Origin of the sequence: Christensenella intestinihominis, from assembly GCF_001678845.1 — a bacterium.
Classification (GTDB): domain Bacteria; phylum Bacillota; class Clostridia; order Christensenellales; family Christensenellaceae; genus Christensenella; species Christensenella intestinihominis.
Window position 1 is genome coordinate 55,843 of record NZ_MAIQ01000008.1, and the last position, 56,355, is coordinate 112,197.

Consider the following 56,355-nt stretch of genomic DNA (forward strand, 5'->3'; position numbering starts at 1 on the left):
CCGATGTGCCGGGGCTGACCCTGACGCTGGATTACACCCATTTTACCAGGATTGGCATCGCGGATGAGGAGATTGCGCCGCTGATAAAATATGCCTCGCATTTCCATGCGCGCGGCGCGGCGGAAGGAAGACTGCAAACGGTGGTTTCCGAAAACGCAATCAATTACGACGCAGTGGTTGCGGAAATGGTCAAAACCGGATATCATGGATTTGTCGGGGTCGAATATACCTGGCAGGAATGGGAAGGCTGTAACAAAACGGATAATGTTTCGGAGAGCATCCTGCTCATGAGGCAATTGAAGGATGCCGAGCGCAAAGCGCAGGGAATGGAAGAATGAAAATTGTAATTGCCCCGGATTCTTTTAAAGGAACCATAACGTCAGGAGAGATATGCGATATTGTCGCGAAGGCGGTTATGCGCTATTTTCCGGAGGCGGACGTCGTAAAAATACCCGTTTCCGACGGCGGTGAAGGCATGGTGGATGCGCTGCTCGAAGGCGCGGGCGGCGAACGGGTAACGCTCGAAGTAACCGGGCCGGACTTTACCGTCGAACGGGCGGTCTATGGAATCCTGCCGGATGGCACGGCCGTGATCGAGATGGCCGAGGCCAGCGGGATTATGCTGGCGAAAATCCCCAGGCGGCCGATGGACGCGACCTCCCGCGGGACGGGACAAATGATCCGCGACGCGGCAAAGCGCGGATGCCGAAAGATAATCCTGGGAATCGGCGGCAGCGCGACAATGGACGCGGGGCTTGGGATGGCCGCGGCGATGGGCGTCCGGTTCCTGGACGGCAGCGGAGGGGAAGTGGAACCGACCGCGCGGGGGCTTGGCAAAATCGCACGCATCGACGCATCGGAAATCCCACAGGAGCTGCACGAGGCCGAGATACTGATTGCGAGCGATGTGAAGAACCCGGCGTGCGGGGAAATGGGCTCGGCCCATGTGTTTGGGAAACAAAAGGGAGCGTCGCAGCAGGACATCATGGAAATCGACGGATGGATCGGCCGGTTTTGCGGGCTGGTCCGCGAGGCGACGGGCAAAGACCTGCTCCATACGCCCGGAACGGGCGCGGCGGGCGGAATGGCGATTCCATTGCTCGCGTTTTTCGGGGCGAATATCGTGCCGGGAATCGACCTTGTCCTGGATGCGGCCGGTTTTGATGAAAAAATCTGCGGAGCGAACATGATTATTACCGGCGAGGGAATGCTGGACGGACAAAGCATGGAAGGAAAGGTGCCCGTCGGGGTCGCCCGGCGTGCAAAAAAAGAAGGGATTCCGGTCGTTGCGCTGGTGGGGGATATCGGGCCTGGTTATGCGCGTGCATACGGGGAAGGAATTACGGCGATTTTTTCCACCAATAAAGCGGCGGTGCCCTTTGAGATTGCGAAGCGGACGAGCAAGGAAGACCTTGCGCTGCTTGCGGAATCGTTGTTTTCTTTCAAGGCAATCCGGTAGGGACGGCCGGTAAACAGGAGGAATTCGTATTGAAATTAGCGAGAATAAAAACAGAAAAGGGAGTTTTTTATGCGGAGGTACGGGGCGAAAAAGCCCTGCTGCTGCGCGAAGCCCCCTATGAAAAAATAGAATACAGCGGCGAAGAACTGCCGCTTGCGCAATGCACGCTGGCAGTGCCCAGCGAACCCGGGAACATTGTGGCGGTAGGCCTCAATTACCGGAGCCATGCCGAGGAAATCAAAATGGAGCTGAGGGAGGAACCGCTGATTTTTTCCAAATGGATCAGCTCGATCCTCGACCCGGAAGGGACGATTATTAAACCGGACGTCTGCAAACAGCTGGATTACGAGGCAGAGCTGGCTTTTGTCGTGAAAAGGAAATGCAGGAAAATCAGGCGCGGGGATGCGGCGGACTATATTCTTGGCTATACCTGCCTGAACGATGTGACGGCGCGCGACCTGCAGGTGCCGGGCGATCAATGGGCGCGGTGTAAGGGCTTTGATACCTTCTGCCCGTTCGGGCCGTGGGTCGAAACGGAATTCGACCCGGAAAATGCGCATATCCGGGCAATCCTCAACGGGAAGGTCGTGCAGGACGGGAACACAAAGGATTTTATTTTCAATGTGTACGAGCTGCTGGAATATATCAGCGGATTCATGACGCTGTACCCGGGGGACGTTGTGACCACCGGGACGACGGGGGGCATTGGCCCGATGGAGCCGGGAGACGAGATATGCGTCGCGATAGACGGAATCGGAACGCTGAAAAACCGTATCGGGTAAGAAAAGGGCGCAGGACGTGTGCCGTATGGAAAAAGGATGGACAGCCGGGTTCAAAATCCGGGCATACGGCAGGATTACGAAATAAAAACACCGCGAAACTTCGCGGTGTTTTTTGTCCGTTGCCGTCCATTGGTTTTTCCGGAAAGCATTCCGGGCGCGTTTGCACGCTCATGCAATCCGCATTTGCTCTACCTTGTCCTGAAGCTTTTCCGCGCGGGTCTTGAATGCGATGGAAAGCCCGAGGAATATGCCGAAGAAAATCGCCAGGATGCCGATACACTGCCAGATCAACAGAATATCGCTTCCCGAAATTGCCTCCCGCAGCGCGGTTACGCAATAGGTAAAAGGCATGAACGGGTTCAGCACCCGGAAGAAATTCGGCACCAGCTCGAGCGGGAAGGTGCCCGCGTCCGACGTCAGCTGAAGGATCAGGAGCACAATGGCGATCAACCGTCCCGCGTCTCCAAACAGCGAAATCAGCATCTGTACAATGGCAATGGAGACAAGCGACATCACCACGATCGTAAAGAAATACATCCCGGCGTTGTTCGGCACGAGCCCGAGCGCCAGCACCACCGCCCCCACCAGTACGGCCTGCAGCACGCCCACGAATGCGTACGAAAGGAATTTACCGATTACGGCCTGTGCGCTGTTCGCCGCAAAACGCGGATCGGCCTTGGGTGAAATAATGAAGAACATCAGGATTGCGCCCACCCACAGGGAAAGCGGGATAAAGTAAGGCGCAAACCCGGTCCCATAATCGGGCACGGGGTTGATGGGCTGGCTGGATATAGCCACCGGATCGCTGATATAATCCGCCATCGCCCCGCTCGAATTCACAAGGTTTCCGTCGATATATGAAACGCCGTCCGCAAGCTTTTCAGAAAGTTCCTGCGACCCGTCGTTTAATTGCGCAACCCCATCCGTAAGGGCGGGCAGCTGGCCGTTCATCGTTTTGATTCCGTCGGCGAGCGTTACGGAGCCATTGTAAAGCTGCCGCGTTCCGGACGCCGCCTGGCGGGCGCCCGCTTCCAGCGCGTCACCGCCGTTTTTTAGCTGTGCAACGCCGTCCGCGAGGGCGGGCGTTTTTTCCGACAGCTGCCGCGCCCCGTCCGAAAGCGCCGCCGCCCCGTCCGAAAGCGTTTCGATTCCTTCGGCAAGCGCAGGGATATTGCCGGAAAGCTCGCTCATTCCGGCGCTTAATGTGCCGGAGCCCTCTCCGAGCTTTGCGGCCGCGTCCGCCGCTGCGTTTACGCCTGCTGAAAGCTGCGAAACGCCTGCCGCAAAGGCGGGGGAGCCGTCGGGCATGGCGGAATTGGCCGGATCGAGCGTATAGGAAAGGCCGCTAAGGCCGGAGGCCACATCGCCGAGGCCGCTTTTGGCCGCCTCAAGGCCTCCTGTAAGCGTGTCGAGGCTCGTGTGGTAAGAGGCTTGCAGCTGGCCGAGCGCCGCGTTGATATCGTCCGCGGAAGCCCCGCCCGCCGCCAGGGCCTTGATGCCGTCGATTGCGTCGTCGAAATCCGAGGTAGAGGAGGCCTCCGCGATCATCATATCGAGGCCGTCCGAAACATGCCCGGTTCCCGCGGCCAATTGGTCGACTGAGGATTTCAGCGTTCCCGTTCCACTCTGTACGGCCTGCGCGCCGTCGACAAGCGCGGGCATTTTCCCGTTCAAGGCCGCCAGTCCGTCGTTCAATTCGTTTGCGCCGGTTTCAAGGCGGGTTATGCCGCCGGCGAGCGCGCCGCTTTTTTCCGCAAGCGTGTCGATCCCGCCGGACACCCGGTCCGCGCCGTCCGCCAGCTGTGTGCTGCCGTCCGTAAGCGCCGGAAGCTGGCCCTGCAGGCTCCTGAGGCCGTCCGCCAGCTGTGCGCTGCCGCCCGTAAGGGCGGGCATATTGCTGTTTAAGGAACCAAGGCCGTTTTCCAGCGCGCCCGCGCCATCCGCAAGCTGCGTAACGCCTGCCGAAAGTTCGGGAATTTTGCCGTTCAGCGTGAGGATGCCGCCGTGAAGCCGGTCCGCGCCGTCCGCAGCCTCAGACAGCCCGTCCTTCGCGTCATAGAGTCCGTCAAACGCGCCCAGCGCATATTCCTTTGTAACCGAAGCGGATACCTTTTCCTTCAATTGCGTTTCCACATTGCCGCCGATCTGCGAGGCAAGGAAGTTTTTCGCCTGGTTCGAGGTATAGATAATTTCCGCCGTGGTGGGCGCGCCCGTTTTAGCGTTCACGACCTTCTGCGAAAAATCCTCGGGAATCGTGAACAGCGAATAATATTTCGTGTTTTCGAGCCCGTCCGCAAGGTCGTCCTGTGAAACAAACGACCATCCCACCTCGTTGTTGCCCTTAAGGTCGTCTGTCACCTGGCTGCCGTAATTCACATCTTCACCATTGAGCTTCGCTCCCTTGTCGAGGTTCAGCACCGCAACGGGAAGGTCGCTAAGCCGTCCGTACGGATTCCAGAACGCCGCGAGGTAGCACAGGCTGTAGAGCATCGGCACAATCAGTATCGCCACTACGGAAACGCGGATGAACCGGTTCCTGAAAATCCCGGATATATCGTTTCCGGCGATCTTTGCAAATTTCAACGCAAACACACTCCTTTTAAAATATGTACTGACTAGTCAGTACAATAATATTGCTTTATGTACTATTTGTCAACATATTTTTAGCGCCAAAACACGGAGAAAATTAAAATCAGGGAAGGAACTTTCAGGGGGAGTCCGCAAATAAAAAATGCGCGGGACCGCGCATTAAAAGGAAAAATAGTATGGAAAAAGCAAGGGAGGAACACGCGGCGCGCATCTGTAATGACCGGCGAAGCCGGGTTCTTTCCGGCTACTTATTTGTTCAGGATTCCATGCAGGTAATTTTGAATCAGCAGGCCGGAAATATCTTTTTTTTGCGATCCGGCCATCGCGCTGTAAACGGCGGCGGATACCATCGTGCCGAGGAAGCCGAACACCGCGGCGGCGGTCTCCTTTTCCGTCCGCTGTCCGGTTCCAAGGGTGCTGATGCATTCGCTGATCAGCTCCGCGTATTCGCTCAATTTGCCGCGCAGCAGGCGCTGGCGCTCTTCCTGGCCAAAGAGCTGGCTTAAAATCACCTTGACAAAATTTTCGTTTTTGCGTACGACGCGCAGCTGGGATTTGCACAACTCGGCAATTTTGTCCTCAGGGGAAAGCGGCCGTTCCAGTACTTTTTTCGCATCGTCGATCATATGCCCGAGCCCCGTCTGCATCACAAACAGGAACAGCTCTTCCTTGCTCTTGAAATGGTAATACAGCGTGCCCTTGGCCACCTTTGCCCGTTCCGCAATTTCGTCCATGGCCGCGCCGGTATAGCCCGATTGTGAAAATACGTCCACCGACGCCGCATAAATCGCATCCTTTGTTTTGTTCATGAAAACCACCCCGAAATTAATATTGACCGGTCAGTATAATTTCTTTATACCCCATCCGCGTAAAAATAGCAAGGAAAAAAGAATAGGATTGAAAAATATGGAAAAGAGGTATACAATGATTGGTATTGGAACAGACAGAAAGGCACAATATATGGAGCTGAAAATCGCCCCGCTGTTCAGCGGCTCGAAGGGGAACTGCATTTACATCGGCACGGAAAAATCCAAGGTTCTTGTGGACGCGGGTTATTCGTGTACGAAGATCGTGTCGGAGCTCAAAAAGGTCGATACCCATATGGAGGATATCGACGGAATCCTCGTGACGCATGAACACAGCGACCATATCGCGGGCGTGGGCGTAATTTCCCGCAAGTTCGATATCCCGGTCTACGCGAACGAACAGACGTGGTGCGAGATGGAAAAGCGCCTCGGCGACGTACAGGGAAAAAACATCCGGGTGATCGACGAAGAGGATTTTTATGTGGGGGAGTTGTGCGTCCAGCCGTACGAAATATCGCACGACGCGGTGCGCCCCTTTGGCTACAGCCTGACTGCGGGCGGGAAAAAGGTCAGTATCATGACCGACCTTGGCAGGGTCACCGAAAAAATACTGGCGCAGGTGGCGGGTTCGTCCATTGTGCTTCTGGAATCCAACCACGATGTTGAAATGCTGAAATGCGGGCCGTATCCTTATTACCTGAAACGCCGTATCCTTTCCACACACGGACACCTGTCGAACGACGACGCGGCTGAAACGGCAATGCGTCTCGCGGCGGCGGGGGTGCGCGGCATACTGCTCGGCCATCTTTCCGAAAAAAACAATTTTTACGAGCTTGCCTATGAAACGGTGTGCGGCTTTTTGCGGCAAAACGGCGTCGTAATCGGCAAGCATGTCGCGGTTGCTATGGCGAAGCGCGAAGGAGTCACCGGCATTTACGCCGCGGTATAAAATCAGGTAATTCAGGTAATAAGGAATAGTGAACAGGTAATAGGCGCTGAATCGGCTCCGCCGATGATCCCTGATAATGCGCGCGGCGCATTCCTTCTCTATTACCTATTCTTTATTACTTATTATTTAGTTAAAGGGGAGCAGGACCATCAAAATCAGGATCGTATGCGTCGGAAAGCTGAAGGAAGATTTTTATGAAAAGGCACAGGCGGAGTATGTAAAAATGCTCGGCCGTTTTTGTAATGTCGTAATTGACGAGCTGCCGGACGAACCCCTTACGAATGTGAAGGGGGAGAAGGCGGAGCAGGCTGTGAAGGCTGCGGAGGGGGAACGTATCCTTAAAAAATGCGAGGGCTATGTAATCGCCTGCGATGTGCGCGGGAAGCAGATGCCTTCCGAAACTTTCGCGGAAAAAATCGGCGGCCTGATGTCGGACGGAAACAGTACGCTTACCTTTGTGATCGGCGGATCGCTCGGGCTTTCGCCGGATGTGCTCGCCCGGGCGGACCTGCGGCTGTCCGTGTCACAGATGACGCTTCCGCACCGGCTCTTCCGCATCGTGCTTTTGGAACAGGTATTCCGCGCATTTAAAATCGTGAACCACGAAACCTATCACAAATAAATAATTTGTGTTTTCCGGCGTCCTTTTTTGGTTGAAAAAAATCCGATCTGTGTTACCATAGAAGGGAAGCCGCTATCCCCAAATAAACGGCGTACCGGGACGGCAAAAGTACCCGCGGCATAAAAGCAATTAAGTTTTCCGCACGTCCGGACCCCCGGGCGGCGGAACCTGTCATAAAGAGGCATCGGTAAAATTAAGTAACGGCCATGTGGAAAGCTATTTTGTCACCACAAAATGTATACGTGTACATGACGGCCGGGAAAGAGGGAACCAATGGGAAAATATCTTTTGGCGCACGACCTCGGGACGACGGGCGATAAGGCCGTGCTTTTCTCGGAAGACGGCACGCTTGTGCGTGCGGTTACGGCGGAATATAAAACGCATTACCTCGGCCACGGGTTCGTGGAGCAGGACCCGGACGACTGGTGGCGCGCGGTGTGCGGTTCCTCGGCCGAGCTGCTGAAATCCGTAAATCCGAAGGACGTTGCGGCGGTGTCCTTCAGTGGGCAGATGATGGGCTGCCTGTGCGTCGACAGGCATGGAAAGCCGCTGCGTCCGTCCATCATCTGGGCGGATACGCGTTCGGTGCGCGAAGCGGACGCCTTGGGCAAGGCATATGGAAAAACCGCATTCTACCGCACTTCCGGGCACCGTATTAGTTCATCTCATACAGTTACAAAGCTGATGTGGATAAAGGAAAATGAGCCGGAAATTTACCGGCAGGCCTATAAAATCCTGTGCGCTAAGGATTACATCGTTTTAAAGCTCACCGGGCGATTCGTCACAGACTATTCTGACGCGTCGGGCACGCTCGCGTACAACATCTGCGGGCATATGTGGGCGGAAGACATCATGCAGGCGGCGGGGGTGGACCGGGAAAAATTCCCCGATATCCTCGCCGCGGCCACCGTGGTGGGCGAGGTCGGCGAAAAAGCGGCGCGGGAAAGCGGGCTTCCGCGCGGGCTGCCCGTGGTGCTCGGCGGCGGCGACGGACCGTGCGGGCTGGTGGGCACGGGCGCTATACGTGACGGCACGGGCTATACCTATATCGGCACCTCCGCGTGGAGCAAATTCTGCCGCACCCGGCCGGTGCGCGACCCCGGTATGCGCGTGGTCACATGGAACCATGTGATCCCTGAATTTGTCGCCCCCACGGGCACCATGCAGGCGGCGGGCGCTTCCATCGCGTGGATGAAGGAAAATTTATGCGCGGAGGAACGCGCGCTCGCCGAAAAAACGGGGGAAAGCGTTTATAAATTTATCAACGAAAACGCGGCCAAATCAAAGCGCGGCGCGGGCGGGCTTTTGTTCCTGCCGCATTTGCAGGGCGAACGCTCACCCTTCTGGAACGTGGACGCAAAGGGCGCGTTCGTGGGCCTTACCATGCGGCACGGCGCAAACGACATGAAACGCGCGGTGTTTGAAGGCATCGCTATGAATATGGGCGTGATTTTCCATATCCTGCAGGAAAACAAAATCGGCCTGCAGGACAGTATGGTGCTGATCGGCGGCGGGGCGAACAGCCCCGTGCTGCGGCAGGCGATGGCGGATATCTATGAAATGGATATGCTCATTCCGGATAAGCTGGACGAGGCGACCTCCATGGGCGCGGCGATCATCGCGGGCCGGGGAGTCGGGCTCTATCAGGACTTTGACGTGCTGGACCGCTTCCTGTCCATCAAAGAGGTCGTGCATCCCGTGAAGGAAAACACGGAATTTTTCCGTGAACTGCGGAAGGTGTTCGAGGAATGCTATTTCGCGCTGGAAAAGGTAAACGAAAAACTGGGTCGGTTTGAATAAAGGAGGAGAATATGGACGGGATTCAGGAACTGGAACAAATGTGCGTTCAAATTCGCAAAGATATTGTGCGCGCAATCGGCGGCGCGGGGACGGGGCACATCGGCGGCAGCCTTTCCATCGTCGAGGCGCTTGTCTGCCTGTATTTCAGGGAAATGAACGTCGATCCCCAAAATCCGCAGATGGCGGACAGGGACAGGCTCGTGCTTTCCAAGGGCCACGCGGGCCCGGCGCTCTATGCCGTGCTTGCGGAAAAGGGATATTTCGACAGGGATTGGCTCGATACGCTGAATGAACCGGGCACCAACCTTCCCAGCCACTGCGATATGCTGCGCACCCCGGGCGTCGATATGACGGCCGGTTCGCTCGGGCAGGGGTTCGCGTGCGCGGTGGGCATGGCCAAGGCGGCGAAGGCCTGCGGCAGCCCGGCGCGCGTGTTTGCGGTCATTGGCGACGGCGAAAGCCAGGAGGGCTCGGTGTGGGAGGCCGCGATGTTCGCGGGGGCGCACAGGCTCGATAACCTCATCGCCTTTACGGACTACAACAACGCGCAGATATCGGGCACAGTCACGGAAATCCTGACATTGGAACCGCTCGAAGACAAATGGCGCGCGTTCAATTTTGCGGCGCGTACCGTCGCGGACGGGAACGACGTCGCACAGGTCGCGCAGGCCGTGGAATGGGCGAAGGAGCAGGACAGGCCCGCGATGCTTATCCTGAAAACGGTTAAGGGCAAGGGCGTCTCTTTCGCGGAAAAAGCGGGCGTGGGCAGCCATTCGATGACGCTCACGCAGGATGATATCGACGAAGCATATGAAGAATTGGAGGCGCGTGGCTGATGACAGAGATGAGAAAAGTATTCGGGGAAGCCCTCGAAAAGCTGATGCGGGAAAACGACAGGATTGCCGTGATTGACGCGGACCTCGGCAAATCGAACGGAACGTACTGCCTGCGGGAGATGTTTCCCGGCCGCGCGTTCGATGCAGGCGTGGCCGAGGCGGATATGGCGGGCATTGCCGCGGGCATGACCTCCTTTGGCTATATTCCCTTCATTTGCTCGTTCGCGCCCTTTGTCACCCGCCGCATTGCGGACCAGGCGGCCGTTTCCATCTCCTATGCGAAGCGGAACGTGAAGATCGTGGGCACCGACCCGGGCATCACGGCGGAAAAAAACGGCGGTACGCACATGAGTGTGGAGGATATCGGCATCATGCGCGCGATTCCCGGCTTTGTGGTGTTCGAGCCGGTGGATACGGAGCAGCTTCGGCAGTCCGTCCCGCAGGTCGTCGAATATGACGGCCCGGTTTATATCCGCATGTGCCGCAAGGAAACGCCGGACGTGTTCGGCCCGGATTACAGGTTCAACCTGTTTACGGCGGACGTGCTGCGCGCGGGCGCGGACGTCACGGTCGTTTGCTCGGGCATCATGGTCGAAACCGCGCTCGACGCGGCGGAGGCGCTCGCAAAAGAGGGGATCGGCGCGGAGGTTGTCAATTTACATACCATCAAGCCTGTGGATACGGAGACCCTGCTCCGGTCCGTGCGGAAGACGGGGGCCGTCGTCACGGCGGAAAACCACAGCATTGTGGGCGGGGTCTATTCGGCGGTATGCGAAACGCTCGCGCAGGAGTATCCCGCGCCCGTGGTCCCGGTGGGAATCCGCGACCGCTTCGGCGAGGTAGGGCAGATGGATTATTTGCGGCGGGCGCTGCATCTCGGGCAGTGCGATATCGTGGAGGCGGCCAGGAAAGCGGTGGGGATGAAAGGAAAGTGAACCGCGCCCACTATAGATAAGGAATACAAAAAGGCCCGGCGTTCGCCGGGCCCTTATTTGCAGATGTTCGTGAAGTTGTAGTTCCCGCTAAGGTTACTGCGGATAGGTTCCTGTCTTAGCGCCGTCAGTCCATGTGACGGTATCAACCGCAGCTGCTGCACCTGTACCTGTTAAGGTAACAGAGATCGTTCCGTTCATGCCATCGCCCAAAAGGCCGACCAATATTCCTTGGAACGTAGTATTATCGGCCGTCGCTCCGGACAAATCCAAATTGGTGATCGGTGCTAAAGGGACTGTGGGGGTCCTTGACATGCAGACCGCCGCAGCCGCCGTAGCCGCCGAATAAACCGACCTTGCGTTGGCGTTTGCAACGGACGTATTCGCCTCGTCGATGTAAGTCACCATGTTCGGGATGAGGATCGCCGCCAGAATCGCGAGGATCGCGATGACGATAATCAGCTCGATGAGCGTAAAGCCCTTTTTCTTCTTGTTGCGGTGGCGCTGAAATAATTGATACATAACAATAACTCCTTTGATAAAATAAATGGACAGACCCGTAAGGCTGCCCCGATGGGCGGCTGGTGGTATGCCGTAAGGCAGTGCCGCGCATGCATTACATACTCATATTTTACACGCAAAACAATACAAAGTCAATCAGGTATCCATTAATTTTTCGCATAAAACCGGGAAAAATCAGGTATCCGGCGGATACCTCGCGGGCAGGGTGACGAACTGGTCGATGAAATCCTTCCCGCCGTCCTTATCCCATTGCGCGAATTTTATTTCCCCCGTTTCGTCGAAGGCAATGGAGATTCTCCCGCCGTAGGGGAAACCCTCGCCAAGGCGGCCCGCGTCCGTGATATAGCGGAATTCCCCGTCGTCCCCGTCATAGGGGTCTCCCGCGCAGGTTGCGGCGTACAGCATCCCGTTATAATAAAGCTGTCTCGCATAGCTTGCGTACTGCGCCTTGCGGTATTCCACCGAAAATACGAAGACAGCGGCAAAAATGACGGCAACCGCCACCCCGATGCCAACCAGCGTATAAAGGAACGCCCTTTTCGACGCGTCCCGCCCGACGGAATCGTACTCAGATTTGGACGTAACGCTTCAACTCCTCTTTGCTGGCCGCGCGGTCAAGGGCGGCTTCCATGGTAATTGTCCCTTCCTTCACCAGCCGCGCAAGGTACATATCGAGGCTGATCATGCCGCTGCGCATGTTCGTCTGCAAAACAGACGCAATCTGGAAGGTTTTACCCTCGCGGACGAGGTTCGCGACAGCATCGTTCACCAGCATGATCTCAAATGCCGGGACGCGCCCCCTGCCGTCCACCCGGGGAATCAGCGTTTGCGTGATAACCGCACGCAGCACCGTTGCCAGCTGTGTCCGCACCTGTTGCTGCTGGTAGGGCGGGAATACGTCGATAATCCTGTCGATGGTCTTGGCCGCGCCGATGGTGTGCAGGGTAGACATCACCAGGTGCCCGGTTTCGGCGGCGGTAATGGCGGAGCTGATGGTCTCGAGGTCGCGCATCTCCCCCACGAGGATCACATCCGGGTCCTCGCGCAGCGCGCTGCGGAGCGCGGAAGAAAAATTTTCCGCGTCGCGGCCGATTTCGCGCTGGTTGACCATGCTCTTTTTGCTCGTGTGCATATACTCGACCGGGTCCTCGAGCGTCAGGATATGACAGCTGCGTTTTTCGTTCACTGCATCGATCATCGCCGCGAGGGTGGTGGATTTACCGCTTCCGGTCGGGCCTGTCACCAGCACGAGCCCGCGGGGGTAATCCGCAATCTCCGCGAAAATCTCCGGCAGGTTCAGCTCGCCGATGGTGGGAATATCCTTTTGCAGCAGGCGGATGGCGATTCCAAGCTCGTCCCGCTGCCGGAAAATATTGACCCTTTGGCGTTCGCCGGACGGCGTCTGGTACGAAAAATCGATATCGCCTTCCTCCGGGCGGCCGTCGTTGCCGCTTTTTTGCAGCATTTCCCGCGCAATCCCGGCGATTACCGGGGCGGTAAACACGGGCCTGTCATTAAGGCGTTTCAGTTCCCCGTTCCTGCGTACAATCGGGGGCTCGCCGCAGGCGATGTGGACGTCCGAACAATCCATCGCGCGCGCTGCGCCAATCAATTCATCTATCATAGGTAATTCCTCTCTATTCTTCCTCGGCGGTCGTAATGCGGTACAGCTCAAAAATATCGATCTTTCCGTCGCGCAGCAGGTCAAGCGCGTTATCCATCAGGAATTTTTGCTTTTTGGCCTTCAGGTGGGAAAGGATATCCTGCGTTTTTTTGTGGCCCACAACCATATCGCGGATTGCGTTGTCCGTTTTCACGATTTCATGCACCGCCGTCCGCCCGTAATGCCCGGTGTTGTTACAGGCGTCACAGCCCGTTCCGTAATACAGGGTGGGGATATCCTCCATCCCGAGGGAGTGCAGGTAAGCCGCGTCCGCGGCGGTCGGCGTATAAACCGCCCTGCATTTGGGGCAGATCAGCTTCACGAGGCGCTGCGCAACCACGCCCACAACGGACGAGGCCACCACGTACGGTTCAAGCCCCATATCCACCAGCCGCATAAAGGTGGACGCGGCGTCGTTGGTGTGCAGGCTCGACAACACAAGATGCCCGGTGATGGCGGCGCGCGAAGCGATATCCGCGGTTTCGGCGTCGCGGATTTCACCGATCATAATGACGTCCGGGTCCTGCCGCAGAATGGCGCGCAGGCCGGATGCGAAGGTAAGGCCCGCCTTGGGGTTCACCTGTGTCTGGCTGACGCCGGGAATGACCTTTTCCACCGGGTCCTCTACGGAAACGACGTTGACAAGCGGCGTCGCGATTTCCGCCAGGATGGAATACAGCGTGGTGGATTTACCGCTTCCGGTCGGCCCGGTCACCACGACAATGCCGCTCGGGCTGCCGATCAGCTTGTAAAAAAGCTCGATGTTCTCCGGCGTCATCCCCAGCTGCTGGATTTTATAAATGCCTGTCTTACTGTCCGTCAAAAGGCGCATGACGATTTTTTCCCCAAACACGGTGGGCATGGAGGATACGCGCACGCTGATTTCAGACCCCTCGACCTGTGCGTCAAAGCGCCCGTCAAGGGGCAGCCTGCGTTCCGCGATATCCATGTCCGACATAATCTTGATGCGCGTCACAAGGGACGCGTGCGCGGAAGGGGAAAGTTCCGTGATGTCCACAAGGTCGCCGTCAATCCGGAAACGCACGCGGGTCACGCTTTCATAGGGTTCGATGTGGATATCGCTGGCGCGTTTCAAATACGCCTGCTCGACGAGCGTGCTCACGAAACGCACAATCGGGGCGCTGCCCACACGGCCCTCGATTTCGGAAAAATCCTCGCTGGACAGCTGCTCGAGGCTCTCCGAAACCTCGCGTTCCCGGCTGATATCCTCGGCGATTTCATCCACCTGGTGCAGCGCGTAAAAGCGTTCGATTGCGCTTTCGATCTCGTGCTTGGGCGCGAGGGAGGTCTCGATCCTGCGGCCCTTGACAAGGCCAAGCTGGTTGATGGCGTCGTAGTTGAGCGGGTCGGAGGTCGCGATTTCAAGGACGTTTCCCTGCAATTTCACCGGCAGCACGGAATATTCCCGCGCCAGGCTTTCCGGAACCTCGCGGATCACCTCGTTGGGAATGTTGATGTGCTGCAAATGGATGCGGGGGACGTTCAGGCGCTGCTGCAGCGCGTCCATCAACTGCTCCTCGCTGACGATTCCGAGGTCGATTAAAATATCCCCCAGCCGCTTCCCGCCGGACTGCTTCTGGATATCGAGCGCGCTTTCAAGCTGCTGTTCGTTGATAATGCCGCTGTCTACCAGCAGCTCGCCGATCCTGATGTTCTTCATTCGTTTTAAACTCCCAAATTGTGGATTTTATTACGTTTTCCAGGCTGGCCGGGAAAGGAACCCCTTTCCGGGCGGCCCGGGCTTGATTCATTTACTGCAAAAATATCCAATCTGTGTTAAGATATGGAACAAGGTAAAGGGGCGGAGGCCGCTTTGCCGTACGCGTCCGCGAAAGGGAGGAACCGCATGCAACTGATACTTGCCATATCTTATATTTTTTTATTCGTTTTGGGGCTCGTAGTCGGCAGCTTCCTGAATGTGTGCATCTACCGGATACCAAAGGGGATTTCCACCTGCTCCGGGCGGTCCATGTGCCCCGCCTGCGGCAGCATGATCCACGGCTACGATAATATCCCTCTGCTCAGTTACCTTATCCTGCGCGGAAGGTGCAGGAGCTGCGGCGCGCGTATTTCGCCGCGCTATCCGCTGGTAGAGCTTCTCACGGGGGGCTGCTTCCTGCTGTGCGGAATGACCTGGGGCCTTTCCGCGGAAACCGTTATTTTCTGTATTTTTTCCGCCGTGCTGGTCACGGTTGCCTTCATTGACCTGGATACGCAGGAAATCCCGGACCGGTTCCATTTTATTATCCTTGGCCTGGGGATTGCCGCGCTGTTCCTGGTTCCGCAAACAGGCTGGGTTTCCCGCCTTATCGGCGCGGCCTGCGTCAGCATCCCCATGCTCGTGATTGCGCTTGCCACGGATGGCTTCGGCCTTGGGGACGTAAAGCTGATGGCGGTCAGCGGCTTCCTGCTCGGGTGGAAAAACATCGTTTTCGCCGCGCTTCTGGGGGCGGTTCTGGCCGCGGCCTGTGCGCTTACCCTGATCGCAATGAAGAAAAAAACCAAAAAGGATAAAATTGCCTTCGGTCCATACCTTGCTATCGCCCTGTTTGTCGCCGCGCTGTTCGGGGACGCCATCATCGGGGCATACCTGTCGCTGTTTTCGCTGTAACGGCCGCGTCAGGCCGCGCCCGCCGCATCCAGCGCCTCCTGCTGCGCCTGCTCCGCCGCCGCATCCAGTGCCGCATCTCCCGGCTGCGCCGCCGCATACAGCTCAAGCTGTATTGAAGTTGCGGACGGCTGGTCCGGGTTTGCAAGGTCGATATAAAATTCCGTCACCACCGTATAGGGAAGCTCGTAAAGCTGTTCGAGGACGTTCATCGTCTGGTCAAAATTCCCAGCGACCGTAAACTGCAGCGCCGCATGCGATAAAAATGCGGTCTGCGCTTGCTCCCCGTCCTGCCCGTCCTCCGCCGCTCCCGCGGTTTCGACGGCCTCGTATTCCCCGATGCTCAGCGAATCCAGCGTGACGCCCGCCCTGTTGCAGATGTCGCTCACCATATAATGGATATCGTAATTTTTCATGACCGGGGGAATTAACGCCCCGTTTTCCTCATATTGCTGCTTTAGTTCGGCAAGCGCCGATTCAAGCGTCGGTTTTACCGAAAGCTGCGTTTCCATTTCAAACCGGGACGCCTCGAGCTCCGCAAGCGAACGCTCCTTTTCTGCGTTGTCCTGCATAACCGGGTAAATCAGCAATACAAAAGGAACGACGGCAATCACAATTACCAGCAGGACAACCAATAAAATCTTTTCGCGTTTTTGCAATTTTTTCATTCTGCCGCGCCTCCTTCCGGAAGGACGCATGTGACGGAGAACACATAGCCTTCTTCGGGCGTTCCGTGGAAGCCCGGATATCCAACCGACCGGAAATAACCCGACTGGTCAAGCGCCTGAACAAAATCTGCCGGGGGCAGGTTGTCCGAGGTTTTACATTCGATGGTAAGGGTCGTGCCCGAAAGCGCAAGGCCGGTAAAAGTCACGCGGTCGGGCTTCACGGATAAAATATGATCGTACACGTCGCTGTTATACTGCGCGAATGCAACCAGCGCCGTGCGCGCGGCCTCCGCCGCTTCGTTATACCGGGTATACCCGGTGATCTGCGCCTGCAGTCCGTTTGTTTCCTGTATTTCCGCGGCATAATCGGCGATGTACCGGTCGGCGTCCCCGATTTTCCGGTCAAGGGAGGCGCCGCGCGCCGCCGTAAGGAAATACCCGCCGCCGACGCATACCGCAAGCACAATGAACACAAGGACCAGCACAAAACCGGAACTTACGGCTTTTGCGGCGGTCGGCGCGGCCTTCATATTTTGGAACATATTCACGGTTGTTTTCATATTTTTTTTCATTTTTCGAGCAGCGCCCCCGTCGCATAAGCATATTGGTGGAACAAAAATCCGTTCGGTGCGGATACGGAGGACGGGCAGGGCAGCAGGGAAACCGGGTGCCCCAATGCGGCGGAAATGTTCCCCGCCATTTCGGCGGTGGCAATATCGCCGGAAATAAAAATGGAATCGCAGGCCCGGCCCGGATATTTAATGGATTGGTACTGCATCATTTTGGAAATGTTCTGCGTGGCGGCCTCCGTTGCGGCGGAAATGTCGTAACGGTTTTCGACGACGGCGGCAAGCGCCTGCCTGCCCGGCATAACCGCGTCCGAACGCGTAAGGGCAATGTTGGGCTGCGCAAGCAGGGTAACGTGGATGCGCGAACTTCCCACGTTCGCGATAATGATATCGCCCCCGGAAAATCCGTTTCCCAAATGCTGCAGTCGGCACAGGCAATTCTGCACTACCGTATAACAGGACGGTTTTTTCCCGGCAAGGGAAAGGATTTCCGAAACGGATTCCACGAGGGAACGCTTCGCAAGGTAGGCCTGTACGCGGCAGAATGTGCTGCCGTCCCGGGGAAATACCTCCTGGATGGTATAATCGAGGATGGAATCATCCGAGGTCTGCGATTTATAAAGCTCGCCCTGCACAATGTTGCGCATGGCTATCGGATTTTTTTCGTAGGGCAGCACAAATTCATTGGAAATGACGTTGCTTTTGGATACCAGCACGTTTACCCTTCCGCCGGAAAAACCGGAAGCAAGAAGGCCGCGCACGGCCCCCGCCATAGCATTTTTGTCGGTTACGCCGTCCGCGTCCATATATTCCGGCAGGGGAGCGCTGGCAGCGTGGGTTATGGTAATTTCCCCGCCGGACGCCTTCCCGTTTACGGCGCGGATATAAAGGTTTGTAAAGTCTAAAGCAATCAATCGGTTCACCTCTCTTGCGGAGCGCCGTACCGGGAAGCGCATTGCTTCCTTCCGGGCGGTTCCATAATACGCCGGGCAGGGGAATAAGCCCCCGCTTACAGCATGCTCGAATACATCGAATAAATCGGCAGCATTACGGCTGCCAGCACGATTGTTATAATAACGGCCAGCACAACCAGCATCACCGGTTCCAAGATAGAAATCATCCGGTTGATGGCGTTTTCGGATTCCGTGTTGTAGTAATCCGAGATACTGGCAAGGATACGGTCAAGGCTGCCCGACTCCTCGCCGATGCGCACCATGGACGGAAGCAGGCGGTCGAACACGTTTATGCGTTCGATGGCCGAGGAAAGGGATTCCCCCATGCTCACATCCTGCATCAGCGAAGTAAACAGCCTGTCGATGTAGAGGTTGCCGAGGACGTTCGACGACAGCCGCAGCGACGTAATCAGCGGAATACCGCTTGCATACAGGATCGACAGGGAACGCGCAAAACGCGCGGAATATACGGTGCGGTTCATTTTGCCCGTCACAGGCATGCGCAGCTTTATCCGGTCGAGTATATAGCGAAAAGAAGGCATGCGCGCGGAATTCAGGAATAAAACGGCGACCGCGGCGATCACCAGCACAATCCATATCCAGTAATTCACCATAAAATCGCTCACGCCCATGACGAACTGGGTAATCGGCGGGATTTCCGCATTCTGGAACATGGTCATCATGTTCGGCAGCACAAATGTAAATAACAGGATAATGACGCCCACGGAGACGACAAGTAAAATTGTCGGGTAAATGGTGGCCGATTTAATCTTGTGCATCAGCTTGTTTTCGTTTTCATAGTGTCCCGCAAGCGTCAGCAGGATGGAATCGAGGCTGCCGCTCGTCTCGCCGGATTCGATCATGTTGGTAAGGAAGGGCGGAAAAGACTGGCCCTCGAGCCGCATTGCCTGCGAGAGGGACATGCCCCGCTGGATGCTTTCATAGACGGAAAGGAATAATTCACGGATTGCGGGCGTTTCCGCCGTCTGGTACAGCACCTCGAACGCCCCCGTCATGCTCAGGCCGGATTCCATCATCGTTCCCATTTTCCGGCAGAAAACGATAAGCTCCCTGGTTTTCATTTTATGCAGCCGGCGGCGCGCCTGTCCGCCGTCCGCGGTTTCGTCATAGGAAAGGCAATAAAGCCCCTGCCCGCGCAGGGACGCATAAAAAGACGGTATATCGTTTGCCGTAAGAACGCCTTTCACCGTTTTGCCCTGGGCGTCGCGGGCGGTATATCGAAATTGACTCAATCTGGAAGTACGACCTTTCCTGGAATAATACCGTACGAATTCGGTTAGGTTTATCGCTAAAAAAAATACGCACGGATAATAATATAATTTTATCATAACATAAATCCCAAATTCCGCAACAAAACTTAACATGAAAATTTCAAAAAAGTGGGTGATTCACAACATCTTGTGGTATACTGGAGTAGTCGGGGAATGTATTAAAAAATATAGGCGTTCCATAGTATAAACCGGGGAATGGCTTTGCAGAGGCAAACAGGTAAAATGCCCGCGCATGAAAGCCCCGGGTTGCCCGCGGAGGGGCCTGTTCGTGGTTAGATACAAAAGGAAAAACAAGCTGGCTTTCACGCTGGTGGAGCTCGTCGTCACCATTGCGATTATTGGCATACTGGCGGGGATTTTCGTCCCGTCTATCCTTAGCTATGCCAAAATGGCGCGGATGGAAGGCCTCAATAACGACGCCAGGACGGTTTTCCTGGCCGCGCAGAATTACCTGACGGGCTGGACGGGCGGCGGGAACGACGCGGCGGCAATTAATCCGCAGGGCGAAACGGTCGATCTGGACAGGATAGTGCCCGGGGTCCCGGCAAAGGAAAAAACGGAAAACGGCGAAAACATCAAATACCTCACGCTCGCGCGTACGGACGGGAGCAAGCAGGAAAACCCGCTTTATCAAATCCTTTCCGGCTATATTTCAGACCAGCTCCTGCTGGAAAAATCGATTCTGGTGGAATATAACCAGAAGACGGGCCGGGTGCGCTCCGCGTTTGTTTCGGAGGAGCCGTTCCTCGGCTATGCCGGGGAAAACAGCGACCCGACGAACGTATACGACCGTACGACAGATGTGCTGTGGGCAAAGGAGCAGGGTTATTACGGCGTGGATTATACGGGCAGCCTTCCGGACAGGCAGGAAGGCCAGAGCCTTTCCGTCCGCATCGTAAACAGCGATAATATGCTGCGCGTGGAATGCGATATCGCAGATTTTATAACCGCGAAAAACGGGACGCAATATGAATTCCAAATTTTTTCCCTGGATGATCCGGGAAAAGGATATACGTTTACATTTGATCCGAATCTTACCTATGACCGGGACGCAGGCGGAAAAACGGTATGGGCGGTAACCTATAACAATGCAAAAACCGCAATAGAAAAGGCGGACCCCAAAAAGCCGATGGTTTATAAAACGGAGGTGGACCCGGACGGCACCGGGCATATCGTGCTGATCCTGGATGTATTCAGCGCGTGGAACGCCTACGACTCCGCCCGGGATATGGGAATTGCGGCCTGCTATCCCGATCTTCCGGTCGGATTGCTGGACGCGAAGGTCACGGCAAAGGCGGCGGATACGGGGGCGGAAATTGCCGCGGAACGGTCGGGAAATACGGAATACAGCTATTTCGCCGGACAGGAAAAGGGGAAGGACGGAAGCGTTACCTATATCATCCGGGATGCGCGCCAGCTTAATAATATGCGCTACATGACGGAAGGAACCGCCATCACGGGAAAATTCCGGCAGGCTGCGGATATCAGCATGCGGGCGTTTTTCGATGAAACGGGCGATAAGGTCCTGGCCGAGGGCGCGCGGGTCACGATCGCACCGCTGGGGTCCTTCGCCGGGACGTACGATGCGCAAAAGCCTTATGCGGGCACGGATGGGGACGGGAATTATACCGTTACGGACCTCATGGTTGCCTCCCGCAGCGGACAGGCGGGGCTCTTTGCCGTAAACAGCGGAAAAATTACCAATCTTACGGTTATGGGAGCGCAGGTCGGGGAGGCAGGCGAACCCGTAAAGACGAACGGCGGAATCATTGCCGGGGCCAACGCGCCTCTTGGGACAATCGAAAACTGCAATGTTTCAGGGGCCGTGACGGGCGGCGCTTCGGCTGGCGGGATCGCAGGCGCAAACAGCGGGAAAATCATCGGCTGCAAGAGCGGCGTGTTCCCGGGGCTGCAAACCGCAAACGCCGTGCAATATACCTATAAAAACACCTATTCCTATACGGAAAAAGTGCTGAAAGACGGAAAACCGGTTACGGTGAAAAAAGAGCTGCCCTGTGTCATTTCCTCCGGCGGCAGCGGGGAACGGAATGCCGCCGTGGGCGGTATTGCGGGCACGAACACCGGGACGATTACGCAATGCGTCAATATTTCGCAAATTGAGAACCAGTCCGCGGGCGGAAAAACGGGCGGCCTTGCGGGCCTTGTTTCCGCGGGCGGACTGACCGAAAGCTATAACGCGGGCCGCGTTGTTTCCACGGGAAACGGAAGCAGCGTGGGCGGGGTCGTCGGGCAAAACGGCGCGCATGTTGAAGCCTGCTATAATACGGGCAGGATCAACCTGAAGGATTCACAGGAAAATAATCCCGGGGAATCGACGCCGCTTACGGACGGCAGCATCGGGGGCGTGGCAGGCTATAATACGGAAAGCGGGAGCATTGCGGATTGTTATGCAATCAACTATATCGGATATTCCGAGTGGCAGGCGAATACGGCGGCGGGCGGCGTCATCGGCCGCGACGAGACGACGGACCCCGCTTTCGTTACCAATTGCAGCTTTATTCCCGGGGAAAACCTGACGAATGCGCTCGGCGAATCCGTCCTTGGCGCGCGCGGCGGAGCGCGTGCCGTATACCGGCCGGAAGAGCTCGCGGACTATTATACGGGCGACCCGTGGCGCCTCGACGATCCGGCCTCCGGGGGAACCTTCTACTACAGGTATCCCTATTTATACGGCCTGAAAAGCGAACAAATTACGCCGTGGGAACAGATCACCCCGGCGACCCCCACGCTCCTTGCGCGCATGGAAAACGGCGAACTGCTGACGGCGGAATGGGTAAACGAGACCTCTTCGCTGCAAAAGGGAATTATTGTGGAATTCCTGGACGGGAGCGGCAATGTGCTCGATACGGTCCGGAATATCGACCTGGAGGCACTGCGCGGCATAACGTCCCTTCGCGACGCCCTGCTGGCGCCGCTTTCAGGGGATTCCGGCAGGACATATTTTGCCTTCTGCGAAGACAATACCTATAAGATTGTGCTGGACGGCGTTTTGATGGATGAAAACCGGCGCAATACAATTGAAAATTACTTCCGCGATAAGCAAAGCATTGGTATACGCGTAACCTATCTGGGGGAAGAAACGGTCCTTTCCAACATGGAAAATCCGCTGTATGCGGGCGTGACGGACGAAGGGAACCAAATATCGAACGCGCGTCATTTCTATAATGTGCGCTACCGCGCCGGACAGGCTTTTGTGCAGGCGGGGAATATCGAGCTGCATAATTTTGACGGGACCGAAGCGGTAATTTCTCCCGTAGACGTACTCACGGGCAGCTATGACGGAAAAGGCTATTCCATCACCCGGCTGTCGGTTGTCTCCGAATCGGGCGGCGCGGGCCTGTTCGCGCAAATCGGGGAGGCGAGCACGGCAAAAAATATCGTCCTCGAATCGGGAACCGTTACGGGCCGCGAAAACATCGGCGGGATCGCCGGTATCAATTACGGGACGGTAAGCGGCTGCACAGTAAGGCAGGGAGTAACCGTTTCGGCCGCAGCGGGCGGCGGGAAGAAAAACATCGGCGGCCTTGTCGGGAAAAACGCGGGCGTTGTGACCGGGCCGGACCGGCATCCCACGGCGGACGGGGATAATTACCTGCACACTACGGGCGCGCAGTGGTACGCGGGCGGCGCCGCGAATACGGGAACGATCACCTTCAAAACCAGCGTACCGCCGCCGGAGAGCGAAGGGAGCAGGTTTTACGTGGCGTTTGATACGCTCGACGCGACCGCGCTGGGCATACCTGACGGCAGGCAGGACGAGGAAATACTCGCGCTTCTGGAACTGGAATCGGGTTACCCTTTCCAGTTGTGCAAAAACGATATGTATACGCCCCTCACCCTGGCGGATTTACAGGGGATGCAAAAGGCCAAGGAAGGCTATTATCTGGAATTTTACCTGCAGTCCGACGATTTGGCGGTGCTCCGGCGCGTCACGGATACGCCGTGCTTTGTCGGAAATTCCGGCGAAATCACAGACTGCGTGAACGAAGCGTCGCTTACGCAGGCGGCGGATACGGCAAATGCGGAAGACCGCATCGGCGGCATCGCGGGGTCAAATGAAAGTGTCATCCGCCGGTGCACAAGCGGGACGGTTGCGGACCCGCCCTCCATGGACATCGGGGAAATCCTTTCAAACGCGACGCAATACCGCGCGCAAAGCGGTTTCATTGGCGGTGTCAGCGGGGTCAATTCCGGGGAAATCACGGACTGCGTGAACGCGGCCGGGGTCTCGTCGGCGGCAGGAAAGGCCGTCGGCGGCATCGCCGGACAAAATACAAACCTCATCGGCAACTGCTATAACGCGGGTACGGTATGGTGCGCGGGCACAGGCGGCAGCGTCGGCGGCATTGCGGGGAAAAATATTAAAGAAATTACCAATTGCTATAACACGGGCCGCATCAATGTGGAACCCGGCCAACTGGCGGGCGTGAAGCTTTCCGGCGGCAGCATCGGCGGCGTAGCCGGCTTCAACGGCGCCGCCGCGCAGGTGTCCGCCTGCTATAATATCGGCTATGTGGGCGACGCGGCCGGAACCGGCTCCGCGGGCGGCGTGGTCGGCCGCAACGAAAATATGGCGGCGGGCTCTTCGGGAATTTGGAATATATATACGCTGGCGACAAACAGCCTCGGCAAGGATGCCGTCGGCAGCGGCGTTCCTTCCGGGTTCCCCAATACCCCGGTTTCCGCGGATGAACTGAAAGGCCTGCTTTTGGGAACGGCGTTCTCCACGGACCAGGCCCCGCTTGCGCAGACCTATCAATATCCCTATCCGTATTTGAAAGGCGGCGCGGCGCAGCAGCGCACCCCGTGGGAGGACGCGGCGGAAGCAGGTGCCCTCAAAGGCTCGGGTGCCTCCGGCGATCCCTACCAAATCTGGAACGCGAAAGACCTGCTTTTGGTGGAACAATACAGCGAGGCGCCCGACAAATATTTCCGGCAAATGGACGATATCGATATGACGGGTGTGGATTACAGCCCCATCGCCTCGTTTACAGGCCATTACGACGGCGCGGGCCATACCATCTCAAACCTGGAGGTGCGGATCGTCGACGCCGTGCTGACGGAGGGGCAGATGCATTATACGGGCGGTTTGGTACAGAGCTCGAACGGAAACCTCCGGAATATCTGCCTCGTGAACCCGCAGGTCGCCATTTCCTATACCGGGCCGAAATACGCATGGCCGCACCAGCTGTATGTCGGCGGCATTGTCGGGAGGTCCTCCGGCCGGGTGGAAGATTGCATGGTGATCGGCGGCAGCGTTACCGTAACCGTGGAAGCGGAATCGTGGAATACGGACGCCTATATCGGCGGTATCGTCGGATATGGCGGCGCTTCCTTCTGCGGCTGCACGGCGGATATTACGCTTGACAACAAGAGCGGCAGCCGCGAGGCTTCCTACCTGGGCGGCGTCGCCGGGTACAGCTATGGAAGCGGCGTAAACCAGTCCTATTTTGCGGGAACGCTTTCGGGCGCGGGCGTCTCCGCCAAAATCGGCGCGATTGCGGGATATAATATAAGCTACGTCACTTCCTGCGTAATGCTGGGCGGCAGCGCCCCGCAGGCGGTGGGCTTCGGCTCCGGCTCGGCCGTATCCTGCACGTCCGGCGAATTATCGTCCAATGACATTCTCGGAAAATTGGGCGGCGGCGCATGGCATTTCATCCCGGCGTGCGGCTATCCCTATCCGCTGTCGGTCGATATCACGACGCCCCTGCCCGGGATTTCCGTCAATATGTTCACGGAGGAAGAACCATCCCCCGAACCGGAGGCGCAGGAAGCGGCTCCCGGCCCGGAAGAAAGCCCGGAAATCTCCCAGCCTGCCCCGGAAAGCGCCGGGCCGTCCGCGTCCCCGCAGACAGCGGAGCCGGACCAGGAGGGCGGTGACGCGGCATGAGCAAGCGGCATAAAGCCAAAGAAGGGGCGTCCATGGTCATCGCGTTGATTTTGCTGATTGTGTTCCTCGTGATCGGGACGTCCGTGCTCACGGCGGCGTCGGCCTCGGTAAGCAGCGCGGCGGCGCTCCGGGAGGAAAAGCAGCTTTACTATTTCGCGCGTTCGGTTGCCGTTTCCTTTACGGACGGCATGACCAAACAATGGGGAGGGGCGCTGTGGGACAACATAAATAAAATCATCGAAAACGAGCCGGACAGGGAAGAATACACCTGCACCCTTTCCGTCAATAACAGCCTGCCGGACGGTTTTATGAAGGAAGGGAACCGGGAGCTTAATATGGACCCGGTTACGATACGGCTGGAAGGAGTCCGCCTGAACGAAGACGGTTCGCTGCGCGCGGTCGGGAAGATGACCGCGGAATTCGTGGTGCGTTACGGCGGCGGCGCCCGGGCCTATCGGATGATGGCGGAATACACATATCAGAAGCCGGAGGATGACGAACATGCGGAATCGGGTTGGACGCTTGTCAAATATGACCAGCCGTAAAACGGGCAAAAAAGGAAAAAAAGGGGAGCTGCTGATCGAAACGATTGTTTCGATCGCCATTTTCGCCGTCGTAATGGTTGCGGTGTCGTCGATGGTGGCCGTCGCCTACAATATGCTCACCGCGTCGCGGGAGCAGTACGAGCAAATCCGCCAAAGATGCTCGAACATTGAAACCATGCAGGATGTGGGCGGCTATACCGGCGGGAATGTGCTGCAATACCAGTTTGACGATGCGGGGAATACGCGGGTCGATACGGCGATACGGGTTTACGAAGACGGGCAGGTCGCCTTTTTCACCCTGGGGAAGTAAATGAAGAACGGGAAATTTTCGCAAAAACTGAAAAAAGGCTTTACGCTGGTTGAACTGGTGGTCGCGATTGCCGTGTTTGCGATTTTCTCCGTGGGCGCGGCCGTCGTACTGGTGCCGGTGCTTAACATTTACAACAGCGCGATCCAACTGTCGGACGCGCAGTTTGTGGCGTCGAACGTCCTCGATGCCGTAGAAAACGAACTCACCTACGCGCAGCCGGACCAGGCGCCGGTTATTTCGGGGGACGGAACGGAAATCAGGTTCAATGGAATCTACCCGGATACAAGGCTCAAATCTACCGGGGGATATTTGTATATTGCCCGCGGCGCGGGAGGGGAATTCCAGCCGTATTACGACGAACGCTATTACCGCAGCGGCAGGGTTGAGGTAACGTTTGCAGGGCCAGAGGAAGGCGCGCGCGCCTATACGGTCACCGTAGAGGTGAAAAAAGACAGCGGAGAAGCGCTGTATACGGCGACCGGGAACATCACGCCGCTTGCGTATGCGGGGAGCGGCGTTTGAGGAACGGACCCGCTTACGCATGGAATTTCTCCGGCCGTACGCAATATTGCATGCGGTCTTTTTTCTTGTTATAATAAAGGTTCGTAAGAGAATTGGAAAAGGGGTTCATTTATGGCGGAAAACGAGTCAAAGAATTTTATTGAAGAGATTGTCGAGCGGGACCTTGCCGACGGGAAGGTGGACCATGTCGTGACGCGTTTCCCGCCCGAGCCGAACGGCTACCTGCATCTTGGCCATGCGAAAGCCATCTGCCTGAATTTCGGGCTGGCGGAGGAATTCGGCGGAAAATGCAACCTGCGTTTCGACGATACCAACCCCGTCAAGGAAGACGCGGAATATATCAAAGCGATTAAACGGGATATCGAATGGCTGGGCTTTGAGTGGGCGGCCGAGGTCTATGGCTCGGATTATTTCGATTTTATGTACGAATGCGCGGAGCGCCTGATCGAAAAGGGCCTCGCCTATGTGGACGACCTCACGCCCGAGCAGATGCGCGAATACCGCGGAACCCTTACGGAGCCGGGCCGGGAAAGCCCGTACCGGGGCCGGACGCCCGGGGAAAATATGGACCTTTTCCGCCGCATGAAGGCGGGGGAATTTGAAGACGGAACCAAAGTGCTGCGTGCGAAAATCGATATGGCCTCGCCCAATCTCAACCTGCGCGATCCTGCCATTTACCGGATTGTAAAAGCGCCGCACCACCGTACAGGCGAAAAATGGGTCATCTATCCGATGTACGATTTTGCGCATCCGCTCGAGGATGCCTACGAGGGTGTGACGCATTCGGTGTGCACGATGGAGTTTGAGGACCACCGTCCGCTGTACGACTGGTTCGTGGAAAACTGTGAATGTAAAAATGTTCCGCACCAGTACGAATTTGCGCGCCTGAACCTCACGCATACGGTTATGAGCAAGCGGTATTTGAAAAAACTGGTGGACGACGGCGTGGTCTCCGGGTGGGACGACCCCCGTATGCCCACGCTTTCCGGCGTGCGCCGCCGGGGCTATACGCCCGCGGCAATCCGCGATTTCTGCGACCGCATCGGCGTTGCCAAGGCGGTGTCCGAGGTGGATGTGCGCCTGCTCGAGTATTGCGTGCGTGAAGACCTCAACGCAAACGCCCCCCGCGTTATGGGGGTGCTCCGGCCGCTGAAACTTACCATAGAAAACTATCCCGAGGGAAAAACGGAAATGCTGACGGCGGAGGATATGCCGGGCGGCGAAACGGTACACGAGGTTCCGTTTTCCCGGCACCTGTATATCGAGCAGGACGATTTTCTCGAGGTAAAACCGAACAATAAATATTTCCGCCTGTATGTGGGCGGCGAGGTGCGCCTCAAAAACGCCTACATTATTAAATGTGAGCGCGTGGTAAAGGACGGCGACGGCAACATCACGGAGGTAATCTGCACCTACGATAAAACCACGAAATCCGGCGGCGAAAACAGCGGCCGGAAGGTCAAGGGCACGCTTCACTGGGTGGAGCGCGATACCGCGGTGCGCGCGCAGGTACGGCTGTTCGATTATCTTTTTACCGAGCTTGAAGACGGCACATGCGCCGCGAATCCTGGGTCGCTGACGGTTCTCCATGATGCGGTCATCGAGCCCCACATCAAAAACGCGGGCAAAGGAGACCGTTTCCAGTTCATGCGGCAGGGATATTTCTGCATCGATACGGAAGACACAACGGAAAACCGGCTGGTGTTTAACCAGATTGTGAGCCTGAAGGACAGCTTTGCTAAAACGATGAACAAATAAAGCGCGCATCCACCCCGGATACGCTTAGCAAAGCCGGTATATTTTCTTTTAAATCGAAAGGAACGATATTATGGAAGTAAGAACAAGATTCGCGCCCAGCCCAACGGGCTACCTGCATATCGGCGGCCTGCGTACGGCGCTGTACGGATACCTGTTTGCAAAGAAAAACGGCGGGAAATTCATCCTGCGCATCGAGGATACGGACCGGGAGCGCCTTGTGGACGAAGCCAGCGAGATCATTTACCGCACGCTTAAGGATACGGGGCTTATTTACGATGAAGGCCCGGACGTGGGCGGGGAATACGGCCCCTACATCCAGTCGGAGCGCAAGGATATCTATCAAAAATATGCGGAAGAGCTTGTCTCCCGCGGCGCGGCCTATTATTGCTTCTGCACCAAAGAGCGGCTTTCCGGCCTGCGCGCGGAGTGCGAGGCCAAAGGAGAGCAATTCAAATACGATAAGCATTGCCTCAGCCTCACGCCGGAGGAAGTGCAGGCAAAACTCGACGCGGGCGTGCCCTATGTCATCCGCCAGAATATCCCCACGGAAGGGGAAACGACGTACAGCGACATGGTCTACGGCACGGTCACGGTCCCGAACAGCGATATGGAAGACAATATCCTGCTGAAATCGGACGGCTACCCGACCTATAACCTCGCGAACGTGGTGGACGACCACCTGATGAAAATTACGCACGTCATCCGCGGCATCGAATACCTTTCCTCCACGCCGAAATACAACCTGCTTTATGAAGCGCTGGAATGGGATGTGCCGCAATATATCCACCTGCCCCCCGTCATGCGGGATAAGCACGCCAAGCTTTCCAAGCGCCACGGCGACGCCTCCTATGAGGATTTTATCGGGAAAGGCTTCCTTTCGGGGGCGATCCTCAATTATATCGCGCTTCTCGGCTGGAGCCCGGCGGATAACCGGGAAATTTTTACGCTGCCAGAGCTCGTAGACGCGTTCGACGTAGCGGGGATCAGCAAAAGCCCGGCGATTTTCGATGTGGAAAAACTGAAATGGATGAATGCGGAATACATCCGCGCCCTTTCGGAGGAACGGTTTATTGAAATGGCAATGCCCTATTTCGAGCAGGCCATCGACCCGGATAAGTTCGATTTGCTGCTCATTACGCGGCTCATCCAGCCGCGCCTCGAGGTGCTGACGGAAATCCCGGATAAGCTCCGCTTCCTTTCCAAGCTGCCGGATTACGATATCGGCCTTTATCACCATAAAAAGATGAAAGTAACGCCGGAAAGCGCCCTCGTATACCTCGAAGCGGCCTATCCGGTCCTGCGTGACCTCCCGGATTTTACAGAGGAAATGATCCACGATTCTATGATGGAGCTTGTGCAGAAGCTGGGCGTGAAAAACGGGCAGCTTCTCTATCCGCTGCGGGTTGCGGTCTCAGGCGTCCCCGTCACGCCGGGCGGCGCGATCGAAATCGCCTACCTCCTTGGCAAACACGAGACGCTTTCGCGCCTCGAAACGGGAATTGCCAAGCTCAAGGATGCGCTGGACTGATTGGAAATTTTGAAAGGCCGCCTGGGGGCGGCCTTTTTTTGTGCGGTGGCAGTGGTGCTTATCGAGACAAAATGGTATACTGGGATAAATAAAGGCAAGGGGAGAAAGAGTCATGAAACGGTTGTGGGTTCTATTGGCGTTATGCCTTGTGTTGTCGGCGTTTGCGGTCCCGGGGCTTGCCGCGCCGGAGAGCTATGAAATTCCGAAACTCGATATGACGGTTACCGTCCCGGATGCGGACGGCCTGATGATCGTTGGCCGGGACGGCGAAATGAATGCTGCCGCAAGGGAGTGGGTCGCCGGGCTGGGCCTCGAACCGGAAATATATGACGAGTACATGCGGCAAGATTCGATTTATTTTTCTGCAATCGACGAATCGCTCAAATTCGAGTATATCATCACAGCCACTGAGGATGAGGAATCGAAGTATGTTTACGATCTTGATACGCTGACTGAAAATCAACTGAACGCGGTTATAAATGAATTGTCAGGCATAAGCGGCAAGGAAGACCTTGGCCAGGATGCGCTTGATGATATGGCGGAGCGGGGAATACTCGCAATGGACATCGATGTCAGTACGATGGAAAAAATGAATGGCGTAACCTATATGACGGGAACGTTGGAAGAGAACATCAATGGAAATCCCATGTGGCAGCAAATTTGTATTACGGTTAAAAACGGGCGGTATCTCTATTTCCGGCTGGCGACCTATGGCGGCCCGGCAACGGAAGCGCAGATTGCGGATTTTAAGGAATTCGTGGCCGGTACGGAATATACGCCGGTCCCGAGCACGGGCAGGACGCTTGCGCAGGACAAAAAAGCCGGGCAGTCCGTGTACTCAACGTTGTTTATCGTCATTCTCGCAGTCATTGCAGCGGTGGTAATTGTGATCGTTGCAGTGCGGAAAAGAGCACAGAAAAAAGAGGAAGCCTTCCTGCACACCGTGCGTAACATGCAGCCGCCTGCGCCGCCCATACCGCCGGCCGGCGGGCAGGCCGGGAATATCCCGCCGTTGCGCCCGGGGCAAACAGAGCCGCTGCCGCCCACGCAGGCGGGCGGGGAAACGAAACCTCCGGAGGGCGGCGAAGGCGGGCCGGCCTTAAAATAAACGGAGAAGTTTACTTGACTTTCCACTGCCCGCTGCGATATAATACTTTGATGTAACGTCCTTGCTCTGCGGGCAAAAAGCAGGGCCATTAGTCCAGAAGGAGGTGAATTACGGATGATAAAGTACGAATCCATGTACATTTTGAAACCGGATATGGAAGAGGAGAAAAAAGACGCGCTCGTAAAGCGCTTTTCCGACATCGTTGAAAAAAGCGGCGGTAAAGTGGAAAAGATCGACGAGTGGGGCAAAAAGCGTCTTGCATACCCGATCCAGTATTTAAACGACGGTTACTATGTACTCATGACGTTTGAAGCGGAAACGACGCTCCCGGCGGAACTTGAAAGAAATTACAAGATTTCCGACGATGTGCTCCGCTACATGGTTGTCAATCTCGAAGACCAAAAAGCGTAAGCAAAATGTACGGGCGGGTTTTTACCTGCCCTGAAACGACCAAACAAAGGATGGTTCCAAGATGAATAAAGCGATTCTGGTTGGTAATTTAACAAGGGACCCGGAGCAGCGCACAACGCCCTCGGGCGTTTCCGTCACAAGCTTTACGGTTGCGGTTACGCGCCGTTATAAGTCGCAGGACGGGACGCAGCAGGCGGATTTCATCAATTGTGTCGCATGGCGCTCGACCGCCGAGTTTATTGCAAAATATTTTACAAAGGGCTCGAGGATCGGCGTTGTGGGCACGATACAAACGCGCACCTACGACGATGCGAACGGCGTTCGCCGTTATGTAACGGAAGTCGTGGTGGATGAAGCGGAATTCGTAACGAGCAAGGCCCAGAATCCGGGCGCGTCGCGCGGCGATGCACCGGCGCAGCAGGCCCCGCAGCCGCAGCAGAATGCGGACGACCTGTTTGCCGAAGAACTCTCGGATTTCCAGCCGCTCGACGATGCGGAACTGCCCTTCTGATTTTGGAATCGTTCCTGTGCGATGCGCAGATGCAGTGCGCACAGGCTACTTTAAGTAAAGGAGATGTCTCAAATGAGCGAAGAAAGAGCGAGAAGACCGATGCGCGCACGGCGCCCGAGAAGGAAAGTATGCGCCTTTTGTGCGGACAAATCGGAATTCATCGATTATAAAGATGTTGTGAAATTAAGGAAATACCTGACGGAGCGCGGCAAAATCATGCCGAGGCGTGCCTCCGGCACGTGCGCAAAGCACCAGCGCGAACTTGCCGTTGCGATCAAGCGGGCAAGGGTTATGGCGTTGCTGCCCTACGTCTCCGACTAACTGGTCTGCGCGGCGGTCTTTGAATTTTTCGGATCGCGCACCGACCTCGGCGTACGTTTATGTACGCCTTCGTCCGGTACGTTCCCGATAAAATCCAAATCCCATCCACGCATCCTTCGTTAGTCAAAAGAAATTATGAGGAACATATCTTTCGGGGTATGTTCTTTTTTTATCCTTCCAACTATGTACGCCTTCGTCCGGTACGTTTCCGGTAAAATCCAAATCCCATCCACGCATCCTTCGTTAGTCAAAAAGAAATTATGAGGAACATATCTTTCGGGATATGTTCTTTTTTATAATCTCAATCCGCCGGGGCGGCATATTATATCGGCGCGCACGCCGCCCTGCCGCGCGGTCACCCGTCCTGCCTTGAACTGCATCGATCCTGAACGCACTTAATAAAAGATAAAACAGGGGAACATATCTTTCGGGACATGTTCTTTTTTTATAATCCCAACCCGCAGGGGCGGCATATTATGCCACCGCGCACGCGGCCCGGCTGCTTTCAAAGCGGAGGCCTTTTTTATTTCTTTTTAACCTCCGTGCGCTACTCACGGGCGTGCGTTTATGGTATACTATAAATCATGGATGTAACGTACGAAAACGGTGCCGCGCTGGTGCGGACGGGCTGCTTTGACCCGCGTCATATCTTTGAAAACGGGCAGGCGTTCCGCTTTTTTCCGTGCGGGGAAAACGTATATGAGGGCGTGGCGAACGGGCGCTACCTGCGCGTTGCCAAAACGCCGGAGGGCGCGCGCCTCTATCCCTGTACCCCGCAGGAGTTCGAGACGGTATGGAAGCATTATTTCGATCTGGACCGGGACTATGAAACGTTGTTTTCAGACTGCGGCGACAAGGCCCTGCGGCAGGGCGTCAGGTACGGGTGCGGCCTGCGGGTCTTAAACCAGCAGCCGTTTGAAACGCTGGTTTCGTTTATCGTGTCGGCCAACAATAACGTGAAGCGGATTCGCGGAATCCTCAGCCGAATCTGCGCATTGTGCGGCGAACCGTTTTCCTTTGAGGGAAAAACGTGGTATCGGTTTCCCCGGCCCGCCGCGCTTGCGGGTCTTGCCGAAACGGAACTTACCGGCTGCGGCAGCGGTTACCGCGCCCCCTATATCAAAGGGGCGGCGCAGATGGTGGCGGAGGGCTTTCCGCTCGAAGCGCTGCGGAAGATGGAGTATGCGGACGCGAAAAGGGAACTGCAAAGGCTGCCCGGCGTGGGTCCCAAGGTTGCGGACTGCGTCCTGCTTTTTTCCCTCGGCTTTCATGATGCATTCCCGGCCGACGTGTGGATCAAACGTGTCCTGCGCGAGCATTACGGCTTTTCCGGGAACGACAGGCAAATTTATGAATTTGCGCGCGGGCGGTTCGGCGAATACGCGGGAATTGCGCAGCAATACCTGTTTTTCTGGCAGCGGGAAAACGGCAGGGGATAATTTTGTTTAAAACCGTCTGTGCTTGACGGATTGAATATTTATAAGAATTTGGAGGGAAAGGAACCTATGAAGCTTCTCGTAGATACCCATACGCATACGGTGGCAAGCGGGCACGCATATTCCACCCTGCGGGAAAATGCGCTTTTCGCCGCGAAAAAGGGGTTGGAAGCCTTTTGCTGTACAGACCACGGCCCGGGCATCGAAGGCGGCGCGCCGGATTTCATCATCAGCGTGCTGCAGGGCCTGCCGGATATTCTCGAAGGCGTGCGCATGATCCGCGGCTGCGAGCTTAACATCCTGGACAGCGAAGGCAATGTAGACCTTCCGGAAAAATATATGCAGCGTTCAGAGTTTTTAATTGCATCCATGCACGATATTGTAATCCCGCAGGATACGGTGGAAAAGAACACTGCCGCGCTCGTAAACGCGCTCCGAAACAAATACGTCGATGTAGTGGGCCATCCGGGCAATCCCCATTATCCGGTCCATATTGAGGAAGTGGTAGACGCGGCGAAAAAGTATGATAAGCTGATCGAGATTAACAGCCATTCGTTCCTCCACCGCAAGGGCAGCGATAAGACCTGCCCCCAGTTCATCCGCCTGTGTAAACGGAAGGATGTGCGCATCACCGTATCGTCCGACGCCCACGCGTGCTATAACGTCGGCAATTTCGAGGAAGCGGCGCGCGCCCTCGAAGCGGAAGGCTTCCCGGAGGAACTGATCGTAAGCCGCAGCCTCGGCGCGTTCACGGAATATCTTAAGGAACGCGAAAAAAGAATTAAATAACAAGGAGACCTTTTATGGCATATAAGACCCTATACCGTGTATTCCGGCCCAAAACCTTTGACGAGGTTTACGGGCAGCAGCATATCACGGATATCCTGAAAAAGCAGGTAATGACCGGCCAGCTTTCGCATGCATACCTTTTTTACGGCCCCCGCGGCACAGGAAAGACGAGCACGGCGAAAATCCTTGCCAATGCAATGAACTGCCTCGACCCGCAGGACGGAAACCCCTGCGGCAAGTGCGAGGTGTGCGCCGGAGTCGCAAACGACGCGTTTGTGGATATCGTAGAGATCGACGCGGCGTCCAACAACAGCGTGGATAACGTACGCGACATTCGTGAAAAGGTGTCGCTCCTGCCTGCGCTCGGGAAATATAAGGTATATATTATCGACGAGGTGCACATGCTTTCTCCCGGCGCTTTCAATGCGCTTTTAAAGACGCTTGAAGAACCGCCCGCGCATGCGGTGTTTATCCTTGCAACGACGGAAATCCGCAAGCTGCCGGCAACCATCCTGTCGCGGTGCCAGCGTTATGATTTCAAACGGATCACGGAAGAAGACATCATTGCCCGCCTGCGCGAGGTTGCGGAAAAGACGGGAATCAAATATGAGGAAGAGGCCCTCGCCATGATCGCGCAGTCCGCCGAAGGGGCGATGCGCGACGCGCTTTCCGTGATGGACCAGTGCATTGCGGGCCAGGACGCCCTCACTGTGGAACATGTAAATGAAGCGATGGGAATTGCCGATATGGAACGCATCCGGGCGCTGTGCGGGGCGGTGCTGGACGAGAATCCGTCGCAGGCCCTCGGGCTTCTCCGGGGTATGCTGGAGGACGGAATCGAGCCCCACAACATCCTGAGGGATATTGTCGTGGAATTATCCGGGCAGCTTGCGAAGGAAGCCTCCGACGCCTATCGGTGCGCCAATCTTCTGCGCGTGCTGGAAGTGTTTATCTACAACCAGAATATCCTCCGCTATGCGGCCACGCCGGATGCGGTTCTCATTGCGGCGGTCACACGGGCCGCCGTGAATACGACGGATGTGGATATGGAGGATATAGGCCTGCGGCTGAAAAAGCTTGAAGCGCGCGTGGAAAACCTTGCCGCAAACCTTGCTTCCGGAAAGCTTGCCGCGGCGGTGCCGGAACAGGGACGGGAGCCCGCTCCGCGCGCGGTGCCCGTGCAGGCGGAAATTCCCGGAACGCAGGAGCTCGCGGGGGGCGCGATCGAAGCGGTGGAACAGGAAGAACAAGTGCAAAAGCAGCAGGAAAAGGAACAGGCGCAGGCGGCGCCGATGCCCGAAGCGGACGAGGCCTTAAGGCAGCTGCGCGCGAAAATCGAGCACGAGCTTCCCGTGCTTGCCCCGGCCGCGGCCGCGGTGCGGGAAATCAGCGCGAAGGGAAACCTGCTGAAGATCATTGCGGACGCGGCGGACAGCGTGCTCGTGGATATGCTGTGCAAGGAGGAATACCTTGCGCAGATGAATGAGATCACCGCGGAGATTTTCGGGCATACGATGGTGCTTGAAGCGCAATACGAGCAAAAAGAAGAGAAAAGCATGGAGCAGCAGCTCTTCGACCTTTTTGGAAAAGATAAAGTTGTGATAAAATAAAGACCAAACGAAAATATTTTGGAGGATTAGGAAATGGCAAAAGGTGGATTCCCGGGCGGAATGAATATGCAGAACATGATGCGCCAGGCACAGCAGATGCAGGCAAAAATGCAGCAGATGCAGGCAGAGCTTGAAGAACGCGAGGTGGAAGCGACGGCAGGCGGCGGCGTGGTGCGTGTGGTTGCGACAGGAAAAAAGACAATCAAAAGCATTGAAATCCAGGAAGCGGCGGTCGATCCGGACGATGTCGAAATGCTGCAGGACCTTGTGATTGCGGCGGTCAATGAAGCGCTTGCAAAGGCGGAGGAAATGATGCAGGCCGAAATGGGCAAAATCACGGGCGGCATGAACCTCGGGGGGCTGTTTTAATTGAACCTGCAATCCTACCAGAAACTGGTCGCCCAGTTCTGTAAGCTTCCCGGTATCGGCGCAAAAACGGCGCAGCGCCTTGCCTACCATGTGCTGAAAATGCCGGAAGACGAGGTCAAGCAATTTGCGGCCACCATGTACGACGCGCGGCGCAGGGTAAAATATTGCAAGATATGCGGGAACATGTGCGAAGGCGAGGTGTGCGAGGTCTGCGGGGATGTGCGGCGCGACCATTCGTTGATTTGCGTGGTTAAGGATGCGCGCGATGTTTTCGCGATCGAAAAAACGCACGAATACCGCGGGCTATATCATGTGCTCGGCGGCACGATTTCCCCGCTCGAAGGGGTCGGGCCGGACGATATCGCAATCAAACCGCTTCTTTCGCGGCTTGACGGCGAAGTAAAAGAGGTCATCCTCGCCACCAATCCCGATGTGCAGGGCGAGGCGACTGCCGCCTACATCAGTCGGCTGCTCAATGATTACGATGTCAAGGTGTCGCGGATTGCGCACGGCATCCCGATCGGCGCGGAGCTTGAATATGCGGACGAGATCACGCTGGCTAAGGCGCTCGAGGGCCGGACCTCCGTGTAAGCGCGGCCCGGAGGCGGAAGGGTTTCTTATGTATGACAATATCAAAACGCTGTATCAGGCGGTTATGGACTGCAGGAAGTGCAGGCTCTCGGAAACACGGAAGCACGTTGTGTTCGGCGAAGGAAATTTGCGCGCGGACGTAATGTTCGTGGGCGAAGGCCCGGGCGCGCGGGAGGACGAGCAGGGCAGGCCGTTTGTCGGCCCGGCCGGGCAACTCCTGGACCGTATGCTGGGGGAGATCGGGCTGAAACGGGAGGATGTGTATATTGCCAACGTGGTTAAATGCCGTCCGCCGGGCAACCGCGACCCGCAGGACGACGAACGCGCGGCCTGCATCGGTTACCTGCGCAGCCAGGTGGCGTTTGTAAAACCGAAAGTGATCGTGTGCCTCGGGCGCATTGCGGCCGGGGTCATACTCGGCAGGGATGTGCGGATGATGAAAGAGCACGGCGTGTGCGTGAAGGTTAAAAATTTTCACATTATGCCAACCTTCCATCCGGCTGCCCTGCTCCACAATCCCGACTATGCGGAACACGCGAAAAATGATTTTCAGGTGCTGAAGGAAACGCTGCATGAACTTAAACTCTCTTGAAAAATTGTATCGCCGGATCAGCGGAACATATCCCGGGCAGGAGCTCGTATTTGGCGACGGAAAGCCGGACGCGGGTCTGATGCTCGTCGGGGAAGCGCCGGGGCGGGACGAGGTCGCGCAGAAAAAGCCGTTTGTGGGCAAGGCCGGAAAAAACCTGACGGGCTTCCTCGAGACGCTCGGATTGTCCCGGGAAGAACTGTACGTGACCAACGTATGTAAATTCCGGCCCACAAAGGTAAGCGCCAAAAATACCGTTTCAAACCGTCCGCCCACGAAGGAGGAAATCCTTGCGGCCCAGCCGTTCCTGTGGGAGGAAATAGGGCTCGTCGCCCCACGGCTCATCGTAACGCTGGGAAATACGCCCCTTCGCGCGGTCAGGGGCTTTGACGCCAATATCGGCGATTATCACGGAAAACCGGAACGGGCCGACGTCGGCGGAAAGGAATACCGGCTGTTCGCGCTCTATCATCCGGCCAGCATCATTTATAATCCCTCCCTCAAAGAAACCTATTCCCGCGATCTTTCAAATTTGGCCGTATTGCTGGAAAAAAATCTATAATTTTTGCATCACAATCCGCAGGAACTTGCATTTTTTTAATAAAGTGATATAATTGTGGGTGTAATAAGTTTGTAACAATTAAAAAAGGAACGACGGCATATCAAAAAAGCAAAAAGCGCACGGAAGTGCGTTGTTTCATTCTTACAGCAATTGATAAACGGCGGCGTGTGACAGGCGCTGCAAACCGTACGCCGGAGAACCCGGCCGAAAGGATGCCGGCAGTTTCCGGCCAATAAGATAAAAGCAGGCGGGGAAGAAGAGAACGACAATCCGCATGGAGGTAAGAACCGTTTGGATAAAAAAAGACTGTTTATCGTGTGCGTGGTGATTGCGGTCACGGCAAGCTTTGTAACAGGGCTGTTTGTGTATTTCTATCAAACGTCCAAAATCAAGGGGAACGATATCCTGCTTGGAAAAGGCAGCTATCAGGATATCCAGAAATACATGGAAATCAGCGACCTTGAAAAAATCATCAACGACACCTATTACCGGGATGTCGAGCAGGACGACCTTGTGTCGGGAACGCTCAAAGGAATGGTCGGGGCGCTGGACGATCCCTATTCCGTATACTATACCGAGGAAGAATACCGCGAATTCAACCAGCAGTCCGATACGGACCTCGTCGGGATCGGGGTCACGGCGGGGCCGTACCAGAAAACCGGGCATCTGAAGCTGGAACGCGTATATGCGGGAAGCCCGGCGGAAACGGCGGGACTCGTTGAAAACGACGTAATCCTCACCATCGACGGCGCGGACGTCGGCGGGCTTGATTATGAAAGCTCCCTCAATATGCTGCGCGGGCCGAGCGGCAGCTCCGTAAAACTTACGGTCCAAACAGGCGCGGACGCACCCCGGGAGGTCGAAGTGGCGCGCGCGAATGTGGATGCGCAGCGTGTGACCTATACGATGCTTACGGATGATATCGCCCAAATTGCAATTTCGGAATTCAACGGGAATTGCGTGGAAGAATTTAAAAACGCCATCCAGTTTTTAAAGGATGAAGAAGCAAAAGCCGTGCTCATCGACGTACGCGGCAACATGGACGGCAGCGCCCTCGCCGCGGTCTCGATGCTGGACGAAATATTGCCCGAGGGGCTTGCCGCCTATACGGTGGATAAAGAAAATAAACGCGACGAGCTTACGGTGGATGCCAATTATTTCGAGATTCCGCTTGTCGTGCTGGTCGACGAAAACAGCGCTTCCGCCGCCGAGATTTTTGCGGGGGCGGTGCAGGGGCGGCAGCGCGGCCAGGTGATCGGCACGCGGACCTATGGCAAGGGAGTTGTCCAGTCCATTGTGGACATGCCCTATTCGGGCGGCGGCGTAAAGCTCACTAGCGCGCTTTATTATACGCCGGACGACAAAGCGGTCAACGACGGGGTTACGCCGGATATCGCGGTCAGCAATCCGGAAGGACGGCTGACCTTTGAAACGGACGCGCAGCTCCAGCAGGCGCTGACAACGCTCGGCGAGATGACCGCGCAGGGAGGATAAGCCGATGAACAGGATTGGAATCATAGCGGTCATCATTGAAGGACATAAGGAAAGCGTCACACAGGTAAACGCCATCCTGTCCGAATATTCAGAACTTGTGCATGCGCGCATGGGCGTGCCCAACCATGAAAAGGATATCAACATCATTTCCCTCGTGGTAGAGGCGACGGGCGACCAGGTCGGGGCCATGACGGGGCGGCTCGGGAATCTTCCCGGCGTCACCGTAAAAAGCATGATGACCAATAAAACCTATTGAAACGAAAATGGAGTCTCTCCCGGGAGACTCCATTTTTTAGTGTCCACGCAGACCTGCTGCGGAGGTCTTTTTATGGCCTCTCACTGCGTACAGTCCACGGTAAACGCATATTCGTCCATTGCCTGCGCCTTGCCTGGAACGGGCTTGTCCTCGCTGTCCATCTCATATTTGCAGGGCACGATGGTAAGCGTCTCCGTTTTGGAATGGAAGGGGCGCAGGTTATACTTCACTTCAACCGCCCAGCTCCCGTCCTCCTGCTCGTGGGGAGGGGAAATGCTGGTTCCCTCCGCAAGCGTGGGCCGGTCTTCCATTGAGTTCAGGGCTTCCGTGCCGTTATCGAGGCTCAGGTAAGGCGGCGCGGGGGACACATATTCCTCCGCCCGTTCCTGCGCGTTCCCGCCCGTGAAATACAGCGTATAGCTTACGGCGGTGACGGTGGGCGCAAGCTTGACGGAAAGCCCGCCAACCCGCCAGCCTTCGCCCTCGACGGGCCCCGGCTCAATCGCCTTGACGGAACCCGAGGCCTGCACCATGAACCGGATTTCCTGGTTGTCAAAGCGGGTGGTCGGCCCGTGGTACTGGTAATGGACGCCGTCAATTATGTTAAACTTGCTGCCAAACAACGAATGTTTCCCATAGACCGACAACGGCAGGGTAACCTCAAAATCCTCCGTAAGCCCGGCGTCCGAAAGGTCGGCGTAAAAATAGTATTCGTTTTCCGCCGTGCAGTCGCCGATCAGGCCGTAATTTTCCCCGGCGATCACAATACCGTCTGCGGCAAGGTCGTAATTTTCCCCCTCCTCCGTCGCGGAAGCGTAGATGTAGATTCCCGTGCCGTCGTATAAAACCTCGTCGATCCTGAGCAAAGGAACGCCCGCTTTCGGCGGGACAGCGGCGGCGCTGCTCTCCGCCGCGTTTTCATTTTCCGGCGGCTGCGATTCCTCCACGCTTTTTATAGGCACGTCCCTCCGGATAATCTCCAAAGCGGAATCGTCCGCGGTGCCAAGCAGGGACTGGAGTTTAAAACCGGCCGCGTAAACGGTCGCCCCGCAAACGAGGCAAACGATCAGCGCGATGCATACGATCCGGCGCGTCCGTTTCGTCCGGCGGGAACCGCGCCGCTTGGATGTGCACTGGCGCATCACCTCCCATTCAATTTTGCTCCGGAAGCGCTCGGGCATTCCGGGATATTCATTCCAGTTAAATTCTCTCATAGTCAATATCCTCCAAATTGTGCAGAAGCGTTCTTAATTTTTGCCGCGCGCGCGCAAGACGGCTTTTCACGGTGCCGGGAGGAATTTTCAGCATTGCGGAAATTTCCCCGACGGAAAATCCTTCCAGATAGTGGAGAACGATGGGCGTGCGGAATTTGAGCTCCAGCCCCATAAGCGCTTCATACAGCCCCGATTGGTCCTCCGGGGTATGCCCGGCGTCGATATTCCCGGAAGGCACAACGCGCTTGCGCATGCGAAGCGTCCGGCGGCATTCGTTCATCAGGATGCGTACCAGCCATGTTTTCGCATATTGGTCGTTTTTCAGGGAAGCAAGCTTTGAAAAAGCGATTGCCACTGCCTCCTGGGCGGCGTCCTCGCAGTCCGCGTCATTTTTCAGGAATGATTTTGCAACACGGTACAGCGTGGGCGCCGCGGCATTGACAAGCTCTCCGAAATCTTTTTTGTCCATGGTTTAACTGCCCTTTCCTCACCGGCCGGTGATCGATTCTGCTTATTAGAGGATAAAAGGGGCGCAAAGGTTCCCGTAACGGAAAAATTTATACGATTACGAACGGCGATACGGGCTGATTATAATCCTGTGCTTTCAGTATAGGCCGAAACATACGGCGTGTCGACGAATAAAGGAAAAGGTGTTTGTTTCTTGGTAAAGAAGGAGAATTTGTGTTAAAATAATAACATGGATAAGAATCAGGAAATTATTGAACGGTTACGAAAAGAATATGGGGATACCGAGTCCGCCCTCCATTACCAGAACCCCTACGAGCTTCTGGTCGCCACAATCCTCGCGGCGCAATGTACGGACGTGCGCGTCAATATTGTCACGAAAGACCTTTTCAAAAAGTATCCTTCGCCGAAAGAGCTCGCGCAGGCCGACCTTGCGGAGGTGGAAGGTTACATCAAGACGTGCGGCCTGTATAAAAACAAGGCCAAAAACCTTATTGCCTGCGCACAGCGCATCATGAGCGAGTACGGCGGGGTTGTCCCGCATACGGAGGAAGAGCTGACCACGCTCGCCGGCGTGGGGCGCAAAACCGCCAATGTGGTGCTGGCGTTCGCGTTCGGGCTTCCGGCGTTTCCGGTGGATACGCATGTAAAGCGCGTATCAAACCGCATCGGTTTCGCGCATTCGGACGACCCCAACAAGGTCGAGGAAGAGGACAAAAAAATAATCAGGAAAGAGGACTGGTCACAGGCGCATCACTGGCTCATCTGGCATGGACGCCGGGTGTGCAAAGCGCAAAAGCCCTTGTGCGGCACATGCTGTATCGAGGACCTGTGCCCCTACCCCAATAAAAATTTATGATAGTTGATAAAGTAAGAATTGTGATAAAAGCGGGCGACGGCGGCAATGGGGCGGTCTCGTTCCGCCGTGAAAAATATGTCAACGCGGGCGGACCGGACGGCGGCGACGGCGGCAACGGCGGCAACGTCGTTTTTGTTGCGGACCCCGGCATGCGCACGCTGATGGATTTCCGGTACCATAAAAAATTCAAAGCGGAAAACGGCGAAAACGGCCGCAAGAAAAACATGCGCGGCAAAACGGGCGAAGATATTATCGTCAAGGTGCCCGCGGGTACGGTCGTGATCGATAAGGAATCCGGGCGTGTGGTCGCGGATATCCGCGATCCGGAGGGCACCACAGTGCTTCGCGGCGGCAGGGGCGGAAAGGGCAACGCGCGCTTTTCCAATTCGGTGCGCCAAACCCCGCGTTTTTCCACGCCGGGCAAGAAGGTGCAGCCCCGCGAGGTGATCCTGGAGCTGAAATCCATTGCGGACGTAGGCCTCGTCGGCTTCCCGAACGTCGGGAAATCGACGCTGCTTTCCTGCATGACCTCCGCAAAGCCCAAAATCGAAAATTATCATTTCACGACGCTTGCGCCCAACCTCGGCGTGGTCAAGTCGTATGATTATGATTTTATCCTGGCGGATATCCCCGGCCTCATCGAGGGCGCGTCCGAAGGCGCGGGCCTCGGGCACGATTTCCTGCGCCATATCGAACGGACGCGCATGATCGCCCACGTGCTCGATATCGCGGGCAGCGAGGGCCGCGACCCGCTCGACGATTATGTGAAAATCCGCGAAGAACTGAAAAGCTATTCGCAGCAGCTTGCCGAAAGGCCGGAGCGCGTTGTGGCCAACAAGGCGGATTTACCGGAAGCGGAGGAAAACCTCGCGCGCTTCCGTGAAAAATATCCGGATAAGGAAGTGTTCCTCACCTCGGCGGCCACCCGCAAGGGCATTGACGAACTGCGCGCCGCCATGATGGAGGTGCTGAAAACGCTGCCCGAGGAACAGGTCATCCGTGAGGAGGGCGTGATCGAAGAGTGGCAGATGGAGGATGAAGAGCTCACCTTTGAAGTCGGCCGCGGGGAAGACGGCGTTCTCGAGGCCAACGGCTCGCTCATCAATGAAATATTTGCGCGTATCAATCCCGATGAGGTGGATTCGATGCGGCATTTCCATAAGCTGCTGAAAGATATGGGCATCATCAAAGCGCTCGAACGCGCGGGCGCGAAGGATGGGGATACGGTGCGGCTGAACGGCGAGGAATTCGATTTTGTGGAATAGCTTGCCTGTATCCACGCATCCTGCGTTATTCGGCAGATAAGGTACATTTCGAAAATGGAGAAAGAATTTTGACAAGCAAACAACGTGCAAAGCTGCGCGGCATGGCGCAGAAGATGGAGCCGATCCTGCATATCGGCAAGGACGGCATTACGGAAAACCTTGTGAAACAGGCGGACGATGCGCTCACCGCGCGCGAGCTTATCAAGGGAACGGTGCTTAAGAACAGCGCGCTTACCGCGCGCGGAGCGGCGGACGAACTTGCGGCGGCCCTCGGCGCGGAAGGCGTTTCCGTGCTGGGCAGGAAGTTTGTTTTATACCGGGAATCTGAAGACAGGAAAATCGAGTTATAGGATATGGAACGTCCGCAAAGCATTACAATCGAACAAAACGTGCGCCTGTTCGCCCGCCCGAAGCGGGTCGGCATTTTGGGCGGCACCTTCAATCCGCCCCACAACGGCCATGTGGATATGGCCCATCAGGTAAAAGGGGAGTTTTCGCTCGACGAGGTTTACCTCATGCCCTGCGGCAATCCGCCGCATAAAAGCCTCGGGCTTGCCCCCAAGGAAATGCGCCTGCAAATGACGCGGATGTGCGCGGCGGGAACAGACGTAAAGGTGCTTGATTTCGAGGTCAGGAAAAAGGGCTGTTCCTATACCGTAGAGACCATCGCGGCCCTGCGGGAGAAAAATCCGCAAACCGATTATTATTTCATTGTCGGCGCGGATACGGTGTTTGAGTTATGCACCTGGCATGATTTTGAACAGCTGTTCAAAATAACGAAATTTATCTGCGTGCGGCGGCAAAACAACGATATCTTGAAGCTTTCCGCCGAGATTTCCCGCCTCAAATGGGAATATGGCGCGCAGGTTTTCCTGTCGGAATATACAGGGCTTTTCGTAAGCTCCTCCTATATCAGGAAGCGGGTAAAAGAAGGACGCAGCATAGAAGGGCTGGTCCCAGGGAATGTGGAGGAATACATTATTGCAAATGGACTATACCGGGAACCGTGACGCGATCGTCAAAAAAGTCGCGGGAAACCTAAAGGGTGAAAAATTTGAACATGCCCTCGGCGTCGAAAAAACGGCGGTCAGCCTCGCGCACCGCTATGGCGCGGATGTGGATAAAGCGGGGCTGGCGGGCCTGCTGCACGATTATACCAAGCAAAAGGACAATATCGCGCTGGCGGAACGCTACCATATCCCCTATATTACGGAAAAGACCCTGCACGGGCATACTGCCGCCGCTGTGCTGAAAGAGAAGGGCTATGTGACGGACGAAGAGGTGCTTTCCGCCATAAGGTGGCATACGACGGGCCGGGAAGGCATGACGATGCTCGAAAAAGTCGTATACCTTGCGGATTACATTGAACCAAACCGCGATTTTGACGGCGTTGAAAAGCTGCGGGACCTCGCATATCAGAATATCGATAAAGCGGTGCTCTACGCCCTGCAAATGTCAATCGAACACATTATTGAAAACAAAAGCCTGATCGATACGGACAGTGTCGGGGCATACAACTATTACCGGAATTTATTTCCGGGGGAGGAGATTTAATGGAAATTTCTAAGCGGGCGGAACGGATTGCGGAAATACTGGACAATAAAAAGGCGCAGGATATCGTTATCCTGAAGGTGGCGGATATGACCATCATCTCGGACTATTTCGTGGTGGCGAGCGCCCCGAATGTGTCGCACGTGCAAACCCTTGCGGAGGAGGTGCAGTTTAAGCTGCGCGAGGAAGAGGAAGTGTCCCCGATCCGTACGGAGGGGGAGCGCGAGGGCCGTTGGGTGGTTATCGACTACGGCGACGTGCTCGTGCATATTTTCCATAAAGAGGAGCGTGAGTTTTACCAGCTCGAGCGCCTGTGGAAGGTGGAAGGCAATTTCTATGACTATTCCGCAGAGCATAAAGAACGGTAAGACGGTGATTCGCCCGCTCCGGCGTGAAGAAGCCGCTGTGGTCCTGCCGGAAATGCTGTACCAGGCGCTGTTCCGCCTGCCGGGGGAGCCGCCCACAAAACGGGAGATTGTTTTTGGCCCAAAGCTTAATATGTATATTGACGGCTTTGGGCGGGAGCACGATCATTGCCTCGTGGCGGAAATAAGCGGCGTAATTGCGGGCGCGGTATGGGCGCGTTTGCTTGGTGGCGGAAATAAAGGATACGGCTATGTGGACGACGAAACGCCCGAGCTTGCCATAGCCCTTTTGCCGGAATACCGCGGCAGGGGAATCGGTACGCGGCTTATGGAAAAGATGCTCTGCCTGCTCACGGAACATGGCTATCGGCAGGTCTCCCTCAGTGTGCACAAGGCGAACGCCGCGGCGCGCCTGTACCGGAAGCTTGGCGCACGGGCCGTCCGTGAAACAACCGAAGATTGCGTAATGGTTTTTAAGCTGGATACATAAAAAAACACCTGCCAAGGCAGGTGTCAGACTGTTGAAATTCTCTGCAACCGCACCGAAGGGATGTAGCCTTCGGTGCTTTCAGCGTCAGCGAACGCGAAAAAACGCTCATATATTGTATATATTATTCGCTCTTTTGCGCGTTCTGCTTCCTCGACTTGCAGATTTTTGAACAGTCTGCTGATCTTGCCGATTTTATCGACAATCCCACACCTGCCAAGGCAGGTGTTTTTTGCTTTCTTTTTTATGCGAACACATCCGCGTCCATTTCACGGAGGTCGTCCGCAATCAGCGGTTTAAATTCCATATGCGCGAGGATGTCCCTTTCAAGCTCGATACCCGGCGCAATCTCGGTCAGCATCAGGCCGCCTTCCGTCAAACGCATTACGCACCGTTCGGTAATGAACATAACCTTCTGGCCGAGTTCCCTGGCGCGCTTGGCGGAAAAGGTAAGCTGCTCGATGTCGTGCTTGAATTTCTTGATGCTTCCTTCGCTGATAATGCGAAGCTTTCCGTCCTTCACCTCAACCTCGAGTCCCTTTGCGGTAAAGGTGCCGATAAAATAAAGCTCGGGCGTCGATTGCGTGATGCAGATAAATCCGCCGCAGCCCGCAATGCGCGGCCCAAATTTGCTGACGTTGATGTTGCCCTGCGGGTCGGCCTCCGCGAGGCCGAGAAACGCCTGGTCAAGCCCGCCGCCGTGGTAAAAATCAAATAGCTGGTGCTGGAAAACAATCGCCCCGGGGTTCAGCGTCGCGCCGAATTCCACGCCTGAAAGCGGGGAACCGCCAATACCGCCCGCCTCCACGGTCAAGGTAAAATCGGAAATTCCTTTTTCTTCCGCCACCGCCGCAATCCCTTCCGGCATGCCGATTCCAAGGTTCACCACTCCGCCCTGTTTCAGTTCTTTCAGCGAGCGCAGGGCAATGATACGCCGCGGCCCGGCGGGCAGCGTGGGCATCGCGCCTCTAGGCGCGCGCTCCTGCCCGGAATAAGCGGGATTATAATCCGCCGCGGCGGTTTGCGTGTGAAATTTCATGTCGCTTGTCCGCACCACATAGTCCACCAGGACTCCCGGAACGCGCACCATGTGCGGCGGGATATCGTCCACAATTTCCTCCACCTGCACAATCACCTTCCCGCCGAGCGCGTGGCAGGCCTGCGCGACGGAAAGGGCGTCCGCCACAGCCGCCTCCTTTTCCATACTGATATTGCCGTCCCTGTCCGCGCGTGTGCCGCGCAGGAATGCAAAATCAATTTTGGAAAAAGGCTTATACCGGATGTAATCCTCGCCGTCCAGGGTCACGATCTCATTCAGTTCATCCTTTGAAATGCTGTTCAGCCGTCCGCCGGAAAAACGCGGGTCCACGAATGTTTCGAGGCCAATCTGCGTCACCAGCCCGGGGCGGCGCGCGCCTACGTCGCGCATCAGCTGTGCCATCACTCCCTGCGGAAGGTTATAGCCTTCAATATCTTCCGAAAAAATCATTTGCTGGAGCTTTGGCATCAGGTTAATATGCCCGGCGACCAGCTTTTTAATCAAGCCCTTATGCGCAAGGCGGTTCAGGCCGCGCTCCCCGCCGTCGCCTACGGAAGTAACGCTCACAAGCGAAAGTCCTTTCGGCGAACCCGTTTCGAGGAAGCGCTGCTCCAGTGCATAACACAATTCATCCGCCACCGCCGCCATGACGAAGCCGTTTGCAGAGACCACCGCGCCGTCCGGAATCAGGGCCGCCGCCTCCCTTGATGTAATTTCTTTAAAACTCATAAGCCACCATCCGTTCTTCAAAAAATAATAATTACCCGTCTATTATCCAATAACACGGCGGCATTTTCAAGTGGGCGGCTCAATTTGCACAGCGGTAAATAACCTGTAATTGCATTGGAAATAAAGCCTATTTCTGGTGAACCTCCGAAGGCCTGCGGTACTTTCTACGGTCCTTGCGGCCCATAAGGATCGCCGAAACGCTCATCGCGGCAATAACCGCCAGCGCAACGGAAAGCACGGTCAATACTTCTTTCGAGAAAATAATTTCAAACATGGTGCTGCCTCCTTTTTCCGGTTTCGAATTCAATAGTCCCATTGTAACCGGACCCGTTTACATCTGCGGTCACCGCCGCAAAATTTTAATGTAACGGTTTTTAACCCTGCGCAGGCAGCCGGATACCCGTGTATAAAGATGTATTTCCAGCCGCCGGCACTGACGGCAAATGTGAAAAAAGTATGACAAAAGGGGGTACAAGTCTATACAAAAAAGGCTCTGTAATGTATAATATAGGTTGTTATATAGAGACTTTGAGAGGTGCCACATTTGAAAAAGAAATTTGCATGGATCATTGCGGTGCTGATGATCCTTACATTTCCCATAACAACCGCCTTTGCGGAGCCGGAGGCTTCCCAGGAGCCTGCCGCGCAGGAAGAGGCAGCCCCTGAAGCAACGCCGGAACCCACCCCGGAGCCGACGGCAACCCCGCCGGAAACCACGGAGACAAAGGAAGGCGCGCCCGAGGTCGATTTATCACAGATTTCCTCCATATCCGCGATGCTGGTGGATGCGGATACGGGCGAGGTTTTGTTTTCCAAAAATGCGGACTGGACGATTTTCCCGGCCAGCACCACCAAGCTGATGACGGCAATCCTTGTAATGGAACATTGCGAAATGGACGAAATTGTGACCATCCCGGCGGAGGTCGACCAGTTCAATACGGCCTCGAGCCTGATGGGCCTGCGCCTGCTTGTCGGAAAAGACGTCTCGGTCAAAGACCTGGTGTACGGCCTGATGATGTGCTCGGGAAATGATGCGGCGGTCGCGCTTGGCATACACATTGCGGGCTCGGAAGAGGCCTTCGTCCAGATGATGAACGATAAAGCGCAGGAGCTCGGCATGACGGGCACGCACTTTCTGAATCCCCATGGAATTTATATCGCGGATGTCGGCCACGACCACTATTCAACAGCGGCGGATATGGTCAAGCTTGCGATGGAAGCGCAAAAATATCCGTTTTTGGCAGAGGTCATGAGCGCGCCTTCCTATACCTATGAATCGGAAGCGCTGCAGGGAACGGAGCCGGTTGAAAACTCAAACTACCTGCTCCATACGCCCACCAAGAAACCCGAGCTTGCACCATACCTGTACGATAAGGCGACCGGCATGAAAACGGGAACGCTGGAACGGATTCTTCCGCCGGGGGCGACGGAATATATCAAGTCCTACGGCTGCCTGGTCGCGTCCGCGTCGGATGGCGGCCTGAACCTGATTGCGGTTATTTTCGGCGACCTGTCCGTGGGCGATAAGGATGCCGGAATTCCCAATGCCTTTGCGCGCTGGGATATTGCAAGATACCTGTTCGACTATGGCTTTACCAATTACGCCAAGGTGGACCTTGCGCAGTTTGCCTCTCCCGTCGCGCTTACCGAACAAATCGGGAATGTTGCGAACAACGATCCCGGGGAAGGCTCGCTTGAGGTCAAGGCCGACCTCACGGGGGTTGCGTCCGATGTACAGCTGGTTGACGCGGCTACCGTGCAGGGACTCCAGGACGGCAGCTTAAAACTGGAAGAAAAAACGAATATTGAAGAACCGCTGCAGGCGCCTATTACGGAAGGGCAGCAGCTTGGAACGGTTACTTATTCGCTCAACGGGCAGGAGCTCTATACCGCGCCCCTCATCGCGGGCAGGGATGTCTATCCCCAGGGGGAGGAATCCGCAACGAGCAAGGAATACGGGGTTCCCATCATTACATTTGAATTATGGTACCTGTGGATTATCCTTCCGGCTGCGGTTGTCCTCACGCTGCTGATCGTCCGGGCGGTAAATAAATCCCGCCGCCGGTCATATTATGCAAAGCGCGGCCCGGCCGTAAAATCAAAGCCGGTCCAGGTGCGCACTGGTACGGTGCAGCGCAAGAATACGGGGCGGCCCGGCGGAAGCAGGAAGCATAGGTTGTAATCATAAGGCGGCCCTGGCGGGCCGTTCTTTTTTATAAGGAGCTGAAAAATGGAAAAATCCATGATCGCCCCGTGTGGAATGAATTGTGAATTATGTGTTTCCCGGCAGCGCAAAAAGAAAAAATGCCCGGGCTGCCGGGGCGGCGACGGGAACAAACCGGCGGGATGCGTGAATTGCGTCATCAGGAATTGTGTAAGCCTGCCGAAATCCGGATTTTGTTATGACTGCGAACGCCGTTGTGCGCGTCTAAAGAGCCTTGATAAACGTTATCGCACAAAGTATGGTATGAGCATGCTGGAAAATCTTGAAGATATCAGCGAAAGCGGGATAGAAGCGTTTGTGCGGCGGGAGGAAAAACGCTGGATGTGCCCAAGCTGCGGCGCAACGCTTTGCGTCCATCGGGACGTGTGCCTTTCCTGCGGCGCAAGATGGAAATAGAAATGGACGGCTCACATGCAGTCCCTCCATTTTTTTTGAAATGCACAGAAGAGAGACAGGGGAACATGAAGCGGAGATTGAGAAAATCAAGAGCGCGTTCCTTTGAGCAGGCAGGAAAAGAAACATGAAGATATTGAATGTTAATACGCGTTGCTTGCGGCAACGGACAGTTTCTCTTACAGTAATGGCAACGACTGAAAGAAAGGAGGTTATCCCTGATGTTAAACGAAAACATTAAGGCAATCCGAAAATCAAAAGGACTTTCTCAACAGGAGCTTGCTGTCAAACTGAATGTGGTGCGGCAAACAATCTCTAAATGGGAGCAAGGATTGTCAGTTCCCGATTCCGATATGTTGATCTCCATATCGGAAGCACTTGAAACACCCGTAAGCACCTTGCTTGGAGAAACTGTTGCTGAGTCGGAGGTTGATGGCCTAAAAGCGATTTCCGGAAAACTGGAGGTTATAAACTTACAGCTTGCACAAAGAAAAACCACGAGAAGAAACATGCTGCATTGGCTGCTTATCTCATTGAGTGTAGTCACAGTAATCATTTTTGCGGCCCTGGGGGTATTCAATAGCCCTTATTTGGGCTGGGATTACAGCAACCCTGAAACCGCCGTTGCCGGAGCGGCTTTTCACGCATTTGAATGGCTGTTTGTCAGGTTGGCGCCGATTATCCTGGTAGGGGCAATCGTTGGAATTTTCTTAACGCGGAAGAAAGTATAAAACCGCGCTGCCTCCTGGGGCGCAATTCAGGTTTCAAAACCCTTGTTTGCCGGGGAGATATATGCCTGCCGCTGCCTAACACAAAAAGAGGTACTATCCGCTTCCCGCCGATAGTACCTCTTTTGCTGTCACATGCCGCGATACCTCTTTATCTGGGGTCGCCTAATGGCCGCCCATTTTTACGTAATGCTTTATTTCAGCTCCGCGAGGATCAGGTCGGACATTTCGCGCGTCGAAACGGATTTTCCACCCGCCGCAATATCAGCGGTACGCGCGCCGTTTTTCAGCACAGTCCTCACTGCCGCCTCGATGGCCTGCGCTTCCTTTTCGAGGTCAAAGGAATACCGCAGCATCATTGCGCATGAAAGAATCATGGCAATCGGGTTTGCCTTGCCCGTTCCCGCAATATCGGGCGCGGAGCCGTGGATGGGCTCATACATCCCGAGTTTTGTGGAACCAAGGCTCGCAGACGGCAGCATGCCGATCGACCCGGTAATCATGCTGGCTTCATCCGTCAGGATATCGCCGAACAGGTTGCCCGTCACCACCACGTCAAACTGGCGCGGGTTGCGCACAAGCTGCATTGCGGCGTTGTCCACATACATATGCGTAAGCTCGACATCCGGGTAATCCTTCGCCACCCGGCTGACCGTATTCCTCCACAGGCGGGAGGTCGCGAGGACGTTCGCCTTGTCTACGCTCGTCACTTTTTTATTCCGCTTGCGCGCCGATTCAAACGCAAGGCGCGTAATGCGCTCCACCTCATAATCGTGATAGTTCATCAAATCGGAGGAATATGTAACGTCGTCGCCGCCGCGTTCCCCGAAATATACGTCGCCCGTCAGCTCGCGCAGGATCAGGATATCGAGGTTATCCCCCACGATCTCGTCCTTCAGCGGACACGCCGCCTTAAGCTCATTGTAAATAATTGCCGGGCGCAGGTTTGCGAACAATCCCAGTCCGCCGCGCAGGCGCAAAAGTCCTTTTTCCGGGCGCTTATCCACCGGAAGGTCGTCCCACTTTTCGCCGCCCACCGCCGCGAGGAGCACCGCGTCGCTTTTGCGGCAGGTTTCAAGCTGCTCTTCCGGAAGCGGGTCGCCGTATTTATCGATGGCAACACCGCCCGCGTCCACCTCGGTAAACATAAAGGTGTGGCCATAGAGCCCGCCGATGCGGTCCAGCACGCGTACCGCCTCTTCCGAAATTTCGGGGCCGATTCCGTCGCCGGGGATTCTGGCAATTTTATAATCCATTCGTTTCTTGTCCTCCTGTCGTAAAATAAGATACGCACCTATTATATAACAAAAACAAATTGGACAAAAGGGGCGCCATGAAATAAAATAGGAACAGGAAAGGATGTACAATGAAAACAGGAATGTCGACAGCCTGCTTCTTTTGCAGGCTTTTAAATGAAGAATCGGTACAAAAAATGGCGGAACTCGGCGTGCGGGATATGGAAATTTTCTTCTCCGCCATGTCGGAATATGAAAAGCCGTTCACAAGCGAGCTCCGGCGCATCGCGCAGGGGGAAGGGGCGAGGATTCGTTCCATCCATGCCCTGTGCACGCAATTTGAACCCCAGCTCTATTCCACGCATCCGCGGCAGTATGAAGAGGCGCTGGATATGTTTGAACGGGTAACGGACGCGGGCGCGGAGGTCGGTGCCGGAATTTATGTGTTCCACGGCCCCATGAACGTCAAGCGCGCCAAAACCTTTCACGTCAATTACGGGTTTACGGGCGAACGCACCGCAATCCTTGCGGAACGCGCAAAGAAAAAGGGAATCAAGCTTGCATGGGAAACCGTGCATTGGTGCTGGTATGCGCAGCCCGGTTTCGCGCGCGAACTCATCCGCCATACGGACAGCGATAACCTGTACTTCACCCTCGATATCAAGCAGGCGGCGCAGTCCGGCTATGGGGTCATGGATTATATAGACGATATGGACGGACGCCTTGCGCACATCCATGTGTGCGATTACCGCAAAGACCCGGAAAAGGGAATCATTCCCTGCCTTCCGTTCGAGGGAGAGATGGACTGGACCGCAATGAAGGAAAAGCTTTCCCAAATGGATTACCAGGGCCTGCTGATGCTCGAGGTCTATCCGGGCGATTACGGCTCCTATGACGACCTGATGGCCAATTACGGCAAGGTCTCGGCTTTTTTCAAAGACTAGCACCCATATTACGCGCTTTTTTTAGTGAACAATTTGCGCGCATCCCGAAAGCCGTGCGCTTTTGCTCTTTTTGTGCATCATTGATACGCAAAAAACGGCCCCTTTCTCCACAGGGGCCGCTCCGATATCGTTGGACCGCGCCCAACCCGCCGGACAAACAATTTGCCGCCGGCGGCACGGCCGTTATTCCCTGTTACCTGCTGGCCGGCGGTGAAACGCCGTTTATCAGGCAGTGGTCTGCGCCGGGCCGCTGAACGCTTTTTGCTGCGCCCGGGCCTCTTTCTTCAGGCGGTTAAACATCTTATATAACGCAGGAATTGCCGCGACCACCGCGCAAATCACACACTCGATCCCGACCACCGTCGCGTTATACCCGAGGGAGTAAAGCCAGGCGGGCATTCCTTCGGGCGCATACATGCCAAAGAAAATCCAGCCGGAAAGGAACTGGCAGACGAACCGCGCGCCGCATCCGTACAAAATTCCCGGGATAATGCTGCTTTTGGCGAATCCAGCCAATGCCAGCAGGGAAAAGGACGCAAGGTAATCGAGCGCAAACTGCGGAAAAGACAGGAAAAACGGTTCCTGCACAAATTGCAGCAGGCCATAGCACAGCCCCGCGACAAAGCCCTTTTTAAATCCATAGATATAGGAAAAGGCGAGCATCGGCAGCATACTGGCGGGTGTGATGGAGCCGCCGTTCGGCATCGAGAAAACCTTGATAAAGCTCAGCAGGAAGGAAGCGCCGATGCACAGGGCCGCGGTCGTCAGCTCCTTTGTTGTCCACTGCGATTTTTTGGTAATCTGCCTGCCGCCGTTCGTTTTGCGCCGGTACAGGAAATAACCAATGAGTCCTGCGGCAATGGCCGCGCACACAATGATGATGGCGGGCAGGGTAAGCTCGGAAAAACTGTCAAACATAATAAAAATCCTCCTTTGAGTGAAGTCGTCCCGGGTTTGGTTCCGGGGCTGCCATAGACCGGGACGGACGGTGCCGTCCGGCTTCCGTAAGCACACTGCAAAAAAGGAAAACTCCCGCAAGCGGGAGTTCAATTTTACAAGAAAATTTATGCTTCCCACGCACGCATTATCGTGCAGGTTGAAGGGTTTAATTCTCAGCCGTAGCTCCCCTAGCAGTGTATTTACTTTTCTGGTATAATGGTAGCACCGATGAAAAACGATTGCAAGGGGTTTTCAATGAAAAAAAGTTTCTATGCCTATCTCTCGCGGATGCGCCATATCAAGCGGTGGGGGCTTATGCGCAATAATATGGAAGAAAACGTAGCGGAACACACTTTCTCCGTCACCCTGACCGCGCATGCCCTGTGCATCATACGGAATACGTATTTCGGCGGGAATGTAAGCGAAAAAGATGTGCTTGCCGCCGCGCTCTACCATGAGGCGGGCGAGGTCATCACGGGCGACCTCCCGACGCCCATTAAATATTTTGACAGCGACATCACCCAGTCCTATAAAAAAATTGAACGCCATGCGGAGGATACGCTCGTTTCCATGCTGCCGGACGAAATGCAGCCGCAGATCGCCCCGTACGTGCGGCAGGAGGTAACCGAAGACGTGCGCCTTATTGTCAAGGCGGCAGACCGGCTCTGCGCCTATATCAAATGCCTGGAAGAGCTGCGTACGGGCAACCGCGAGTTCGAGAAGGCGTGCGTGCGCACCAAAGAAGCCGTGGAAGGAATGAAACTCCCGGAGGTGGAATATTTCATAGAGCATTTCCTGCCGGGGTATTCCCTTACGCTGGACGAGCTCAACTAAGCGGAGGGCGCCGTGCGCCGGGATTTGCGCCGCCGCAGGCGAATTTTGTGCAATTTCCTTGACAGGAAGCCTGCCGCATGGTATTATAAATTCTGCGTGAAAATGAAATATGTACCGAAAGCCATAGACTCAGGAGCGTAACGCTTAATCTCTGAAATCCTGACGAGGTTGATTTTATAAGAACTTTGTTGCTCTTTTAAGGTCTGCATGGCTTTGAAAGGGCATTTTTTATTGAATCCCGCGCAGTCAGCGAGGTGAAAGAATTTGAAGGAAGCAAAACTACAGGAAAAACAGGCGGCCGTTGCCGACGTAGTAGATAAAATGAAGCGCGCGCAAAGCGTTGTCGTCCTCGATTATCGCGGTCTTACGGTTGCGGAAGTGTCCGACCTGCGCAGCAAGTTCCGCGAAGCGGGCGTAGAGTATAAGGTCATCAAAAACAATATGCTCAAACGCGCGGCCGAGGAACTGAAAATCGAAGGCGTGGAAGATTATTTCAAGGGCCCGACGGCAGTTGCGTTCGGTTTTGAAGACCCGGTGTCTCCGGCGAAAATCCTGTGCAAGTTTGTAAAGGATGCAGGCAAAACCGAAATCAAGGGCGGTATCCTGGCCGGTCAGGCAATGGACGCCCAAAAGATCGAAAGCCTTGCGAAGCTCCCGTCCAAGGAAGAGCTTATTGCGAAGATGCTGGGCAGCCTCAACGCTCCGATTACCAACTTTGCTCTGGCGCTCCAGGCGATCCCGCGTGGCCTCGCATGCGCGCTCAAAGCGGTTGCGGAACAAAAGCAGTAAACGTGCATCGTGCACAGAAATTAAAACCTATTAAATTTTGGAGGATAGTAAATCATGGATAACAAGCAGATTCTTGATGCGATTAAAGAAATGAATGTTCTGGACCTTGCGGAACTGGTAAAGGAAATTGAAGAAACGTTTGGCGTAAGCGCCGCTGCTCCGGTAGCTGTTGCCGCTGCTCCGGCTGCCGGCGATGCTGGTGCCGCTGCGGAAGAGAAAACCGAGTTTGACGTTGTTCTGAAGGCTGCGGGCGCAGAAAAGATCAAAGTCATCAAGGTTGTAAGGGAAGCTACGGGCCTCGGCCTTAAGGAAGCAAAAGAGATGGTTGATTCCGCTCCTTCCACAATCAAGGAAGCGCTCGGAAAAGACGACGCGGAAAAGCTGGTCGCTTCCCTCAAGGAAGTTGGCGCAGACGTGGAAATGAAATAAATTTTCCAATAGCAGCAAATCCGCAGTATGCGGTAAAAAACGCAGCCCAGCGCTGCGTTTTTTATATACGCTGGTAATCATTTTAATATTCCGCAAAGAAGTTTTCTGGTTTTAACTGCTTTCGGCCGGTGTATAAGTAATTAGATTGGATCAGGGGGGACTCGTGTTATG

Annotated in this window: 59 protein-coding genes and 1 other annotated feature (2 of these 60 cut by a window edge); of the genes, 43 read left to right on the forward strand and 16 right to left on the reverse strand. The window is 55.6% G+C overall.

What is annotated here, in order from left to right; genetic code table 11:
- The 3 genes in view from BBD38_RS10960 to BBD38_RS10970 are tightly spaced (at most 29 nt apart) and all read left to right on the forward strand, a layout consistent with a single transcriptional unit that may run on beyond the window.
- A protein-coding gene (locus BBD38_RS10960; RefSeq protein ID WP_066688157.1) for a sugar phosphate isomerase/epimerase family protein crosses the window boundary here: on the forward strand, positions 1-338 show its 3' end. 523 nt of this gene lie to the left of the window's left edge; 338 of the gene's 861 nt are visible here — the last part of the coding sequence; its start codon lies off the left edge, out of view; the stop codon is at positions 336-338.
- On the forward strand, positions 335-1,459 hold the full coding sequence (locus BBD38_RS10965; protein ID WP_066688159.1) for a glycerate kinase: 1,125 nt from the start codon (positions 335-337) through the stop codon (positions 1,457-1,459). Before BBD38_RS10960 ends, BBD38_RS10965 begins: the two co-directional genes overlap by 4 nt.
- A 29-nt stretch (positions 1,460-1,488) precedes the next feature.
- A complete protein-coding gene (locus BBD38_RS10970) occupies positions 1,489-2,241 on the forward strand; it encodes a fumarylacetoacetate hydrolase family protein (protein WP_066688160.1) in 753 nt (250 codons plus the stop codon).
- Between the two features lie 168 nt (positions 2,242-2,409).
- On the opposite strand, the gene BBD38_RS10975 is transcribed toward BBD38_RS10970, so the two are convergent.
- Together BBD38_RS10975 and BBD38_RS10980 are read right to left on the reverse strand one after the other, a co-directional pair.
- On the reverse strand, positions 2,410-4,824 hold the full coding sequence (locus BBD38_RS10975) for a YhgE/Pip domain-containing protein (RefSeq protein ID WP_066688161.1): 2,415 nt from the start codon (positions 4,822-4,824) through the stop codon (positions 2,410-2,412).
- 254 nt (positions 4,825-5,078) lie between these two features.
- Positions 5,079-5,639 (reverse strand): TetR/AcrR family transcriptional regulator, encoded by a 561-nt coding sequence (locus BBD38_RS10980; RefSeq protein WP_066688162.1) that lies wholly within the window; start codon positions 5,637-5,639, stop codon positions 5,079-5,081.
- A gap of 115 nt (positions 5,640-5,754) precedes the next feature.
- On the opposite strand from BBD38_RS10980, the gene BBD38_RS10985 reads away from it, so the two are divergent.
- From BBD38_RS10985 to BBD38_RS11005, 5 genes are all read left to right on the forward strand, one after another.
- Positions 5,755-6,585: an MBL fold metallo-hydrolase gene (locus tag BBD38_RS10985; RefSeq protein WP_172807823.1), complete on the forward strand. Its 831-nt coding sequence runs from the start codon at positions 5,755-5,757 to the stop codon at positions 6,583-6,585.
- 160 nt (positions 6,586-6,745) lie between these two features.
- Positions 6,746-7,207, forward strand: coding sequence for a 23S rRNA (pseudouridine(1915)-N(3))-methyltransferase RlmH (gene rlmH / locus BBD38_RS10990; RefSeq protein WP_330672304.1), 462 nt, complete (start codon positions 6,746-6,748; stop codon positions 7,205-7,207).
- A gap of 273 nt (positions 7,208-7,480) precedes the next feature.
- Positions 7,481-9,007 carry a xylulokinase gene (locus BBD38_RS10995; protein ID WP_066688166.1) on the forward strand — a complete coding sequence of 509 codons (1,527 nt, stop codon included), beginning with the start codon at positions 7,481-7,483 and terminating at the stop codon, positions 9,005-9,007.
- Positions 9,008-9,018: 11 nt separating this feature from the next.
- Complete coding sequence (locus BBD38_RS11000) at positions 9,019-9,843, forward strand: transketolase (protein WP_066688167.1); 825 nt, start codon at positions 9,019-9,021, stop codon at positions 9,841-9,843.
- Positions 9,843-10,778, forward strand: a complete 936-nt coding sequence (locus BBD38_RS11005; protein ID WP_066688168.1) for a transketolase family protein — start codon at positions 9,843-9,845, stop codon at positions 10,776-10,778. The genes BBD38_RS11000 and BBD38_RS11005 overlap by 1 nt, the downstream gene beginning before the upstream one ends.
- A gap of 93 nt (positions 10,779-10,871) precedes the next feature.
- Here the strand turns inward: BBD38_RS11005 and BBD38_RS15090 are convergent, their stop codons facing one another.
- The 4 genes from BBD38_RS15090 to BBD38_RS11025 form a co-directional block, all read right to left on the reverse strand.
- Complete coding sequence (locus tag BBD38_RS15090; RefSeq protein ID WP_066688169.1) at positions 10,872-11,297, reverse strand: prepilin-type N-terminal cleavage/methylation domain-containing protein; 426 nt, start codon at positions 11,295-11,297, stop codon at positions 10,872-10,874.
- A gap of 174 nt (positions 11,298-11,471) precedes the next feature.
- Entirely contained in the window at positions 11,472-11,759 is a 288-nt protein-coding gene (locus BBD38_RS11015) for a hypothetical protein (RefSeq protein WP_172807824.1), read from the reverse strand.
- A 106-nt stretch (positions 11,760-11,865) separates the two neighbouring features.
- Complete coding sequence (locus BBD38_RS11020; RefSeq protein WP_066688173.1) at positions 11,866-12,921, reverse strand: type IV pilus twitching motility protein PilT; 1,056 nt, start codon at positions 12,919-12,921, stop codon at positions 11,866-11,868.
- Between the two features lie 13 nt (positions 12,922-12,934).
- The gene (locus BBD38_RS11025) at positions 12,935-14,641 is read right to left on the reverse strand and encodes a GspE/PulE family protein (RefSeq protein ID WP_066688175.1); all 1,707 of its coding nucleotides are present in this window, start codon (positions 14,639-14,641) and stop codon (positions 12,935-12,937) included.
- 186 nt (positions 14,642-14,827) lie between these two features.
- Between BBD38_RS11025 and BBD38_RS11030 the strand changes: the two genes are divergently transcribed.
- The gene (locus BBD38_RS11030) at positions 14,828-15,592 is read left to right on the forward strand and encodes a prepilin peptidase (RefSeq protein ID WP_066688177.1); all 765 of its coding nucleotides are present in this window, start codon (positions 14,828-14,830) and stop codon (positions 15,590-15,592) included.
- A gap of 8 nt (positions 15,593-15,600) precedes the next feature.
- Here the strand turns inward: BBD38_RS11030 and BBD38_RS11035 are convergent, their stop codons facing one another.
- From BBD38_RS11035 to BBD38_RS11050, 4 genes are all read right to left on the reverse strand, one after another.
- Positions 15,601-16,257 carry a hypothetical protein gene (locus BBD38_RS11035; RefSeq protein WP_066688179.1) on the reverse strand — a complete coding sequence of 219 codons (657 nt, stop codon included), beginning with the start codon at positions 16,255-16,257 and terminating at the stop codon, positions 15,601-15,603.
- A complete protein-coding gene (locus tag BBD38_RS11040; RefSeq protein WP_066688184.1) occupies positions 16,254-16,829 on the reverse strand; it encodes a PilN domain-containing protein in 576 nt (191 codons plus the stop codon). The genes BBD38_RS11035 and BBD38_RS11040 overlap by 4 nt, the downstream gene beginning before the upstream one ends.
- Positions 16,826-17,740 carry a type IV pilus biogenesis protein PilM gene (locus tag BBD38_RS11045; RefSeq protein ID WP_147568148.1) on the reverse strand — a complete coding sequence of 305 codons (915 nt, stop codon included), beginning with the start codon at positions 17,738-17,740 and terminating at the stop codon, positions 16,826-16,828. Before BBD38_RS11045 ends, BBD38_RS11040 begins: the two co-directional genes overlap by 4 nt.
- Positions 17,741-17,835: 95 nt before the next feature.
- The gene (locus tag BBD38_RS11050; RefSeq protein WP_066688303.1) at positions 17,836-19,032 is read right to left on the reverse strand and encodes a type II secretion system F family protein; all 1,197 of its coding nucleotides are present in this window, start codon (positions 19,030-19,032) and stop codon (positions 17,836-17,838) included.
- A gap of 307 nt (positions 19,033-19,339) precedes the next feature.
- Between BBD38_RS11050 and BBD38_RS11055 the strand changes: the two genes are divergently transcribed.
- The 19 genes from BBD38_RS11055 (at position 19,340) to BBD38_RS11145 (ending at position 39,695) form a co-directional block, all read left to right on the forward strand.
- A complete protein-coding gene (locus tag BBD38_RS11055; protein ID WP_066688187.1) occupies positions 19,340-24,985 on the forward strand; it encodes a prepilin-type N-terminal cleavage/methylation domain-containing protein in 5,646 nt (1,881 codons plus the stop codon).
- Positions 24,982-25,530 carry a PilX N-terminal domain-containing pilus assembly protein gene (locus BBD38_RS11060; protein ID WP_066688188.1) on the forward strand — a complete coding sequence of 183 codons (549 nt, stop codon included), beginning with the start codon at positions 24,982-24,984 and terminating at the stop codon, positions 25,528-25,530. The genes BBD38_RS11055 and BBD38_RS11060 overlap by 4 nt, the downstream gene beginning before the upstream one ends.
- Complete coding sequence (locus BBD38_RS11065) at positions 25,517-25,840, forward strand: prepilin-type N-terminal cleavage/methylation domain-containing protein (RefSeq protein WP_066688189.1); 324 nt, start codon at positions 25,517-25,519, stop codon at positions 25,838-25,840. The genes BBD38_RS11060 and BBD38_RS11065 overlap by 14 nt, the downstream gene beginning before the upstream one ends.
- Positions 25,841-26,362, forward strand: coding sequence for a PulJ/GspJ family protein (locus BBD38_RS11070; protein WP_066688190.1), 522 nt, complete (start codon positions 25,841-25,843; stop codon positions 26,360-26,362). It begins immediately after the preceding gene.
- A 111-nt stretch (positions 26,363-26,473) separates the two neighbouring features.
- Complete coding sequence (locus tag BBD38_RS11075) at positions 26,474-28,120, forward strand: glutamine--tRNA ligase/YqeY domain fusion protein (RefSeq protein WP_066688192.1); 1,647 nt, start codon at positions 26,474-26,476, stop codon at positions 28,118-28,120.
- A gap of 70 nt (positions 28,121-28,190) precedes the next feature.
- The gene (gene gltX, locus BBD38_RS11080; protein ID WP_066688194.1) at positions 28,191-29,648 is read left to right on the forward strand and encodes a glutamate--tRNA ligase; all 1,458 of its coding nucleotides are present in this window, start codon (positions 28,191-28,193) and stop codon (positions 29,646-29,648) included.
- 112 nt (positions 29,649-29,760) lie between these two features.
- Positions 29,761-30,756, forward strand: coding sequence for a hypothetical protein (locus BBD38_RS11085; protein ID WP_066688196.1), 996 nt, complete (start codon positions 29,761-29,763; stop codon positions 30,754-30,756).
- Between the two features lie 114 nt (positions 30,757-30,870).
- A complete protein-coding gene (gene rpsF / locus BBD38_RS11090) occupies positions 30,871-31,167 on the forward strand; it encodes a 30S ribosomal protein S6 (protein WP_066688198.1) in 297 nt (98 codons plus the stop codon).
- 61 nt (positions 31,168-31,228) lie between these two features.
- Positions 31,229-31,678 carry a single-stranded DNA-binding protein gene (locus BBD38_RS11095; RefSeq protein ID WP_066688200.1) on the forward strand — a complete coding sequence of 150 codons (450 nt, stop codon included), beginning with the start codon at positions 31,229-31,231 and terminating at the stop codon, positions 31,676-31,678.
- Between the two features lie 72 nt (positions 31,679-31,750).
- Complete coding sequence (gene rpsR, locus BBD38_RS11100; RefSeq protein WP_066688202.1) at positions 31,751-31,999, forward strand: 30S ribosomal protein S18; 249 nt, start codon at positions 31,751-31,753, stop codon at positions 31,997-31,999.
- A gap of 584 nt (positions 32,000-32,583) precedes the next feature.
- Complete coding sequence (locus BBD38_RS11105) at positions 32,584-33,438, forward strand: DNA-3-methyladenine glycosylase family protein (protein WP_066688205.1); 855 nt, start codon at positions 32,584-32,586, stop codon at positions 33,436-33,438.
- Between the two features lie 66 nt (positions 33,439-33,504).
- Complete coding sequence (locus tag BBD38_RS11110; RefSeq protein WP_066688206.1) at positions 33,505-34,224, forward strand: phosphatase; 720 nt, start codon at positions 33,505-33,507, stop codon at positions 34,222-34,224.
- 14 nt (positions 34,225-34,238) lie between these two features.
- Positions 34,239-35,834 (forward strand): DNA polymerase III subunit gamma/tau, encoded by a 1,596-nt coding sequence (gene dnaX / locus BBD38_RS11115; protein ID WP_066688207.1) that lies wholly within the window; start codon positions 34,239-34,241, stop codon positions 35,832-35,834.
- A 33-nt stretch (positions 35,835-35,867) separates the two neighbouring features.
- Positions 35,868-36,203, forward strand: a complete 336-nt coding sequence (locus tag BBD38_RS11120; RefSeq protein ID WP_066688208.1) for a YbaB/EbfC family nucleoid-associated protein — start codon at positions 35,868-35,870, stop codon at positions 36,201-36,203.
- A complete protein-coding gene (recR, locus tag BBD38_RS11125; protein ID WP_066688210.1) occupies positions 36,204-36,794 on the forward strand; it encodes a recombination mediator RecR in 591 nt (196 codons plus the stop codon).
- Between the two features lie 28 nt (positions 36,795-36,822).
- Positions 36,823-37,386, forward strand: coding sequence for a uracil-DNA glycosylase (locus BBD38_RS11130; RefSeq protein WP_066688215.1), 564 nt, complete (start codon positions 36,823-36,825; stop codon positions 37,384-37,386).
- Positions 37,367-37,945 (forward strand): uracil-DNA glycosylase, encoded by a 579-nt coding sequence (locus BBD38_RS11135; RefSeq protein ID WP_066688217.1) that lies wholly within the window; start codon positions 37,367-37,369, stop codon positions 37,943-37,945. The genes BBD38_RS11130 and BBD38_RS11135 overlap by 20 nt, the downstream gene beginning before the upstream one ends.
- Positions 37,946-38,236: 291 nt before the next feature.
- Complete coding sequence (locus BBD38_RS11140) at positions 38,237-39,439, forward strand: S41 family peptidase (RefSeq protein WP_066688219.1); 1,203 nt, start codon at positions 38,237-38,239, stop codon at positions 39,437-39,439.
- A gap of 4 nt (positions 39,440-39,443) precedes the next feature.
- Complete coding sequence (locus tag BBD38_RS11145) at positions 39,444-39,695, forward strand: TM1266 family iron-only hydrogenase system putative regulator (RefSeq protein WP_066688223.1); 252 nt, start codon at positions 39,444-39,446, stop codon at positions 39,693-39,695.
- Between the two features lie 80 nt (positions 39,696-39,775).
- Here the strand turns inward: BBD38_RS11145 and BBD38_RS11150 are convergent, their stop codons facing one another.
- Both BBD38_RS11150 and BBD38_RS11155 read right to left on the reverse strand, forming a co-directional pair.
- Positions 39,776-40,909 (reverse strand): hypothetical protein, encoded by a 1,134-nt coding sequence (locus BBD38_RS11150; RefSeq protein WP_066688225.1) that lies wholly within the window; start codon positions 40,907-40,909, stop codon positions 39,776-39,778.
- Entirely contained in the window at positions 40,896-41,378 is a 483-nt protein-coding gene (locus tag BBD38_RS11155; RefSeq protein ID WP_066688227.1) for an RNA polymerase sigma factor, read from the reverse strand. The genes BBD38_RS11150 and BBD38_RS11155 overlap by 14 nt, the downstream gene beginning before the upstream one ends.
- A gap of 228 nt (positions 41,379-41,606) precedes the next feature.
- On the opposite strand from BBD38_RS11155, the gene nth reads away from it, so the two are divergent.
- The 7 genes from nth to BBD38_RS11190 all read left to right on the forward strand — a co-directional run bounded on the left by nth (position 41,607) and on the right by BBD38_RS11190 (position 45,904).
- Positions 41,607-42,233: an endonuclease III gene (gene nth, locus BBD38_RS11160; RefSeq protein ID WP_066688228.1), complete on the forward strand. Its 627-nt coding sequence runs from the start codon at positions 41,607-41,609 to the stop codon at positions 42,231-42,233.
- Complete coding sequence (obgE, locus tag BBD38_RS11165; protein ID WP_066688229.1) at positions 42,230-43,498, forward strand: GTPase ObgE; 1,269 nt, start codon at positions 42,230-42,232, stop codon at positions 43,496-43,498. Before nth ends, obgE begins: the two co-directional genes overlap by 4 nt.
- A gap of 65 nt (positions 43,499-43,563) precedes the next feature.
- The gene (gene yhbY, locus BBD38_RS11170) at positions 43,564-43,848 is read left to right on the forward strand and encodes a ribosome assembly RNA-binding protein YhbY (RefSeq protein ID WP_066688233.1); all 285 of its coding nucleotides are present in this window, start codon (positions 43,564-43,566) and stop codon (positions 43,846-43,848) included.
- Between the two features lie 3 nt (positions 43,849-43,851).
- Positions 43,852-44,508 carry a nicotinate-nucleotide adenylyltransferase gene (nadD, locus tag BBD38_RS11175; RefSeq protein ID WP_066688235.1) on the forward strand — a complete coding sequence of 219 codons (657 nt, stop codon included), beginning with the start codon at positions 43,852-43,854 and terminating at the stop codon, positions 44,506-44,508.
- Positions 44,486-45,052, forward strand: a complete 567-nt coding sequence (gene yqeK, locus BBD38_RS11180) for a bis(5'-nucleosyl)-tetraphosphatase (symmetrical) YqeK (RefSeq protein ID WP_066688237.1) — start codon at positions 44,486-44,488, stop codon at positions 45,050-45,052. The genes nadD and yqeK overlap by 23 nt, the downstream gene beginning before the upstream one ends.
- A complete protein-coding gene (gene rsfS, locus BBD38_RS11185; RefSeq protein WP_066688240.1) occupies positions 45,052-45,417 on the forward strand; it encodes a ribosome silencing factor in 366 nt (121 codons plus the stop codon). Before yqeK ends, rsfS begins: the two co-directional genes overlap by 1 nt.
- On the forward strand, positions 45,386-45,904 hold the full coding sequence (locus BBD38_RS11190) for a GNAT family N-acetyltransferase (RefSeq protein ID WP_066688242.1): 519 nt from the start codon (positions 45,386-45,388) through the stop codon (positions 45,902-45,904). Before rsfS ends, BBD38_RS11190 begins: the two co-directional genes overlap by 32 nt.
- A 241-nt stretch (positions 45,905-46,145) precedes the next feature.
- Here BBD38_RS11190 and BBD38_RS11195 read toward each other — a convergent pair whose 3' ends face one another.
- Positions 46,146-47,669, reverse strand: coding sequence for an acyl CoA:acetate/3-ketoacid CoA transferase (locus tag BBD38_RS11195; protein ID WP_066688243.1), 1,524 nt, complete (start codon positions 47,667-47,669; stop codon positions 46,146-46,148).
- Positions 47,670-47,796: 127 nt separating this feature from the next.
- The gene (locus BBD38_RS14540; RefSeq protein WP_156738179.1) at positions 47,797-47,943 is read right to left on the reverse strand and encodes a hypothetical protein; all 147 of its coding nucleotides are present in this window, start codon (positions 47,941-47,943) and stop codon (positions 47,797-47,799) included.
- Positions 47,944-48,213: 270 nt separating this feature from the next.
- Here BBD38_RS14540 and BBD38_RS11200 point away from each other — a divergent pair, with 270 nt between their 5' ends.
- The 3 genes from BBD38_RS11200 (at position 48,214) to BBD38_RS11210 (ending at position 51,017) form a co-directional block, all read left to right on the forward strand.
- The gene (locus BBD38_RS11200) at positions 48,214-49,851 is read left to right on the forward strand and encodes a D-alanyl-D-alanine carboxypeptidase family protein (protein ID WP_066688244.1); all 1,638 of its coding nucleotides are present in this window, start codon (positions 48,214-48,216) and stop codon (positions 49,849-49,851) included.
- 48 nt (positions 49,852-49,899) lie between these two features.
- Positions 49,900-50,289, forward strand: coding sequence for a DUF3795 domain-containing protein (locus BBD38_RS11205; RefSeq protein WP_066688246.1), 390 nt, complete (start codon positions 49,900-49,902; stop codon positions 50,287-50,289).
- Between the two features lie 218 nt (positions 50,290-50,507).
- Complete coding sequence (locus BBD38_RS11210) at positions 50,508-51,017, forward strand: helix-turn-helix domain-containing protein (RefSeq protein ID WP_066688248.1); 510 nt, start codon at positions 50,508-50,510, stop codon at positions 51,015-51,017.
- 191 nt (positions 51,018-51,208) lie between these two features.
- Here BBD38_RS11210 and leuB read toward each other — a convergent pair whose 3' ends face one another.
- Positions 51,209-52,270: a 3-isopropylmalate dehydrogenase gene (gene leuB / locus BBD38_RS11215; RefSeq protein ID WP_066688250.1), complete on the reverse strand. Its 1,062-nt coding sequence runs from the start codon at positions 52,268-52,270 to the stop codon at positions 51,209-51,211.
- A 110-nt stretch (positions 52,271-52,380) separates the two neighbouring features.
- Here leuB and BBD38_RS11220 point away from each other — a divergent pair, with 110 nt between their 5' ends.
- Positions 52,381-53,193, forward strand: a complete 813-nt coding sequence (locus BBD38_RS11220) for a sugar phosphate isomerase/epimerase family protein (protein ID WP_066688252.1) — start codon at positions 52,381-52,383, stop codon at positions 53,191-53,193.
- A gap of 225 nt (positions 53,194-53,418) precedes the next feature.
- On the opposite strand, the gene thiT is transcribed toward BBD38_RS11220, so the two are convergent.
- The gene (thiT, locus tag BBD38_RS11225) at positions 53,419-54,111 is read right to left on the reverse strand and encodes an energy-coupled thiamine transporter ThiT (RefSeq protein WP_066688253.1); all 693 of its coding nucleotides are present in this window, start codon (positions 54,109-54,111) and stop codon (positions 53,419-53,421) included.
- A gap of 276 nt (positions 54,112-54,387) precedes the next feature.
- On the opposite strand from thiT, the gene yfbR reads away from it, so the two are divergent.
- The 4 genes from yfbR to BBD38_RS11245 all read left to right on the forward strand — a co-directional run.
- On the forward strand, positions 54,388-54,966 hold the full coding sequence (yfbR, locus tag BBD38_RS11230) for a 5'-deoxynucleotidase (RefSeq protein WP_066688306.1): 579 nt from the start codon (positions 54,388-54,390) through the stop codon (positions 54,964-54,966).
- Between the two features lie 103 nt (positions 54,967-55,069).
- Positions 55,070-55,204, forward strand: a sequence feature (ribosomal protein L10 leader region).
- Between the two features lie 26 nt (positions 55,205-55,230).
- Positions 55,231-55,755, forward strand: a complete 525-nt coding sequence (gene rplJ, locus BBD38_RS11235) for a 50S ribosomal protein L10 (RefSeq protein ID WP_066688254.1) — start codon at positions 55,231-55,233, stop codon at positions 55,753-55,755.
- Between the two features lie 54 nt (positions 55,756-55,809).
- Entirely contained in the window at positions 55,810-56,184 is a 375-nt protein-coding gene (gene rplL, locus BBD38_RS11240) for a 50S ribosomal protein L7/L12 (RefSeq protein ID WP_066688259.1), read from the forward strand.
- A 168-nt stretch (positions 56,185-56,352) separates the two neighbouring features.
- Positions 56,353-56,355: the 5' portion of a hypothetical protein gene (locus BBD38_RS11245; protein ID WP_066688260.1), read on the forward strand. Its footprint extends 315 nt past the window's final position; only the first 3 of its 318 coding nucleotides appear in the window; it begins with the start codon at positions 56,353-56,355; its stop codon lies off the right edge, out of view.

Excerpts from the sequence above, each read along its gene's own strand:
- yqeK (WP_066688237.1), top strand. The coding sequence starts at position 44,486 with ATGGACTATACCGGGAACCGTGACGCGATCGTCAAAAAAGTCGCGGGA.
- rpsR (WP_066688202.1), top strand. The coding sequence starts at position 31,751 with ATGAGCGAAGAAAGAGCGAGAAGACCGATGCGCGCACGGCGCCCGAGA.
- BBD38_RS11150 (WP_066688225.1), bottom strand. The coding sequence starts at position 40,909 with ATGAGAGAATTTAACTGGAATGAATATCCCGGAATGCCCGAGCGCTTC.
- nth (WP_066688228.1), top strand. The coding sequence starts at position 41,607 with ATGGATAAGAATCAGGAAATTATTGAACGGTTACGAAAAGAATATGGG.
- BBD38_RS11035 (WP_066688179.1), bottom strand. The coding sequence starts at position 16,257 with ATGAAAAAATTGCAAAAACGCGAAAAGATTTTATTGGTTGTCCTGCTG.
- obgE (WP_066688229.1), top strand. The coding sequence starts at position 42,230 with ATGATAGTTGATAAAGTAAGAATTGTGATAAAAGCGGGCGACGGCGGC.
- BBD38_RS11025 (WP_066688175.1), bottom strand. The coding sequence starts at position 14,641 with ATGAAGAACATCAGGATCGGCGAGCTGCTGGTAGACAGCGGCATTATC.
- BBD38_RS11135 (WP_066688217.1), top strand. The coding sequence starts at position 37,367 with ATGAACTTAAACTCTCTTGAAAAATTGTATCGCCGGATCAGCGGAACA.
- BBD38_RS11210 (WP_066688248.1), top strand. The coding sequence starts at position 50,508 with ATGTTAAACGAAAACATTAAGGCAATCCGAAAATCAAAAGGACTTTCT.
- BBD38_RS11110 (WP_066688206.1), top strand. The coding sequence starts at position 33,505 with ATGAAGCTTCTCGTAGATACCCATACGCATACGGTGGCAAGCGGGCAC.
- BBD38_RS11095 (WP_066688200.1), top strand. The coding sequence starts at position 31,229 with ATGAATAAAGCGATTCTGGTTGGTAATTTAACAAGGGACCCGGAGCAG.
- BBD38_RS10965 (WP_066688159.1), top strand. The coding sequence starts at position 335 with ATGAAAATTGTAATTGCCCCGGATTCTTTTAAAGGAACCATAACGTCA.
- BBD38_RS15090 (WP_066688169.1), bottom strand. The coding sequence starts at position 11,297 with ATGTATCAATTATTTCAGCGCCACCGCAACAAGAAGAAAAAGGGCTTT.
- BBD38_RS11020 (WP_066688173.1), bottom strand. The coding sequence starts at position 12,921 with ATGATAGATGAATTGATTGGCGCAGCGCGCGCGATGGATTGTTCGGAC.
- BBD38_RS14540 (WP_156738179.1), bottom strand. The coding sequence starts at position 47,943 with ATGTTTGAAATTATTTTCTCGAAAGAAGTATTGACCGTGCTTTCCGTT.
- BBD38_RS11220 (WP_066688252.1), top strand. The coding sequence starts at position 52,381 with ATGAAAACAGGAATGTCGACAGCCTGCTTCTTTTGCAGGCTTTTAAAT.
- BBD38_RS11155 (WP_066688227.1), bottom strand. The coding sequence starts at position 41,378 with ATGGACAAAAAAGATTTCGGAGAGCTTGTCAATGCCGCGGCGCCCACG.
- BBD38_RS11085 (WP_066688196.1), top strand. The coding sequence starts at position 29,761 with ATGAAACGGTTGTGGGTTCTATTGGCGTTATGCCTTGTGTTGTCGGCG.
- BBD38_RS11120 (WP_066688208.1), top strand. The coding sequence starts at position 35,868 with ATGGCAAAAGGTGGATTCCCGGGCGGAATGAATATGCAGAACATGATG.
- BBD38_RS11065 (WP_066688189.1), top strand. The coding sequence starts at position 25,517 with ATGACCAGCCGTAAAACGGGCAAAAAAGGAAAAAAAGGGGAGCTGCTG.
- BBD38_RS11205 (WP_066688246.1), top strand. The coding sequence starts at position 49,900 with ATGGAAAAATCCATGATCGCCCCGTGTGGAATGAATTGTGAATTATGT.
- BBD38_RS10980 (WP_066688162.1), bottom strand. The coding sequence starts at position 5,639 with ATGAACAAAACAAAGGATGCGATTTATGCGGCGTCGGTGGACGTATTT.
- BBD38_RS11190 (WP_066688242.1), top strand. The coding sequence starts at position 45,386 with ATGACTATTCCGCAGAGCATAAAGAACGGTAAGACGGTGATTCGCCCG.
- BBD38_RS11130 (WP_066688215.1), top strand. The coding sequence starts at position 36,823 with ATGTATGACAATATCAAAACGCTGTATCAGGCGGTTATGGACTGCAGG.
- BBD38_RS11030 (WP_066688177.1), top strand. The coding sequence starts at position 14,828 with ATGCAACTGATACTTGCCATATCTTATATTTTTTTATTCGTTTTGGGG.
- BBD38_RS11105 (WP_066688205.1), top strand. The coding sequence starts at position 32,584 with ATGGATGTAACGTACGAAAACGGTGCCGCGCTGGTGCGGACGGGCTGC.
- BBD38_RS11060 (WP_066688188.1), top strand. The coding sequence starts at position 24,982 with ATGAGCAAGCGGCATAAAGCCAAAGAAGGGGCGTCCATGGTCATCGCG.
- yfbR (WP_066688306.1), top strand. The coding sequence starts at position 54,388 with ATGAAAAAAAGTTTCTATGCCTATCTCTCGCGGATGCGCCATATCAAG.
- leuB (WP_066688250.1), bottom strand. The coding sequence starts at position 52,270 with ATGGATTATAAAATTGCCAGAATCCCCGGCGACGGAATCGGCCCCGAA.
- BBD38_RS11005 (WP_066688168.1), top strand. The coding sequence starts at position 9,843 with ATGACAGAGATGAGAAAAGTATTCGGGGAAGCCCTCGAAAAGCTGATG.
- dnaX (WP_066688207.1), top strand. The coding sequence starts at position 34,239 with ATGGCATATAAGACCCTATACCGTGTATTCCGGCCCAAAACCTTTGAC.
- thiT (WP_066688253.1), bottom strand. The coding sequence starts at position 54,111 with ATGTTTGACAGTTTTTCCGAGCTTACCCTGCCCGCCATCATCATTGTG.
- gltX (WP_066688194.1), top strand. The coding sequence starts at position 28,191 with ATGGAAGTAAGAACAAGATTCGCGCCCAGCCCAACGGGCTACCTGCAT.
- BBD38_RS11070 (WP_066688190.1), top strand. The coding sequence starts at position 25,841 with ATGAAGAACGGGAAATTTTCGCAAAAACTGAAAAAAGGCTTTACGCTG.
- nadD (WP_066688235.1), top strand. The coding sequence starts at position 43,852 with ATGGAACGTCCGCAAAGCATTACAATCGAACAAAACGTGCGCCTGTTC.
- BBD38_RS11195 (WP_066688243.1), bottom strand. The coding sequence starts at position 47,669 with ATGAGTTTTAAAGAAATTACATCAAGGGAGGCGGCGGCCCTGATTCCG.
- BBD38_RS10985 (WP_172807823.1), top strand. The coding sequence starts at position 5,755 with ATGATTGGTATTGGAACAGACAGAAAGGCACAATATATGGAGCTGAAA.
- BBD38_RS10995 (WP_066688166.1), top strand. The coding sequence starts at position 7,481 with ATGGGAAAATATCTTTTGGCGCACGACCTCGGGACGACGGGCGATAAG.
- rpsF (WP_066688198.1), top strand. The coding sequence starts at position 30,871 with ATGATAAAGTACGAATCCATGTACATTTTGAAACCGGATATGGAAGAG.
- BBD38_RS11075 (WP_066688192.1), top strand. The coding sequence starts at position 26,474 with ATGGCGGAAAACGAGTCAAAGAATTTTATTGAAGAGATTGTCGAGCGG.
- rsfS (WP_066688240.1), top strand. The coding sequence starts at position 45,052 with ATGGAAATTTCTAAGCGGGCGGAACGGATTGCGGAAATACTGGACAAT.
- BBD38_RS11145 (WP_066688223.1), top strand. The coding sequence starts at position 39,444 with ATGAACAGGATTGGAATCATAGCGGTCATCATTGAAGGACATAAGGAA.
- rplL (WP_066688259.1), top strand. The coding sequence starts at position 55,810 with ATGGATAACAAGCAGATTCTTGATGCGATTAAAGAAATGAATGTTCTG.
- BBD38_RS11000 (WP_066688167.1), top strand. The coding sequence starts at position 9,019 with ATGGACGGGATTCAGGAACTGGAACAAATGTGCGTTCAAATTCGCAAA.
- BBD38_RS11040 (WP_066688184.1), bottom strand. The coding sequence starts at position 16,829 with ATGAAAAAAAATATGAAAACAACCGTGAATATGTTCCAAAATATGAAG.